We start from the raw sequence: 42,413 nt of genomic DNA, 5'->3' as shown, positions 1-42,413 counted from the left end.
GGCCTGCTCGCGCACCAGCGGGCTGCGCCGCGCCTCGGCGGCCTCCGCCGGCAGGCCGAGGGCGCGCCAGGCGGCTGCAGGAGCGGAGAGGGCGGCACTGGCCGAGCCGAAGGTGCTGATCAGCAGGCGGAAGCGCCGCGGACCGATCGCCGGCAGGCCGTGCAGGCGCAGGCGGGCTTCCAGTTCGGCCGGGGGCAGGGCGGCGGGGTAGGGCATGGCGATCATCCTTGATCGACGGCAGGACATCGGCCGGCGCGCATCCTGCGTCAGGCCAGAAACGCGAAGCCCCCGCAGGCGGGGGCTTCGTTCACGACGCTCAGGGGTTGCGCACCTTGTCGAGCACCGCCAGCGAACGGGTGGCGTTGAGCACCAGGCCATAGCTGAGCTTGTCGTAGGTACGGAACACCATCAGCAGGCCGGAGCGCTCGTCGGGGATCTTCACGCTCTCGCCGGTGATGCGGTCGCGCACCGTCTCGCCGGTCTTGTAGATCGCCAGCACGTTGCCTTCGGCGAGGCCGTCGCGGCGGCCCTTGTTGAGGGTGACCACGTCGAGCTGACCGACCTGGGTCACGCCGCGCGGCACGTCGAGGATCACCCCGTCGATCGGCTCGCTCGGCTCGCTGGGCACGAAGGTGGAGCTGATCGAGCGCTCCTCGGTGGGCAGCAGGCGGTCGCCCAGGCGCACTTCCTGGGTGGTACGGGTGAGGGCCAGGGTAGCGATGTCGCCTTCCTCGGCCACCACGTCGCCGCCGCCGATGTAGTCGGCGTTGATGCCGAGCACTTCCTTGGTCTGCGGGTCGCTGTAGGCCTTGCCCTGACGGTACAGGCCGTAGGCCTGCTCGCCGGTGAAGGCGCCGCGGGCATAGATGCGGTCGCCGGCGCCGCTGACCACGCGCTCGGCGTTGCCGGCCACCACGTAGGGCGCCTGGGACAGCTCGAGGTCGCTGTCGACGATGCGGTTGCTGAGCAGGAAGCTGTTGATCTTTTCCAGCGGGATGGTCGGGATCGCCTCGGCCATCGGCGTGCTGCGCACGTGCGGCGACAGCTTGACGGTGCCGCGCGAGGCGCCGCGGTCGAGGACGATGCGCGGCTGGCCGTCGACCCAGGTCAGGCTCAGCACGTCGCCCGGGTAGATCAGATGCGGATTCTGCACCTGCGGGTTGGCCTGCCAGATCTCCGGCCACTTCCACGGCTGGCGCAGGAACTTGCCGGAGATATCCCACAGGGTATCGCCGCGCGCCACCGTGTAGGTCTGCGGATGGCCGTCCCTGAGCTGGACCTCGGCCTGCGCCAGACCGCCAGCCGCCAGCAGCAGCAGGGCGACTAATGATTTCCTCATGAGGTGAATCCCTTTATCATGTGCCGACACGGGAAACGTGCGCCGGCCGGCGAAATACGCGGCCTCAAGCCGTTTTTCGAGCTGCCGGGCATCTTATCAGCCGGTTTTCGATTTATTCCACAAGTGCATCACAAACGCATATGGCGATCCTGAACATTCTCGAGTTCCCCGATCCGCGCCTGCGCACCCTCGCCAAGCCGGTGGAGGTGGTCGACGACGCCCTGCGCCAGCTGATCGACGACATGTTCGAGACCATGTACGCCGCCCCCGGCATCGGCCTGGCGGCGACCCAGGTCAACGTGCACAAGCGCCTGGTGGTGATGGACCTGTCCGAGGACAAGAGCGCGCCGCGGGTGTTCATCAACCCCGAACTGGAAATGCTCACCGACGACCTCGGCCCCTACCAGGAAGGCTGCCTCTCCGTCCCCGGCTTCTACGAGAACGTCGACCGTCCGCTCAAGGTGCGCATCAGGGCGCTGGACCGCGACGGCCAGCCGTTCGAGGAGATCGCCGAGGGCCTGCTCGCCGTGTGCATCCAGCACGAGTGCGACCACCTCAACGGCAAGCTGTTCGTCGACTACCTGTCCGGCCTCAAGCGCGACCGCATCAAGAAGAAGCTGGAAAAACAGCATCGCCTGCAGCACAACTGATTCACCGGAAGGCTTGCCCGCGGCAAGCCTTTTTTCTTGAGCGAGAGCCCATGAGCCAGCCCCTGCGCATCGTCTTCGCCGGTACCCCGGAATTCGCCGCCGTCCACCTCCAGGCCCTGCTCGACGCGGGCCTGACGCCGGTGGCGGTGTACACCCAGCCCGACCGCCCGGCCGGCCGCGGCCAGAAGCTGATGGCCAGCCCGGTCAAGCAGCTGGCAGCCACGCACGGCATCCCCGTCCTGCAGCCGCAGACCCTGCGCGATGCGGCGGCGCAGGCCGAGCTGGCAGCGCTGCAGCCCGACCTACTGGTGGTGGTGGCCTACGGCCTGATCCTGCCGCAGGCGGTGCTCGACATCCCGCCTCTCGGCTGCATCAACAGCCACGCCTCCCTGCTGCCGCGCTGGCGCGGCGCCGCGCCGATCCAGCGCGCAGTGCAGGCCGGCGATGCCGAGAGCGGCGTCACCGTGATGCGCATGGAGGCCGGCCTCGACACCGGGCCGATGCTGCTCAAGGCCACCACGCCGATCGCCGACGACGACACCGGCGGCAGCCTGCACGACCGCCTGGCCACGCTGGGCGCCGCGGCGGTGGTCGCGGCCATCCCGCAGCTGGCCGCCGGCACCCTGCACGGCGAGGTGCAGGACGACGCCCTGGCCACCTACGCCCACAAGCTCAACAAGGACGAGGCGCGCCTCGACTGGAGCCATCCGGCCGTGGAGCTGGAACGTCTGGTGCGCGCCTTCAATCCCTGGCCGGTCTGCCACACCACCCTCGGCGAGGCCGCGCTCAAGGTCTATGCCGCCGAAGTCGCCGAAGGGCAGGGCGCGCCCGGCACCATCCTCGCCGCCGGCCGCGACGGCCTCGTCGTCGCCTGCGGCCAGGGCGCGCTGCGCCTGACCCGCCTGCAGCTGCCGGGCGGCAAGCCGCTGGGCTTTGCCGACCTGTACAACAGCCGCCGCGAGCAGTTCGCCGCCGGCCAGGTGCTGGCCTGATGGCCGTCAACCCGCGGCTGGCCGCCGCCCGCGCCCTCGGCGCCGTGCTCGCCGGCAAGGCCTCGCTGGGCAGCGCCCTGCCGGCGCAGCTGGACAAGGTCGAGCCGCGCGACCGCGGCCTGACCCAGGAGCTGGCCTTCGGCACCGCGCGCTGGCAGCCGCGTCTGTCCCTGCTCGCCGACAAGCTGCTGCAGAAGCCGTTCAAGGCCGCCGACACGGATCTCGAGGCGCTGCTGCTGGTCGGCCTGTACCAGCTGCTGTACACGCGCATCCCCGCCCACGCGGCGATCGGCGAGACGGTCGGCTGTGTCGACAAGCTGAAGAAGTCCTCGGCCAAGGGTCTGATCAACGCCGTGCTGCGCCGCGCCCAGCGCGAGGGCGAGGCGCTGCTCGCCGAACTGGAGCGCGACCCGGCGGCGCGCACCGCCCATCCGCGCTGGCTGCAGAAGGCGCTCAAGGCGCACTGGCCGGCGGACTGGGAAGCCATCTGCGCCGCCAACAACAGCCATCCGCCGCTGACCCTGCGGGTCAACCGCCGCCACGGCAGCCGTGACGCCTACCTGGCCGAGCTGGCCGCCACCGGCATCGCCGCACGCGCCTGTCCGTTCAGCACGGATGGCGTGCAGCTGGCCACGCCCTGCGACGTCACCACCCTGCCGGGCTTCGCCGAGGGCCGGGTCAGCGTGCAGGACGAGGCCGCCCAGCTGGCCGCCGACCTGCTCGAGCTGGCGCCCAACCTGCGCGTGCTGGATGCCTGTTGCGCGCCCGGCGGCAAGACCTGCCACCTGCTGGAGGCCGAGCCCTCGCTCAGCGTCACTGCCGTCGACCTGGAGGAGAGCCGCCTGGTGCGCGTGCGCGAGAACCTCGCCCGCCTCGGGCTCGACGCCAGGCTGGTCGCCGCCGACGCCCGCGCCGTCGGCCAGTGGTGGGACGGCAAGCCGTTCCAGCGCATCCTGCTCGACGCGCCCTGCTCGGCGACCGGGGTGATCCGCCGCCACCCGGACATCAAGCTGACCCGCCAGCAAGGCGACATCGCCGCGCTGGCCGCCCTGCAGGGCGAGCTGCTCGACGCCCTGTGGCCGACCCTCGAGGTCGGCGGCGTGCTGCTCTACGCCACCTGCTCGAGCCTGCCGACCGAGAACACCGAGGTGATCGGCGCCTTCCTCGCCCGCACCCCCGGCGCGCGCGAGCTGGACATCCCCGGCCCGTTCGGCGTCAGGCAGCCGCACGGCCGCCAGTTGCTGGCCCAGGTCGACGGCCACGACGGTTTCTACTACGCCAAGCTGATCAAGATCGCCGCCGCCCCCGCGCGCGCGCAAGGAGCAGTCACCGGATGAAGATCATCATTCTCGGCGCGGGACAGGTCGGCGGCAGCCTGGCCGAACACCTGGCCAGCGAGGCCAACGACATCACCGTGGTCGACACCGACGGCGACCGCCTGCGCGACCTGGGCGACCGCCTGGACATCCGCACCATCCAGGGCAAGGGCTCCTACCCGACGGTGCTGCGCCAGGCCGGCGCCGACGACGCCGACATGCTGGTGGCGGTGACCAACAGCGACGAGTCGAACATGATCGCCTGCCAGGTCGCCTACACCCTGTTCAACACGCCGACCAAGATCGCCCGGGTGCGCGAGGCGGCCTACCTGACCCGCGCCGGCCTGTTCGCCAACGAGGCGATCCCGGTCGACGTGCTGATCAGCCCCGAGCAGGTGGTGACCAACTACATCCGCCGGCTGATCGAGTACCCCGGCGCCCTGCAGGTGCTCGACTTCGCCGAGGGCAAGGCGCAGCTGGTCGGCGTGCGCGCCTACTACGGCGGCCCGCTGGTCGGCCAGCAGCTCAAGCAGATCCGCGAGCACATGCCGACCATCGACGCCCGGGTGGCGGCCATCTACCGCCGCGACCGCGCCATCCTGCCGCAGGGCGACACGGTGATCGAGGCCGACGACGAGGTGTTCTTCATCGCCGCGCGCAGCCACATCCGCGCGGTGATGAGCGAGCTGCGGCGCATCGACGACGGCTACCGCAAGGTGGTGATCGCCGGCGGCGGGCACATCGGCGAGCGCCTGGCCGAGGCCATCGAGACCCGCTACCAGGTCAAGATCATCGAGATGAACGCAGCGCGCTGCCGCTACCTGTCCGACACCCTGGAAAGCACCATCGTCCTGCAGGGTAGCGCCAGCGACCGCGACCTGCTGGTCGAGGAGAACATCGCCGAGGCCGACCTGTTCCTCGCCCTGACCAACGACGACGAGGCCAACATCATGTCCTCGCTGCTGGCCAAGCGCCTCGGCGCGCGCAAGGTGATGAGCCTGATCAGCAACCCGGCCTACGTCGACCTGATCCAGGGCGGCGAGATCGACATCGCCATCAGCCCGCAGCAGGCCACCATCGGCACCCTGCTGACCCACGTGCGCCGCGGCGACATAGTCGCGGTGCACTCGCTGCGCCGTGGCGCCGCCGAGGCGATCGAGGCCATCGCCCACGGCGACGCGCGCTCGAGCAAGGTGGTCGGCCGCCGGGTCGCCGACGTGCCGCTGCCGCCGGGCACCACCATCGGCGCCATCGTCCGCGACGAGGAAGTGCTGATCGCCCACGGCGAGACGCGCATCGAGTCGGGCGACCACGTGCTGCTGTTCCTCGTCGACAAGAAGCACATCCGCGACGTCGAGCGCCTGTTCCAGGCCGGCCTGACCTTCTTCTGAGCCCGGGTCGGCTGCGCCTGCGGGCGCGGCCGGCTCCGCTGCCGCACGGACCGCCCCATGCACTACGCCGTCATCTCCCGCATCCTCGGCCTGCTGCTGATGATCTTCAGCGTCACCCACCTGCCGCCCATGCTGCTCGGCGTGCACGACGGCGACGACACCTGGCGCAGCTTCGTCTGGTCGTTCGCCATTACCCTGGTCACCGGCACGCTGATCTGGTTCCCCAACCGCGAGGCCCACGGCGAACTGCGCGTGCGCGACGGCTACCTGATCACCGCGCTGTTCTGGTTCGTCCTCGGCGCCTTCGGCGCCATCCCCTTCCTGCTCGGCGAGCGACCGGCGATGGACGCCGCCGACGCGCTGTTCGAGGCCTTCTCCGGCCTCAGCACCACCGGCGCCACCGTGCTCACCGGCCTCGACGCGCTGCCGCGCTCGATCCTCTACTACCGCCAGCAGCTGCAGTGGCTGGGCGGCATGGGCATCGTGGTGCTCGCCGTGGCGGTGATGCCGATGCTCGGCATCGGCGGCATGCAGCTGTACCGCGCCGAGATGCCCGGGCCGCTGAAGGACAACAAGCTGTCACCGCGCATCGCCGACACCGCCAAGACCCTGTGGCTGATCTACTGCGGGCTGACCGCCCTCTGCGCGCTGGCCTACTGGATTGCCGGCATGAGCCCGTTCGACGCCATCGGCCACAGCTTCGCCACCATCGCCATCGGCGGCTTCTCCACCCACGACGCCAGCATCGCCTTCTTCGACAGCGCGCTGATCGAGGCCATCTGCATCTTCTTCATGGCCGCCTCGGGGATGAACTTCGCCCTGCACTTCCTCGCCCTGCGCAGCCGCTCGCTGAAGGCCTACCTGCGCGACCCCGAGTGCATGACCTACCTCAGGCTGCTGGCCGCGGTATTCGTCATCACCACCGCGCTGCTGCTGGTCTACAGCCACCACGACGACCCGCTCGACTCGATCCGCTTCGCCGCCTTCCAGGTGGTCTCGGTGTTCACCACCACCGGCTTCGGCGTCGACGACTTCAGCGTGTGGCCGAGCTTCCTGCCGTTCCTGCTGATCTATACCACCTTCATCGGCGCCTGCGCCGGCTCCACCGGCGGCGGCATGAAGGTGATGCGCGCCATGCTGGTGGTGCGCCAGGGCCAGCGCGAGATCCAGCGCCTGCTGCACCCCAGCGGCGTGTTCGGGGTGAAGATGGGCCGGCGCAAGGTGCCCGACCGGGTGATCGAGTCGGTATGGGGCTTCTGCGCCATGTACATGGTGACCTTCTTCGGCCTGATGCTGCTGCTGCTCGGCACCGGCCTCGACCCGATCACCGCCTTCTCCAGCCTGGCCTCGTGCATGAACAACCTCGGCCCGGCGCTGGGCGACGCCGCCGCCCACTACGCCAATCTGCCGGACAGCGCCAAGCTGCTGCTCAGCGTGGCGATGATCCTCGGCCGTCTCGAGGTGTTCTCGCTGATCGTGTTGCTGTCGCCGGCGTTCTGGCGCTACTGAGGCGCGCTCGGCTAGGCTGGACGACCACAACGCGTCGCCCACCAGCGGCGGCGCAATCTCCACCCACTGCAGGGGAACGCCCATGACCACCGTCGCCGCCCTGGAAAGACTGCTGGCCGCCGGCCACGACAACGCCCTGCTGCGCTTCGGCCTGGGCAACGCCCACCTGGATGCCGGCGACGCCGTCCAGGCGCTGCCCCACCTGCAGCGCTGCGTGGAATTCGATCCCGGCTACTCGGCGGCCTGGAAACTGCTGGGCAAGGCCCATGCGGCGCTCGGCGCCACGGACGCGGCGCGCGCCGCCTGGCAGCAGGGCCTGGAAGCCGCCCGCACCCGCGGCGACAAGCAGGCGGAGAAGGAGATGACGGTGTTCCTGAAGAAGCTGGACAAGCCGCGTGCCGGCTAGAGCCCCGGCGACGGCACGAGGAGGCCGCCGATGAGCTGCACCGGCCGCACGATAGACCGCCTGCGTCGGCAGATCCCCGGCTTCGCCTGCGAGCCCGGCTGCCACGACTGCTGCGGGCCGGTCACCGCCTCCTCCGAGGAGATGTCGCGCCTGCCGGTGAAAAGCGTCGCCGCGCATGACGCGGCGCTGGCCGACTGGAACTGCGTGCACCTCGGCCCGCAGGGCTGCGAGGTGTACGACGAACGCCCGCTGATCTGCCGCCTGTTCGGCACCACGGCGAGCCTGCCCTGCCCGCGCGGCCGCGGACCGGCGACACCCACCCCGGCGCAGGTCGAGCAGCAGGTCCACGAGCTGATCGCCAGCACCCGCCAGGTGCTGGTCTAGCACCGGCGCGTCCTCAAGCGCTTGATGGCGCCCTCGACCACAGCGTCGGCATCCAGCCGTCACGGCCCGCCGGACCGTGGCGGCCGCTCTTCTGCGCACACTCCGCCCTTGCGTGCACAAACCTATGCATGGATATTGTACAGTACGCACAACTTGTACAACTTAGCCTGTCCCAGCGGAGTTCCACAATGCCGGCCTCTACCAGAAGAAGACTCAGCATCGGCCAGCGTCTGGCCCTCGGCTTCGCCGTCATCCTGGCGATGATGGTGCTGCTCACCCTGATCGGCGTGAATCGCGTGGGAGGGATCAGGAACAGCCTGGTCGCCATCAACGAGGAGCACAGCGTCAAGCAGCGCCAGGCGATCAACTTCCGCGGCAGCGTGCACGACCGCGCCATCGCCCTGCGTGACGTGGTGCTGGCCCGCTCGACCGCCGAGCAGCAGGCCGCCCTCGCCGAGATCCAGCGCCTGGCCGACAACTATGCCGAGGCGCAACGCGTGCTCGACGGCCTGCTGCAGAAGAGCAGCGGCGTGCTGCAGCAGGAACGCGAGCTGGCCGCGGCGATCCGCGAGGTCGAGCAGCGCACCCTGCCGCTGGCCAGTGCGGTGATCGCCGCCCAGCAGGGCGGCCGGCCGGACGAGGCCCGCACCCTGCTGCTCGAACGGGCAGCACCGGCCTTCAGCGACTGGCTGGCCAGCATCAACGCCTTCATCGACCTGCAGGAAGGCGAGATCCGCCGCGACTCGCAGCAGGCCACCGCGATCGCCTTGAGCTTCTCCTGGCTGATGATCATCCTCTGCAGCGCGGCCCTGCTCTGCGGCGTGCTGCTGGCCGTCCTGATCACCCGGCGCCTGCTGGCCCAGCTGGGCGCCGAACCGGACGAGGTGCGCGAACTGGCTGCCGCCATCGGTCGCGGCGAACTGGCCGTCGGCGGCCAGCCCCGCGGGCATACCGACAGCATCCTGGCCGCCCTGCTGGCGATGGCCGCCCAGTTGCAGGACACCGTGGCGCGGGTGCGCCGGTCGGCCGATGCGGTGTCGGTCGGCAGCACGCAGATCTCCCGGCATGGCGACGAGCTGAGCGAGCGCTCCGAGCAGCAGGTCAGCGCGCTGACCGCTACCGCCGCCGCCATGGAAGAGCTCGGCGCCACCGTGCGCCTGAACGCCGACAACGCCCGCCAGGCCGACCGGCTGGCCGCCTCGGCCGCCAGCGTGGCCAACCGCGGCGGCGAGCTGATGCAGGCGGTGGTGGCGACCATGGGCGACATCAACAGCCGCTCGCGGCAGGTCGCCGACATCGTGGCGATCATCGACGGCATCGCCTTCCAGACCAACATCCTCGCCCTCAACGCCTCGGTCGAGGCGGCGCGGGCCGGCGAGGAGGGCCGCGGCTTCGCCGTGGTGGCCAACGAGGTACGCCATCTGGCCCAGCGCAGCGCGGAGGCCGCCCGGGACATCAAGGCGCTGATCGGCGAAACCCTGCAGAGCGTCGAGCGCGGCGCCGGGCTGGTCGACGACGCCGGGCACACCACCGCCGAGATCGTCACCGCCATCGCCCGCGTCTCGCAGATCATGAGCGAGATCAGCACCGCCAGCCACGAGCAGAGCACGGCAGTCGAGCAGGTCAGCCGCGCGGTGGTCGACATGGACCAGACGACTCAGGTCAACCGCCTGCTGGTCACCGACAGCGCCCAGGCCGCGCACAGCCTGCAGCAGCAGGCCGAGGCGCTGGCCGCGGCGATGGCGGTGTTCCGCCTCGACAGCCAGGCCGACGCCCCGCACGTGCCGGCCCCTGCGGCGCTGCCGGCAGCGCACGCCGCCCGCGCGCCGAGCCCGGCATTCTGAAGCGCCCCGGCTGCCGCACCATGCGCTGCAACAGCGACGCCGCTGCCCCTGGACGGGGCAGTGGCGTCGTTCATTACCGCGTGGCGCCCGGCAGTCCGAGCGCGGCTTCAGTCGCCGACGAAAACCAGCGCCACGCCGCCGCTCTCGCAGCGCAGCACACGCATGTGCACCAGCGGGGCCTCTCCCGGCAGGCCCTGGACCTGACCGCAGACCAGCTCGCCGGGCTGCATGAGGCCCCGGGGCTCGTCGAGCAGCACGAACACCCCGCCATCGGAGATGTCGCGGGTGATGACCTGCAACCTGCCATGCTGCGGATGCTCGATGCACAGCGGAACCTTCATCGGTGTGCGCACATGCACGCGACGGTTTTCCATGTTCGGGATCGTCCTGTCTGCGGGGGAGAGCTCAGACGCTACTGGCTATGCGCCAGCGCGGCAAGCCCGGGCGGTTTCAGTACCAGCGCGGCAAGCCCGGGCGGTTTCAGTACCAGCGCTGCTCGCCCTCCGGGCGCTTCTTGAAGCGCTTCATGCTCCACATGTACTGGCTCGGCCAGCGCCGCACGTAGCCCTCGATCATCCGGCTCATCGCCGCCACGCCGACCTCGGGGTCCTTGCTGTACATGTCCTCCGGCGCCGCCTCGAGGATCACCTTGAAGCCGCTGCCGTCCTCCAGGCGGATCGCATGCAGGAACACGCCGACCGCCTTGTGTCCAGCCAGCATGCCCGGCACGAACTTGCTGGTCAGCGCCTGCACGGCGAAGAACGGCACGAAGATGCCGCTGCCTTCGCTCGGCTCCGGGTCGGCGGGAATGCCCACCGCGCCGCCGCGGCGCACTTCCTTGATCACGCTGAGGATGCCCTCCTTGGTCGACGGCGCCACGCGGTTGCCCATCTGCACGCGCTGGCGCTGCAGCAGCTCGTCCACCGCCTTCTGCTTGGGCGGGCGGTAGAAGATGATCGGCTTGCACTGGTTGCAGTAGAAGTGGTTGAGCACCTCCCAGTTGCCCAGGTGGCTGGTGATGCCGACCACGCCCTTGCCGCTGGCCAGCGCCGCCTCCAGCACCTCGAGGCCCTCGACCTCCTTGACCAGCGCCAGCGACTTCTGCGCCGGCCAGATCCACGCGCAGGCGCTCTCGGTGAAGGTCTTGCCGATGTCCTTCAGGGTGCGTCCGAGCAGCGCCTCGCGCTCGGCGGCGCCCAGTTCGGGAAAGCACCTGGCCTGGTTGATGCGCACCACCTCGCGCGAGCGGTTGGGCAGCTTCCACAGCAGCCAGCCGATCGCCGCGCCGAGGCGCTGCACGGCGGACCAGGGCAGGGCGGCGACCAGCCGCAGCGCGCCCACCACCAGGGCGCCTTTGATCTTCTCCACGGGATTCTCCGGCGGTTGGATTGAGCGGGCATTGTACCCCGCGGCCCGCGGCCTGGTTCCGCCTGCCGGCGAATTGGCGGGCGATGTTCCACGTGGAACATATCAACCGGCGAGCTGCGCACGCCGCACAACACGCGCCCCCTCCACGGCTTTCGCCATCGGTTATACTCGCCGGCTTTACGCAAGCCTCAGAACAGGTGATTTCGTGAGCCAGACTACGCCTGCCGTGCGCACCTTCCAGGACCTGATCCTCGCCCTGCAAAGCTACTGGGCGGAGCAGGGCTGCGTGGTATTGCAGCCCTACGACATGGAAATGGGCGCCGGCACCTTCCACACCGCCACCTTCCTGCGCGCCATCGGTCCCGAGACCTGGAACGCCGCCTACGTACAGCCCTCGCGCCGCCCGGCCGACGGCCGCTACGGCGAGAACCCCAACCGCCTGCAGCACTACTACCAGTTCCAGGTGGTGCTCAAGCCGAACCCGGACAACATCCAGGACCTCTACCTCGGCTCGCTGCGCGCCATCGGCATCGACCCGCTGGTCCACGACATCCGCTTCGTCGAGGACAACTGGGAATCGCCGACCCTCGGCGCCTGGGGCCTGGGCTGGGAAGTCTGGCTCAACGGCATGGAAGTCACCCAGTTCACCTACTTCCAGCAGGTCGGCGGCGTCGAGTGCTACCCGGTGACCGGCGAGATCACCTACGGCCTGGAGCGCCTGGCCATGTACCTGCAGGGCGTCGACTCGGTGTACGACCTGGTGTGGACCGACGGCCCGTTCGGCAAGGTCACCTACGGCGACGTGTTCCACCAGAACGAGGTGGAGCAGTCCACCTACAACTTCGAGCACGCCAACGTCGACAAGCTGTTCGAGCTGTTCGACTTCTACGAAGCCGAGGCCAACCGCCTGATGGCCCTCGAGCTGCCGCTGCCGACCTACGAGATGGTGGTCAAGGCCTCGCACACCTTCAACCTGCTCGACGCCCGCCGCGCCATCTCGGTGACCGCGCGCCAGCAGTACATCCTGCGCGTGCGCACCCTGGCCCGCGCCGTGGCGCAGAGCTACCTGATCGCGCGCGCCAAGCTCGGCTTCCCGATGGCCACCCCTGCTCTTCGTGATGAAGTGCTTATGCGTGACGAAATACAGGCCAAGCTGAAGGAGGCCGCGGAATGAGTGCACAAGATTTTCTGGTCGAACTGGGCACCGAAGAGCTGCCCCCCAAGGCGCTGAAATCCCTGGCCGAGGCGTTCCTCGCCGGCGTCGAGAAGGGCCTCAAGGCCGCCGGCCTCGGCTACGCCAAGGCGCGCTACTACGCCGCGCCGCGCCGCCTGGCGATCCTCGTCGAGCAGCTGGCCACCCAGCAGCCGGACCGCGAAGTGCGTCTGGACGGCCCGCCGGTGCAGGCCGCCTTCGACAAGGACGGCCAGCCGACCCAGGCCGCCCTGGGCTTCGCCAAGAAGTGCGGCGTCGATCTGGAGCAGGTCGACACCAGCGGCCCGAAGCTGAAGTTCGTGCAGAGCATCGCCGGCCAGCCGGCCACCAGCCTGCTGCCGGGCATCGTCGAGGCTTCGCTGAACGAGCTGCCGATTCCCAAGCGCATGCGCTGGGCGGCGCGCCGCGAGGAGTTCGTGCGTCCCACGCAGTGGCTGGTGATGCTGCTGGGTGAGCAGGTGGTCGACTGCACCATCCTCACCCAGCAGGCCGGTCGCGTGTCGCGCGGCCACCGCTTCCACGCCAACCACGAGGTGCGCATCAGCAACCCGGCCAGCTACGCCGAGGACCTGCGCAGCGCCTACGTGATCGCCGACTTCGCCGAGCGCCGCGCGCTGATCGACGCCCGCGTCGCCGAGCTGGCCAGCGAGCAGAACGGCAAGGCCATCGTGCCGCCGGCGCTGCTGGACGAGGTGACCGCGCTGGTCGAGTGGCCGGTGCCGCTGGTCTGCTCGTTCGAGGAACGCTTCCTCGAGGTGCCGCAGGAGGCACTGATCGCCACCATGCAGGACAACCAGAAGTACTTCTGCCTGGTCGACGAAGGCGGCAAGCTGCTGCCGCGCTTCATCACCGTGGCCAACATCGAGTCGAAGGACCCGGCGCAGATCGTCGCCGGCAACGAGAAGGTGGTGCGCCCGCGCCTGACCGACGCCGAGTTCTTCTTCAAGCAGGACAAGAAGCACGCCCTCGAAGACAACAACCAGCGCCTGGCCAACGTGGTGTTCCAGGCCCAGCTGGGCAGCGTGTTCGACAAGGCTAAACGAGTTTCCGAACTCGCCGCCTTTATCGCCGCGCGCATCGGCGGCGACGCCGAGCGCGCCGCGCGCGCCGGCCTGCTGTCCAAGTGCGACCTGGCCAGCGAGATGGTCGGCGAGTTCCCGGAGATGCAGGGCATCGCAGGCTACTACTACGCCCTGCACGACGGCGAGCCGGCCGACGTGGCCCTGGCGCTCAACGAGCAGTACATGCCGCGCGGCGCCGGCGCCGAGCTGCCGTCCACCCTGACCGGTGCCGCCGTGGCGGTGGCCGACAAGCTGGACACCCTGGTCGGCATCTTCGGCATCGGTATGCTGCCCACCGGCTCCAAGGACCCCTACGCCCTGCGCCGCGCGGCGCTGGGCGTGCTGCGCATCCTGATCGAGAAGCAGCTGGATCTGGACCTGGTGCAGGCGGTGGCCTTCGCCGTCGAGCAGTACGGCGACAAGGTCAAGGCCGACGGCCTGGCCGCCCAGGTGCTCGACTTCGTGTTCGACCGCCTGCGCGCCCGCTACGAGGACGAGGGCGTCGAGGTGGCCGTGTACCAGGCGGTGCGCGCCCTGGCGCCGAGTGCGCCGCTGGACTTCGACCAGCGCGTGCAGGCCGTGCAGGCGTTCCGCCAGCTGGCCGAGGCCGCCACCCTGGCCGCTGCCAACAAGCGCGTGTCCAACATCCTCGCCAAGGCCGAAGGCGAAGTGCCGCGCGAGGTCAGCAGCAGCCTGCTGATCGAGCCGGCCGAGCAGACCCTGGCCCTGGCGGTCAGCCAGGCCGCCGAGGCGGTCGCCCCGCTGGCCGCGGCGCGCAACTACAACGCCGTGCTGCAGCGCCTGGCCGCCCTGCGCGCGCCGGTGGATGCGTTCTTCGAGGAAGTGCTGGTCAACGCCGACGACGCCGCGGTGCGCGCCAACCGCTACGCGCTGCTGGCCCAGCTGCGCGGCCTGTTCCTCGGCGTGGCGGACATCTCGCTGCTGGGCTGACCGCCCCTGTGGATAACGGCTCCGGCCGTTATCCACAGATACCGGATTGCCGGCCCTGTGGATCTTGCCTCTGCTTCTGTTCCACAGGGCCCAAGCGTAGGGTGGACAACGGCGCAGCCTTGTCCACCATCCATCCCGGTGGAAAATCGCGGCGCGAGTTTTCCACCCTACGCCCTTGAAACCGCCCTTATGAAACTGCTGATTCTCGACCGCGACGGGGTCATCAACGAGGACTCCGACGCCTACATCAAGTCCGTTGCCGAATGGATCCCGATCCCCGGCTCGATCGCCGCGATCGCCCGGCTGAGCCTGGCCGGCTGGACCGTGGCGGTGGCCACCAACCAGTCGGGCCTGGCGCGCGGCTACTACGACGAGGCCACCCTCGAGGCCATGCACGCGCGCCTGCGCCAGCTGGTGGCCGAGCAGGGTGGCGAACTCGGCCTGATCGTCCACTGCCCGCACGGCCCGGACGAGGGCTGCGAATGCCGCAAGCCGCTGCCCGGCCTGCTGGTGCAGATCGCCGAACACTACGACGTCGCCCTCGACGGCGTCTGGTTCGTCGGCGACAGCCCCGGCGACATCGCCGCCGCCCAGGCGGTGGCCTGCCAGCCGGTGCTGGTGCGCAGCGGCAAGGGCGAGCGCACCCTGGCCAGGGGCGTGCCGGAAGGCGTCAAGGTGTTCGACAACCTGGCGGCCGTGGCCGCCCATCTGCTGGCCGGGGAGGCCGCCCGATGACCCTGCGTACCGCCCTGTTCTATTTCCTGCTCGGCCTGAGCACCGTGATCTGGTGCATCCTCAGCCTGCTGATCGCCACCTGGCTGCCGCAGAAGGCCCGCTACGAGTTCATCGCCCGCACCTGGTGCCGCTTCGCCGTGTGGCTGACCCGGGTGATGCTCGGCATCGACTACCGCCTCGAAGGACTGGAGAACATCCCCCGGCAGCCGTGCGTGATCCTCGCCAAGCACCAGAGCGCCTGGGAAACCTTCTTCCTCACCGCCCACTTCGCACCGCTGACCCAGGTGCTCAAGCAGGAGCTGCTGCGCATCCCGTTCTACGGCTGGGCGTTCAAGCTGCTCAAGCCGATCGGCATCGACCGCAGCAACCCCAAGCAGGCGCTCAAGCAGGTGGCCAGCGTCGGTCTCGAACGCCTGCAGCAGGGCAACTGGCTGCTGATCTTCCCGGAAGGCACGCGCATTCCGGCCGGCGAGATGGGCAAGTTCTCGCGCAGCGGCGCCTCGGTGGCGGTGGCCGCCGGCGTGCCGGTGCTGCCGGTGGCGCACAACGCCGGCGAGTGCTGGCCGCGCGACGGCTGGCAGCGCCATCCGGGCACGGTCAGCGTGGTGTTCGGCCCGGCCCTGTACGCCGAGGGCGAAGGCCCGCGCGCGGTGGCCGACCTCAACCAGCGCGCCGAGACCTGGATCGGCGAGACCATGCAGAAGATCAACGGCACGGCGCGCGCCCGATAGGGCAGACTGGAGGCCTGGCGCCGGCCCGGGCCGGCCCCACATTCCTTCCCGATTCAGGAGGCAAGCGGCATGGATGTGTTTCGTTACCTGCACCTGATGGTCGAGCAGGGCGGTTCCGACCTGTTCTTCAGCGTCGGCGCACCGCCGCAGCTCAAGCGCGAGGGCCAGAGCCTGCCGATCGGCAAGGCGCCGCTGCCGCCCGGCTCCGTGCAGCAACTGGCCTACCAGATCATGAGCCAGAAGCAGATCGCCGAGTTCGAACGCGATCTGGAGATGAACCTGGCCATCGGCCTGGAAGGCGCCGGACGCTTCCGCGCCAACGTCTACTACCAGCGTGGCGAAGTCTCGATGGTGGTGCGCCACATCAAGAGCCAGATTCCCGGCATCGAGGAGCTCGGCCTGCCGAAGAAGCTCGAGGAGCTGATCATGCTCGACCGCGGCCTGATCCTGGTGGTCGGCGCCGCCGGTTCCGGCAAGTCGACCACCCTGGCGTCGATGATCGACCTGCGCAACCGCTCGCGCGGCGGCCACATCGTCTGCATCGAGGATCCCATCGAGTTCCTCCACCAGCACCAGCGCTCGATCGTCGACCAGCGCGAGGTGGGCCTCGACACCCGCAGCTTCGAGCAGGCGCTGCTCAACGTGCTGCGCGAGTCGCCGGACGTGATCATGATCGGCGAGATCCGCGACCGCGACGCCATGCAGCACGCCCTGCACTACAGCGAGACCGGCCACCTGTGCATCGCCACCCTGCACGCCACCAACACCACCCAGGCCATCGAGCGCATCTGCAACTTCTTCCCCAAGGAGGCGCGCCAGCAGGTGCTCGGCGACCTGGCGCTCAACCTGCAGGCGATCGTCGGCCAGCGCCTGGTGCCGGGGCGCGAGGCCAAGCGCGTCGCCGCCGTCGAGCTGCTGCTGAAGACCCCCTACATCGCCGACCTGATCCAGCGTGACCAGCTCGACGACATCAAGGCCGCCATCGGTCGCGGCCAGGAACTCGGCCTGCAGACCTTCGATCAGCATCTCTATGCCCTGGTGCAGGCCGGACGCATCAGCCTCGACGAGGCCCTGCGCCACGCCGACTCGCGCACCGACCTGACCCTGCGCGCCAAGCTCGCCCGCGGCTTCCACGCCGAGGACGCCGAGCTCAAGGTGATGCGCGACTCCGAGCTGCACATCACGCCCTGATCCGCCGACCGCCGGACGCCGTCGCACGGCGCCCGGCGGCATGCGCGGAACTTGAACGAAAGCACGTCCGTCCTCGCCCGCCCTCCGCGCCATTTGGTTAACATGCCCGCTGCTCTCGCGCGCAAACAGGGTATCGCGGATGAAAGAACCAGCAGACCTCGAGTGGAAAGGCCTCCCGACCGAGGCGGCCAGCGACCGTTTCCTTCCCCCCGAAACCGGTGGCAGCTGGGACGACCAGGCGGTGCCGCAGCTGCGCCTGGCCGATCTCGACGCCGACGCACTGGCCGATTTCCAGCGGCGCAGCGGCGCAGCGGAGGAGAGCGGCGCCGTGCTGCTCGAGCAGCTGCAGCTGTTCCACCTCAAGCGCGCCGCCGTGCTGCTGTTCCATGCCGAGCCGGAAAAACTGGTCGGCGGCGCCTACGTCCGCGTCGGCCGCTTCGACCGCGAGCAGGGCCTGGTCGAGCAGCACGCCATCGGCGGCCCGCTGTTCGCCCAGTTCGAGCACGCCCTGGCGCTGCTGGAGGCGCACCTGCGGCATGACCCCGACGGGCAGCCTCGCGCGCCGGCGGCCTGGCCGCTGCCGCTGGCGGCGCTGCGCGAGGCGCTGCTCAACGCCCTGGTGCACAAGGACTACGCCAGCGGCATCCCCATCCAGATCCGCCTGCACGACGACCGCATCAGCCTGTGGAACCCCGCGCGCCTGCCGCATGGCTGGAGCGTCGCCAGTCTGCGCACCCGTCACCTGTCGCGCCCCGGCAACCCGGACATCGCCAGCGCCTTCCAGCGCGCCGGGCTGATCGAGGCCTGGGGTCTGGGCATCGACCGTCTGCTCGGCGCCTGCCGCGTCCACGGCGTGGTCGAACCACTGCTGCGCCATGAGCAGGACGGCCTGTGGCTGGAGTTCGCCTATACCCGTGCGCTGCCGCGCCAGTACCCGCGTTCCGCGGCCTCGCGGACTTTTTCCATGCCGACAGGCGAAGTGAAAAGTGCTGTAGCAGGTGAAGTAGCAGGTCATGTTACAGGTGAAGATGCAGGTGAAGTCGACATACATGCTGCAGACGAAGAAAGAAGTTATGTTGCAGGTCATGTCACCAGTGAAGTCCGCCGCCTGATCGGCGTCTGCGACGGGGTGATGAGCCGCAAGGCCCTGCAGGACGCCCTCGGCCTGAAGAGCGACGCCAACTTCCGCACCCTGTATCTGGTGCCGGCGCTGGAGGCCGGGCTGATCGAGATGACCATTCCCGACAAGCCCAAGAGCAGCCGCCAGCAATACCGGCTGTCCGCCGCCGGCCAGGCCTTGCGCCAGCAGAAATGATCTCCCCCCGGCTGTGGACAACAACTGTCCACAGCCAGAAGTTTGACGCTTCAGCGCAAGCCGTCGAACCACTTTTCCACAGCCCATCTACCAAGAGTTCAGGATGAACACCGATCTCGATTTCCGCCCGGTCCGCGACGCCGACCTGCCCGCCATCTGCAGCTTTGCCCGGAGTGCCGAGGAGCTGTACTACCTCGCCCCGCGCGCCCGCTTCCCGCTCGACGTCGAACAGCTGGCCGCCAGCATCGCCCAGCGCAGCGATTCCAGCGTGGTGTGCCGCGGCGAAAAGGTGCTGGCTTTCGCCAACATCTACAGGCGCGAGGAGGGCGCCTGCTGGGTCGGCAACGTCGCGGTGGCAGCGCAGGCACGGCGCCAGGGCGTGGCGGGCTTCCTGATGCAACGGATGGCCCGGCTGGCCGCCGAGCGCCACGGCGCCCGCGAGCTGCGCGTGTCCTGCTTCAACCCCAACACCGCCGCCCTGCGCCTGTACGCCCGCCTCGGCTACACGCCCTTCGCCCTCGAGGAGCGCCAGGGTCCGCAGCAGCAACCGATCATGCTGATCCACCTGCGTCTGCCGCTGACCTGAGCACACGCCCTGCCAACCGGCGCGCAGAACGCGCCGGCCGGCTCAGCCAGAATGCCGCTCCCGCCTACGACAAACGGACTTGTCCATGCGCAACCTGCTCCTGCTGCTCGCCCTGTGCGGTGGCGGTTACCAGGCCTGGGAGCACTACTCCCAGCCCGCCCGCGAGACCAATGTCCCGCTGCACGCCGAGCCCTACCTGGCGGTCTACGGCCGCACCGCCTGCGGCTACACCCAGGCCACCCTGCGCCAGCTCAACCAGGCCGGCATCCGCTACCGGTTCCACTCGGTCGACGAGCCGGCAGTGGCCGACCTGCTGCACCGGCGCATGCAGAACGCCGGTCTGGAGGTACGCCGCTACCTGCTGCCGGTGGTCGATCTGAACAACGCCCTCACGGTGCATCCGGACAACGGCGAGCTGGTGGCGCAGGCGCGTCAGCAGCTGCGCTAAGCAGGAAACAGCCATGCTGCCGAAGCATCCGCTGGCCCGCCTGTTGTGCAAGCTGAGCCTGCTACCGTTCGCCTGGTTCGCCTTCTTGTTCTGGTTCGAGAACTTCGCCATCTGGGGGACTCGGGCCAGCATCGACTCGCCCGCCGGCGGAACGACCGCCCACCTACTGAGCCTGATCCACGAAAGCAGCAAGCCCGGCCATGCGCCCTACGGCCTGCACCTGTACCTCGCCCCGACGTGGCTGCCGCTGCCGCAGCACTTCGGCGAGCTGGCCTTTGCCGGCTACTGCAAGGGCGAGGCGGCCATCGCCTGGCAGGCGGCAGACCGGCTGGTCCTCCGCTGCGATGCTCGCAAGATCAGGACGCCGCCGACCAGCCGGCGCGGCATCCGCGTCGAGCTCGACAGTCGGCCCCAGCCAGCGCCTGCGCCACCTCCAGCCGTTCGCCAGGTGCAAGAGATGCTGCACCTGTCGAATCCCGACTCGCCCACTTCCAGCCGATAAACCAGCATGCTCAACCTTTTCCGCAACACCCTCTATATCCGCCTGCAGGCCGACCTGCTGCGCGTCCTTCACGTGGAGTCCGGCAAGAGCTTCAGCGAGGCGCCAGTGCTGGCCCTGCGTACCGAAGAGCGCGGCAAGCGCGTGCCGCTGGCCATCGGCAACGAAGCACTGGCCCTGCGCGGCCGCAACGGCGTCGAGCTGGCCAACGGTTTCCGTCATCCGCGCACCCTGCTGGCCGACTTCGCGGTGGCGGAGAAGACCCTGCAGTTGCTGCTGAAAAGGGTCCAGCCGCCCGCCCTGCTGCGCCCAAGGCCAACGGTGGTCCTGCAGCTGCTGGAGCATCTAGAGGGCGGCCTGACTGTGATCGAAACCCGCGGTTTCTACGAGCTGCTGTCGGTCGCAGGAGCGCGCAAGGTGTACATCTGGACCGGCCGGGAACTGCAACGCCACGAACTCGAGCACCTGCAGTTTCCCGAAGCTGGCGGCAACCTGCTCTGGCCATGAGCCCGTGGAGACCACCATGCAGATCGAACTCCACCGCCAGCGCGGTTACTTCGCAAGCTCGATGGCACTGGACGTCCTCGCCGATGGCCGCAAGCTTGCCACGCTGTGCGGCGGCCAGCGCTGTCACCTGGCGCTGCCCGAGCAGGGCGCCGTTCTACAGGTGACAATGGGCATGTTTTCCAGCCCGCCGCTGCAGATAACCCCGGATGATCGCGAACGGCTCTTCGCCTGTGGCGGTGCATGGTGGCTGTGGCTGGACGTCGCCTCTCTCTGCTACTTGCCGCCGCTGGCGCAGCGCACACTGTTCCTGCGCCCGGCCTGAATGGTTCCACGTGGAACATCCACTAGCGGCAGGCTCACCGCAGCACCTGTTCCACGTGGAACACACCGCGCAGAAACGACAAAGCCCGGCGAGCCGGGCTTTGCTGAAAGCAGGGCAGGGGCGCGCTCAGCGGCGCACCTTGCTGGCCGGCTCGCCGCCGATGCCCCAGTGATCCTTGGGCACCTCGGTGATCAGCACCCGCACGCGATCCAGCGGCGAGTCGAGGGTGCGCGCCAGCGCCTCGCTGACCTCGCGGATCATCGCTTCCTTCTGTTCCGCGCTGCGGCCTTCCATGATGTGCACATGGGCAATCGGCATGAGACGGTTCCTCGCGAAAAAGTCCCCGGCCAGCGGCCGGGGCAACAGGGGTGAACTCAGACGAAGCGCGCGGACACGCTGCCCAGGCCCTGATAGCGCACGGTGACGTTGTCGCCCGGCTCCACCGCCACCGCGGCGGTAATGCCGCCGGTCATGATGAAGGTGCCGGCCGGGATGTGCTCGCCGCGCTCGGCCAGCAGGTTGGCCAGCATGGCCACGCTGGACAGCGGATGACCGAGCACCGCGGCGCCGGCGCCGACTTCCACCACCTCGCCGTTCTTCTCCATCACCACGCCGAGGGTGCGCAGGTCGACGTCCTCGAGGTTGGCCATCTGGCCGCCGGTGATGTAGCGGGTCGAGGAGGCGTTATCGGCCACCACGCTGATCAGGTCGAACTTGAAGTTCTCGTAGCGCGAGTCGATCACCTCGACGGTGGGGATCACGTAGTCGATCGCCGCGATCACGTCGCCGATGTGGCAGCCCGGGCCCTGCAGCGGGGCCTTGGTGACCACGGAGATTTCCGCCTCGATCTTCGGGTGGATCAGCTTGGAGCAGTCCACCACGCCGCCGTCCGGCACGCTGAAGTAGTCGGAGAGGAAGCCGTAGATCGGCGTCTCCACGCCCATCTGCGCCATCTTCGCCCAGGAGGTCAGGCCCATCTTCAGGCCGACGGTCTTGTTGCCGCGGGCCTCCTTGCGGCGACGGATCTCCCACTGGATGTCGTAGGCGTCGGCGAAGGTCATCTGCGGGTAGTCGTTGGTGATCTTCGGAATGTCGTGGACATTCAGCTCGGCGCCTTCGACGTGCTCGGCCAGGGCCAGCACCTGTTCGCGGGTCAGGGTACGGTTCATGCGGTCACCTTCTGGGTCTGGCGGGCCTTGGCCATGTCGAGGGCCAGGTCTTCGATCATGTCTTCCTGGCCGCCGACGGTACCGCGGCGGCCGAGTTCTACGAGGATGTCGCGGGCCGGCACGCCGTACTTCTTCTCGGCGCGCTGGGCGAACAGCAGGAACGAGCTGTACACGCCGGCGTAGCCCAGGGTCAGGGCATCGCGGTCGACGCGGATCGGCTGGTCCATCAGCGGCACCACCAGGTCCTCGGCGACGTCCATGATCTTGTACAGGTCGATGCCGGTCTCGGCGCCCATGCGCTTGAGCACCGCGCACAGCACCTCCAGCGGGGTGTTGCCGGCGCCGGCGCCGAGGCCCGCGACCGAGCCGTCGATGCGCACCGCACCGGCCTCGATGGCGGCCAGCGAGTTGGCGATGGCCATGCCCATGTTGTGGTGGCCGTGGAAGCCGATCTGGGTGGCCGGGTTGAGCTCGGCGCGCAGCAGGCCGATCTTCTGGCTGACCTCGTCGGGCAGCATGTAGCCGGCCGAGTCGGTGCAGTAGATGCAGTTGGCGCCGTAGCTTTCCATCAGGCGGGCCTGCTCCAGCACCTTCTCCGGGCTGGCCATGTGCGCCATCATCAGGAAGCCGACGGTGTCGACGCCCATCTTCGCCGCCATGCCGATGTGCTGCTCGGAGACATCGGCCTCGGTGCAGTGGGTGGCGACGCGGATGGTCGACACGCCGCAGTCCACCGCCATCTTCAGGTGGTCGACGGTGCCGATGCCCGGCAGCAGCAGGGCGGAGACCTTGGCCTGCTTGAGCTGGGGGATCACCGCGCTGAGGTACTCCTCGTCGCTGTGCGCCGGGAAGCCGTAGTTGATCGAGCGCCCGCCGAGGCCGTCGCCGTGGGTGATCTCGATCAGCGGCATGCCGGCGGCGTCGAGGCCGGTGGCCACGGCGACCATCTGCTCGAGGCTGATCTGGTGGCGCTTGGCGTGCATGCCGTCGCGCAGGCTCATGTCGTGCAGGGTGACTTGCTTGCCTTGCAGATTCATCGTGCTATTCCCCTCAGGCCAGTGCAGCTTCGCGGCTCGGCAGTTGGATGGTGCCGGCGGCGATTTCCTCGGCGAACATCTCGGCGGTGCGCAGACCGGCGGCGGTCATGATGTCCAGGTTGCCGGCGTACTTGGGCAGGTAGTCGCCCAGGCCCTCGACCTCCATGAAGATCGACACGCGGTTGCCGTCGAACACCGGGCCGTTCTTCAGGCGGTAGCCCGGCACGTACTTCTGCACCTCGGCGAGCATGGCGTGCACGGAGGCGGTGATGGCATCGCGGTCCGGCTCGCTCTCGGTCAGGCAGTGGATGGTGTCGCGCATCATCAGCGGCGGCTCGGCCGGGTTGATGATGATGATCGCCTTGCCTTCCTTCGCGCCGCCGACCTTCTCGATGGCGCCGGCGGTGGTGCGGGTGAACTCGTCGATGTTCTTGCGGGTGCCCGGGCCGACCGAACGCGAGGACACGGTGGCGACGATCTCGCCGTAGGCCACCGGCTGCACGCGGGATACCGCGGCGACCATCGGGATGGTCGCCTGGCCACCGCAGGTGACCATGTTGACGTTCATCTCCAGCTTGCCGACGTGCTCCTTGAGGTTCACCGGCGGCACGCAGAACGGACCGATGGCGGCCGGGGTCAGGTCGATCATCAGCACGCCCAGCTCGTTGAGCTTGCGGCTGTTCTCGGCGTGGGCGTAGGCGCTGGTGGCGTCGAAGGCGACGCGGATGTCGTCTTCGATGACGTGCGGCAGCAGGCCGTCGACGCCCTCGCAGGTGGTCTTCAAGCCGAACTCGCGGGCGCGCTTGAGGCCGTCGGACTCGGGGTCGATGCCGACCATCCATACCGGCTCGATCCACTCCGAGCGCAGCATCTTCATCACCAGGTCGGTGCCGATATTGCCCGGGCCGATGATCGCGGCTTTCAGTTTCTTGCTCATGTTCAGGCTCCTGATCAGACGAAGCGCACGCTGGCGCTGCCGATGCCGCCGATGTCGACGCGCATGAAGTCGCCGGCCTTGACCGGCTCCAGCGGCACCAGCGAGCCGGAGAGGATCACCTCGCCGGCCTTCAGGCCGATGCCGAAGTGGCCGAGGGTGTTGGCCAGCCAGGCAACGCAGTTGACCGGCGAGCCCAGCGCGGCGGCGCCGGCGCCGGTGCTGATCTGCTGGCCGTTCTTCTCCACCACCATGCCGCAGGTGACCAGGTCGACCTGGCGCGGGGAGACGGCGTTGTCGCCGAGGATGAACAGGCCGCAGGAGGCGTTGTCGGCGACGGTGTCCTGGATCTTGATCTTCCAGTCCTGGATGCGCGAATCGACCACCTCGAAGCAGGGGATCACGCACTCGGTGGCGGCCAGCACGTCGGCGTTGGTGATGCCGGGGCCCATCAGGTCCTTCTTGAGGATGAAGGCGATCTCGCCCTCCGCCTTGGGCTGGATCAGGCGGTCGCTGATCGGCATGGTCGCGCCGCTGCTGAACACCATGGCGTCGGTCAGGTAGCCGAAGTCCGGCTGGTTGACGCCGAGCATGGTCTGCACCGCCTTGCTGGTCAGGCCGATCTTCTTGCCGATGATCCGCTCGCCGGCGGCCAGGCGGCGCTCGAGCATGCGCAGGGAGATCTGGTAGGCGTCGTCGATGGTCAGGTCATAGCGGCTGGTCAGCGGGGCGACGGCCTCGCGGCTCTGCATGGCCTGGTAGAGCTCGTCGCCGAGCTGTTGGATCAGTTCTTGGTTCATGCGCATTTTTCCTGAAGGTTGGCGGCGGCATCGGCCTCGGCGAGGAAGTCCTCGACCAGGCGGGCGAAGCGGCCGGCGTGTTCGATCTGGGTCCAGTGGCCGCAGTGGCCGAAGACGTGCAGCTGGCTGTTGGGGATCAGCTCGGCCAGGCGCAGCGAGGCCTCGAGCGGGATGATCCGGTCCTCGCGGCCATGGATGACCAGCGCCTGGTGGGGCAGGGCGCGGATGTCCGCCTCGTCGCTGGCCAGGTCGTCGACGCCGTTCTGCCGCGGCGGCGGGAACATGGCGGCGAACGACTCCTGGAAGCCCGGGCGGATGCTGGCCTGGTAGCGCAGCTCGGCCAGCTCGTCGTTAACCAGATTGCGGTCGTAGGCGAACAGGTCGAGCAGCTGGCGCATGTTGGCCTGCGACGGCGTGTAGCCCCAGGCGGTCTCCAGTCCCTGGGTGATCGGGAAGGACACCCCGACGCTGCCCATCAGCACCAGCCGGCGCACCCGCTCGGGGTGGCGGATGGCCAGGGCCAGCGCCAGGCCGCCGCCGAACGAGTTGCCGACGATGTCGGCCTGCTCGATGCCGAGGGCGTCGAGCACGCCGATGGCATGCTCGACCCAGCGCTGCTGGCTGTACTGCGCATCGGCCGGGCGCTCGCTGTAGCCGAAGCCGAGCATGTCCGGAGCGATCACCCGGCGCTTCTGCGCCAGCTGCGGGATGATCCCGCGCCAGTTGGCCCAGGCGGTGACGCCCGGGCCGGAGCCGTGGATCAGCAGGACCGGGAAGCCTTCGCCCTGCTCATGCAGGTTGGTGCGGTAGCCGGCGGCGACGATCTCGCGGCCGATTTCCGGGCTCTGTACGGGCTGGTTCATGACTGCCTCACAGCTTCACGCAGATGTTCTTCAGCTCGGTGTAGAACTCCAGCGAGTGCACCCCGCCTTCGCGACCGATGCCCGACTGCTTGCTGCCGCCGAAGGCGGTGCGCAGGTCGCGCAGGAACCAGCTGTTGACCCAGACGATGCCGGCCTCGATCTGCCCGGCGACGCGGTGGGCGCGCGAGCTGTTCTCGGTCCAGATCGCCGAGGCCAGGCCGTAGGGCAGGCTGTTGGCCAGCTCGATGGCTTCTTCCTCGGTGTCGAACGGACGGATGTGGCAGCACGGGCCGAAGATTTCCTCGGTGACCACCGCGGAGTCGTCGGGCAGGCCGGTCCAGATGGTCGGCTGCACCCAGGCGCCGCCGGCCAGGTGCGCCGACATCTCCGGCACGCCGCCGCCGGTGACGATGGTGGCGCCCTCGTCCTTGGCCTTCTGGTAGTAGGAGAGGACCTTCTCGCGGTGCTTGTGGCTGACCAGCGAGCCGAAGTTGGCGCTCGGGTCGTTCGGCTCGCCGATCTTCAGCGCCTCGGCGCCGGCCTTCAGGCGGGCGACGAACTCGTCGAAGATCGGCCGCTCGACGTAGACGCGCTCGGTGCCCAGGCACACCTGGCCGCAGTTGGCGAAGGCCGAGCGCAGGGTGCCCTCGATGGCCTTGTCCATGTCGCAGTCGGCGAACACGATGCCGGCGTTCTTGCCGCCCAGCTCCAGCGACACCTGGCGCACGCCCTTGGCGGCGGCGCGCATGATGGTCTCGCCGGTGCCGGTCTCGCCGGTGAAGGTGATGGCGTCGACGTCCGGGTGGGCGGTGAGGAAGGCGCCGGCCGAGTTGCCGCCGAAGCCGTGCACCACGTTGTACACGCCGGCCGGCACGCCGGCGGCGTTCATCACCTCGCCGAGCAGGGCGGTGGTGGTCGGGGTCTCTTCCGAGGGCTTGACCACCACGGTGTTGCCGCAGGCCAGCGCCGGGCCGACCTTCCAGGTCATCAGCAGCAGCGGCAGGTTCCACGGGCTGATCACGCCGATCACGCCCTTCGGGCGGCGCACGCCGTAGTTCAGCGCGCCGGCGCCATCCGGGGTGGCCATCTCGAAGGCCTCGGTGGCGACGTTCTTGATCAGGTCGGCGAACACCTTGAAGTTGGCCGCGCCGCGCGGGATGTCGATGTGCGAGGCGAGGGATTTCGGCTTGCCGGTGTCCAGGCATTCGGCCTCGAGGAACTCGTCGAAGCGCGCGGTGATGCCGTCGGCGACGCGATGGAGGATCTCGGTACGCTCGGCGACGGTCATCTTGCCCCACGGGCCCTTCAGCGCGGCGCGCGCGGCCTTGACCGCGGCGTCGACCTCGGTCTCGCCGGCCTCGTGGATCCTGGCGATCACCTGGCCGTTGGCCGGGTTGACGTTGTCGAACAGCTTGCCGCTGGCCGAGCCGACGTATTCGCCGTTGATGAAGTGCTTGATCTCTTTCATGGATGAGTCTCGTTGGGCAGTGGCAATCAGGTCAGGACGGTGAGGAAGCGCTCGTTGAGCTCGCGGTCGTGGTAGAAGATCGCCTTGCCCAGTTCGGCGGCGGTCCAGGTCACCGGCGGGTGGTCCGGGTAGTGGTAGTCGCCGCCGCAGAACACCTCGTTGCGGTTGCCGGAGGGGTCGAAGAAGTAGATGGTCTTGCCGTGGGTCAGGCCGTGGCGGGTCGGGCCGATGTCGATCGAGGTGTTGGTCATGCTGATCAGGTCGGCGGCGCGCAGCACGTCGTCCCAGGTCTCGAGGAAGAACGAGGCGTGGTGCAGCTTGCCCTGCTCGGTGTGCTGGATGAACGCCACGTCATGGGCCTTCATGCCGACGGTGAGGAACTGGGCGATGCGGTTGCCGTGCGGGTCGACCACCTGCTCGGCCAGATCGAAGCCGAGCACCTCGGTGAACAGGCGCAGGGTTTCCGGCAGGTTGCCGCCGTACAGCAGGGCGTGGTCGAAGCGGGTCGCCTTCATGCCCTTGAGGCCGCGCGGCCAGGCTTCCGGGTTGATCTCGGACAGGCCCCACTTGCCGGTCTGCTCCTTGTCGGCGAACAGCTCGAAGCGGTGGCCGGTCGGCGCGCTGAAGCGCACGCGGCGGCCGCAGCCCTTCAGCTCGCCGGCCGGGATGCTCTCCACCAGGCAGCCGAAGGCCACCAGGTCCTCGGTCAGGCGGCCGAGGGTGGCATCGTCGAGCACCTTGAAGCCCATGAAGTCCATACCGGCCTCGTCGGCCTCGCGCAGCACCACGGAGAACTTGTCGACCTCGGTCCAGCCCTTGAGGTACACGCGGCCGCGCTCGTCGCGGTCGACCTCGATCAGGCCGAGCAGCTCGACGTAGTGTTCCAGGGCCTTGGCCATGTCCAGAACGCGCAGCTGGATGTGTCCCGGACGCATCACACCTTTTTTCATCTCGACACCTCTTGTCTTTGTTGTGGGGTCCAACGGTTTCGCCGGCCGCTAGCGCGCCGGCGTCGTCACGACAGGCTCGGCGGATGCCGGGCGCTGGATGGCCAGGTCGCTGCGCGGGAACAGCCGGCAGGCGAGCACCAGGCCCTGTTCACGGTCGATGGCGTTGACGTGGCGGCGGCTCATCCGTCCGCAGTCGAATTCGCCGCTGACCACCTGCACCTTGCACAGGCCGCAGCCGCCGCCGCGGCAGCCGACCGGGATGCAGCGCCGGGCATGACGCTCCATGGCCGCCAGCACGTTCTGCTCGCCATCGCAGGCGAAGCGCTGGCCGCTGGCAGTTTCGGTGATCTGGAAGGTCTGGCTCATGGCGCACCTCAGCCGCGCAGGCCGAGGGCTGCCCTGGCAGCCAGACGGAAACGGCGCAGCAGGCCGCCACGGGCAGGCGCGGGGGCAGGGCGCTCGGAAGGGAAGAAGATGCGGCGCTCGCGCTGTTCGGCGCGCGCACGGATGGCAGTGTTCATGACGACCGTACCTGTTGTTTTTGTCTGTGCGGCTGGCCTCGGCAACTTGGCTTGCCGGGCGAGAGGACAAGAGCAACGGCTGTGCCAAACCACCCGCAAGGGGCCGCCAACCAATCACAAGCCATTGATTCAAAAGGATTTTTATTTGATGTTCGGCACGCGGCGCAGCTGGAAAGGCTCGTCGCACGGCGGAAGGCAGGCATGGCGTGGCGATGAAATTGATGATTTGGTGAATTCCCGGACCAGCCAGCCGGCGCCAGGCGCCGCCGCACGCCGCCCCGGGCGCCCGGCACGGAGAAGTTCAGCAAATGCTCAATTTCCGCATTCTTTGATCATCTGGTTGATTTTTTCCCGGCAAGCCGTTTCCATGCAGCAATAGGCCGCCCACGCGCGCCACGCCTCCCCGCCACAACAACAAGCAAGGGGCCCGCCCGAATGGCGATCAAGTACAAGCCGCAACTGCAGTACCCGGACATCCAGGACCTCAGCAGCCAGATCCGCTTCGTCAGCCAGGAAGGCAAGATCTGGCTGGGCGAGCAGCGCATGCTGCTGATGCCGCTGTCGGCGCTGGCCAACTTCCGCCGCGAGATGGTCGACCTGCTCGGCATCGAACGCGCCAAGGGCTTCTTCCTGCGCCTGGGCTACCAGTCCGGGCTCAAGGACGCCGAGCTGGCGCGCAAGCTGCGCCCCGACTCCAGCGAGCTGGACATCTTCCTCGCCGGCCCGCAGCTGCACATGCTCAAGGGCATGCTGCGCTCGCGACCGATCGAGGTGGACATCGACGTGGAGAAGGGCCGCTTCTACGCCGAGATCGACTGGCTGGACTCCTTCGAGGTGGAGATCTGCCAGACCGAGCTGGGCCTGATGGACCAGCCGGCCTGCTGGACCCTGCTCGGCTACGCCTGCAGCTACACCTCGGCATTCATGGGCCGCGAGATCATCTTCAAGGAAGTCAGCTGCCGCGGCCGCGGCGACGACAAGTGCCGGGTGATCGGCAAGACCGCCGAGGAGTGGGCCGACTCCGCCGAGTTCAAGGCCTACTTCAAGAACGACCCGGTGATCGAGGAGCTCTACGAGCTGCAGTCGCAGGTCGCCACCCTGCGCAGCCGCCTGCACAGCCACGACGGCCAGTACTACGGCGTCGGCCAGTCGCCGGCCTACCAGCGCATCTGCCAGACCATCGACAAGGCCGCGCGCGGCAAGGTATCGGTGCTGCTGCTCGGCGAGACCGGGGTGGGCAAGGAGGTGATCGCGCGCAGCGTGCACCTGCGCAGCGCGCGCGCCGAGCAGCCGTTCGTCGCGGTGAACTGCGCGGCCATCCCGCCGGACCTGATCGAGGCCGAGCTGTTCGGCGTGGAGAAGGGCGCCTACACCGGCGCCAGCCAGTCGCGCGCCGGGCGCTTCGAGCGCGCCCACGGCGGCACCATCTTCCTCGACGAGGTGATCGAGCTGACCCCGCGCGCCCAGGCCACCCTGCTGCGCGTGCTGCAGGAAGGCGAACTGGAGCGGGTCGGCGGCCAGCAGACGCGCAAGATCGACGTGCGGGTGATCGCCGCCACCAACGAGGATCTGGCCGAGGCGGTGCAGGCCGGACGCTTCCGCGCCGACCTGTACTACCGCCTCAACGTGTTCCCGGTGCAGATCCCGCCGCTGCGCGAGCGCCGCGAGGACCTGCCGCTGCTCGCCGAGCACTTCCTCAAGAAGTTCCACGAGCAGTACGCCAAGAAGACCCTCGGCTTCTCCGACCGGGCCCTGGAGGCCTGCCAGCAGTACGCCTGGCCGGGCAACATCCGCGAGCTGGAGAACGTCATCGAGCGCGGGGTGATCCTCACCGACAGCAACGAGAGCATCAGCGTCGAGGCGCTGTTCCCCGGCCTGGCGCTGGCGGGACAGCGCGGCGGCGTGCGCCTGTCGCGCGCCGGCGAACTGACCGCCGGCGGCGCCGAGACGGCGCGGCACTGGGTCGAGCAGATCCTCGACGCCGGCATCGGCCTCGACGAGGTCGAGGCCATCCTGATGCGCGAGGCGATGCGCCGCGGCCAGCACAAGGTGTCGCGCGCCGCACGCCTGCTCGGCATGACCCGCCCGGCGCTGGCCTACCGGCTGAAGAAGGTCGAGGGCGGCCTGCCCGGCGAGTGACGCCCGTCGCCCTGTTCCACGTGGAACATCAGAGCAGGCGCAGCAGCACCTCCTCGGTCGGCACCAGGGGCAGCTGGTGGCTGGCCGCCACGCCGGGGTTGGTCAGCACGCCGGCGGCGACGTTGAGGCCGCGGCGCAGGTGCTCGTCCTCCTCCAGCGCGCGGCGCGTGCCCTTGTCGGCCAGGGCGACGACGAAGGGCAGGGTGGCGTTGTTCAGCGCCAGGGTCGCGGTGCGCGCCACGCCGCCGGGCATGTTGGTCACGCAGTAGTGCACCACGCCGTCGACCACGTAGGTCGGATGGGCATGGGAGGTCGGCCGCGAGGTCTCGGCGCAGCCGCCCTGGTCGATGGCCACGTCGACCAGCACCGCGCCAGCCTTCATCTGCCGCACCATGCCGGCGCTGATCAGCTTGGGCGCCGCCGCGCCGGGGATCAGCACGCTGCCGATCACCAGGTCGGCCGCCTGCACCAGTTCGGACACCGCCGCGCGGGTCGAGTAGCGGGTGGCGATGCGATTGCCGTACAGGGCGTCGAGGCGGCGCAGGGTGTCCATGTTCTTGTCGAGGATGGTGACGTCGGCGCCCAGGCCGATGGCCATGGCGGCGGCCTGGCTGCCGACTACGCCGCCGCCGAGGATCACCACCTTGCCCGCCGGCACGCCGGGCACTCCGCCGAGCAGCACGCCGCGCCCCCCCTTGGCCTTCTCCAGGCAGCTGGCACCGACCTGGATGGCCATGCGCCCGGCCACCTCGGACATCGGCGCCAGCAGCGGCAGGCGGCCCTGGGCATCGGTGACCGTCTCGTAGGCGATGCAGGTGGCTCCGCTGGCCAGCAGTTCGTCGGTCTGCGGCCGGTCGGCGGCCAGGTGCAGGTAGGTGAACAGGGTGTGCTGGCGGCCCAGGCGGGCGCGTTCGGAAGCCAGCGGCTCCTTGACCTTGACGATCAGCTCGGCCTCGGCGAACACCTGCTCGGCGTCGGCGGCGATGTGCGCGCCGGCCTTCTCGTAGTCGGCGTCGCTGAAGCCGATCGCCGCACCGGCCTGGGTCTCCACCCACAGCTGGTGGCCGAGGGCGCGCAGCTCGGCCACCGATTGCGGGGTCAGGCCGACCCGATACTCGTGGTTCTTGATCTCCCTGGGTACCCCGATGCGCATGGCAGTTCTCCCTGCTGCTCTTGTGGTAGCTCTCAGCGTAGCAGCCGGGACTGTCCGTCGGCGGGCGACGCCGGGGGTTTTGACGAGGCGCTGCGGCTGCGGCCTAATGGCAAGCCAGCCGCCCACCGGGAACCGTCATGTCCGAGCCGTCCACTGCCCAGCGCCCCAGCACCCTGCACCTGCCGCCGGGCGACTGGACCACGGTGCTCGACTGCCTGTGCGCGCGCTTCCCGGCCATCGACCGCGCCAGCTGGCAGTCGCGCATGCAGCGCGGCAAGGTGCTGGACGGCGAGGGGCGCATGCTGGAGCCCGAGCACCCGTACCGCGAAGGCCTGCGCGTGCACTACTTCCGCGAGGTGGAGCGGGAGACGCCGATCCCCTTCGTCGAGGACATCCTCCACCACGACGAGCACCTGCTGGTGGTCGACAAGCCGCACTTCCTGCCGGTGATCCCTTCCGGCGGCTACGTCGAGCAGACCCTGCTGGCGCGCCTGACCCGCCGCCTGGGCAATCCGCAGCTGGTGCCGCTGCACCGCATCGACCGCCACACCGCCGGGCTGCTGCTGTTCTCCACCAATCCGGCCAGCCGCGACCGCTACCACGCGCTGTTCCGCGAGCGGCAGATCGACAAGCGCTACGAGGCCATCGCCCCGGCGCTGCCCGACCTCGAGTTCCCGTACCGCCACGAGAGCCGGCTGGTGCGCGGCGAGCCGTTCTTCCGCATGCGCGAGGCGCCCGGCGTGCCGAACAGCGAGACGCGGATGGAAGTGCTGGAGCGCCATGGCGAGCTGTGGCGCTACGCGCTGTTCCCGGTCACCGGCCGCCAGCACCAGCTGCGCGTGCACCTGGCCGCGCTCGGCGCGCCGATCTGCAACGACCCGTTCTACCCGGTGGCGCAGCCGGCCGACGCGCCCGACGACTACGACCGGCCGCTCAAGCTGCTGGCCCGCAGCCTGCGCTTCCGCGACCCGCTGAGCGGCGCCGAGCGCGAATTCGCCAGCCGCCTGCGCCTCGCCTGGTGAGGAGCGACGCCATGCCCGCCAACCTGTTCCAGCCGCTGCCCGATGCCCGCGCAAACGAGTGCTTCGACGACCTGCTCAGGCGTCCCGGCTGCCGCGTCGAGCGCATCGTCTCCCACGGCCAGGCCAGCCCGCCGGGCTTCTGGTACGACCAGGCCTGGGACGAGTGGGTACTGCTGCTCGCCGGCCACGCCGTGCTGCGCCTGGCCTCGCAGGCCGAGCCGGTCGAACTGCGGCCCGGCGACCACCTGCTGATCCCCGCCGGCGAGCGCCACCGCGTCGAGGCCACCGCCGCCGACCGGCCGACCGTGTGGCTGGCGGTACACTGCGGCGAGGCGCCCGGCGACGGAGCAAGCGCGCCGCCGTGAGGTTAAGATGGCGTCTTTCCGCCTACAGGAGTTGCCCATGACGCCTTGCCAGCCCGGCATCCTCGCCAGCCCCATCCCGGCGCAGGCCTGCCACCTGTTCTTCGCCCTCGAATCCACCGAGGCCCTGCCGGCCGCCCTCGACCGCCTGAGCCAGCTGGCCGACGGCGAGGCCGTCGTGGTCGGCTGCGGCGCCGCGCTGGTGCGCGCTCTCGGTAGTCGCATCGACGGCCTGCACAGCTTCCCGGTGCTCGACGGCGCTGCCGTGGACATCCCCTCGACCCAGCACGCGCTGTGGTGCTGGCTGCGCGGCGACGACCGCGGCGAACTGCTGCACCGCCGGCGCGAACTGGTCGCCACCCTGGAGCCGGCGCTGCGCCTGGTGCAGAGCAGCGATGCCTTCCGCTACCGCGACGGTCACGACCTGACCGGCTACGAGGACGGCACCGAGAACCCGCTGGGCGAGGAGGCCGTCGCCGCCGCCATCGCCGCCGACGGCAGCAGCTTCGCCGCCATCCAGCACTGGGTCCACGACCTCGACCACTTCCAGCGCCTGCCGCAGGCCGAACAGGACGACATCATCGGCCGCCGGCAGAGCGACAACGAGGAACTGGAGGACGCCCCGGCGTCCGCCCACGTCAAGCGCACCGCCCAGGAGAGTTTCGCACCGGAAGCCTTCGTGGTGCGCCGCTCGATGCCGTTCAGCGACGGCGAGCAGGCCGGCCTGGTGTTCCTCGCCTTCGGCCACTCCTTCGCCGCCTTCGAGGCCCAGCTCAGACGCATGGCCGGCCTCGAGGACGGCATCGTCGACGCGCTGTTCCGCTTCAGCCGGCCGACCACCGGCGGCTACTACTGGTGCCCGCCGCTGTGCGACGGGCGCCTGGATCTGCGCGCCGTGCGGGGCTGAGCACGCGCCTCATCCCGCTGCGGCCGGGATGGGGTTGCCGACCGACGACGCTTGCCGGGCAAAACCTGCCGCCGCGGTCGAGACTGATGACTGTCTCCCTTCCGCCAGGTACCGCCCATGCGCCGACCAGCTCGCCGCCCCATCTCATCGCCCTGGCAGAAGCTCGTCAGCACGGGGCTGATCCTCGCCCTGCTCGGGCAGTCCGCCTGCAGCCTGACGCCGACCGTGCCCGATACCCGCTACCAGACCAGCCTCGGGCGGATCGCGGTGGTGGCCGCCCCCCGGCCCCCGGAGGTCCGGCTGGAAGGACTGGTGCGCGGCAAGGCCACGGGCGCGGCCAGCGGCGCCGGCAGCAGCTTCCTCAACTGCCTGGGCGAACTCGGCCACTCCGGCTGCAGTGGCGACATCTGCGGAGCGGTGCTGATCATCGGCCTCGGCCTGTGCGGCGTCGCAGGCGTGGTCGGCGGCGTGGTCGGCGCAGTGCAGGCCCCGCGCGCCAGCAGTGTCCGGCACGCCGAGAGCAGCCTGCTCGCCGCCGTGCAGGCCGGCGAAATCCAGGAGACCCTGCGGCGCAAGGTGGAGGAGCTGGCGGTGAGCGAGGGGCGGGCACTGGCCGGTCCGGCCCCGGAGCAGACCCGCCTGGCGACGCAGCGGGGCGACTACCGCGCCCTGGCCGCCGCCGGAATCGACCAGGTGCTGGAGGTCGGCCTGAGCGAGGTCAGCGCTGCCAGCGGCGGCGGCAAGGGTGCCCTGCAACTGCTGATGCAGGCCCGGGTACGCCTGATCCGCAGCAGCGACAATCGCGAACTGAGCCATGCCGACTATCTGTTCCAGGGCGAGCGACGCCTGCCCGCGGAGTGGACGAGGAACAACGCTGCGCCGCTGATGCAGGCCCTGCAGAGCGGCTATGCCGCCCTCGGCGCGCACATCCACGACAGCGTCTTCCTGCTCTACCCGTTTCCCGATCGCGGCATGCACGGCAGCGGCTGGCTGTCCTCGGTGTTCGGCCTCGCCCCGCTCGAGCCGCGCAACCGTGGCCAGCTGACCGGTGACAGCTTCCTCGACCGCCAGCTGGTCTGGACACCCGTCGCCTCGACGCGCCCGACCCTGCGCTGGCAGGCCTTCCCGCGTCCCAGCGACATCGCGGCCGCTCCGGCGGAGATGGCACGGGTCGACAACGTGCGCTACGACCTGGTGATCGCCGAGGCACGCCAGCTCGCTCCGGGAAGCATCGTCTATCGCGGCGAGAGCCTGCCCCGGGCGAGCCACACCCTGATCAGCCCGCTGGCGAGCAAGCGCCACTATTTCTGGAGCGTGCGCGCCCGCTTCACCCTCGACGGCCGCGAGCGGGTCACCGAATGGGGCTCGACCCACTTCATGGCCACCGGTCGCCTGACCACGCCCTCGGCGTGGTCGTACCGGTTCAGAACCCCATAGGCCTGTGGATGGCTGTCGATGCCGCGCCGGGTGCGGCCCAGATCCCCGGGAGGCTGGCTGCGCCGGCGACGGCAGGACCAGGCACCAGCTGGCTTTTTCCAGGCAACAAAAAACCCGCCGAAGCGGGTTCTTTCCTGACCATCCGACATCCTGTCGGTCGCCTCCTGGCGCTGGTCCATCATCCGTGATTCCGGGCGCATCCTTTCGCTCGGTGGATGTCTGTAGCTTAGAGATCGCTCCTGAGGCGCGACAGCAACAAAAACCGCCAGTGCGTGTAAGCCATTTGCTATATCGATATGCAGACCGCCTGTGGATTGTCTCGCTGCATACACGGCCAGCTTCGATCAGGCCGCCCAGCGATGTCTGACAGAACTTATCCACAGCCACTTTGGTTTCCTCCAGCGACCATCACAGATCCGGAACCGCCAGCGCGGCTCTCGATGAACTCACGCCGTGCTCCCACGCCATTGTCCATCGGTTTGCTGACCGCTGTGGATAACCTCTGCCTCGGCTTCAGCGACGCAACAGCCGATCGGCCGACGCAATGATCCTGCGTACTTGGCCCACCGTCTGCGCCGCCAGCGCCATTGCGATATGCGGGCGCAACTGTCCCTCGAGAATCTGTGAGTTGTAGACCCTGAGCGCAAGCACCACGCTGGCCCGCAGCGAAATATCCACAGCCCGGCTGTCCGGCAGGCTCAGCCCGGCTGCATCGACCAGTACGCTGGCGACACTGCCGCCCGACCGCCAGGCGTCGTTCATGTTGTCCATAGGTAGCTTTTTCTCCAAGGGTTACCCTCTTTTTCGGCACCGTTCGGTCGATACTTGAGGCAATTCGCCGCTCGGCAAAACAAAACCCCGGCAGACGCAAGTCTGCCGGGGTTTTGTCTGTCTCATCTGTGGATAACCGGATTATCCACAGATTTGCCGATCACACATCCAGATTCGACACCGCCAGCGCGTTGCTCTCGATGAAGTCGCGGCGCGGTTCCACGGCGTCGCCCATCAGGGTGTTGAAGATCTGGTCAGCGGCGATGGCGTCCTCGATGGTCACCTTGAGCATGCGGCGCACCGTCGGGTCCATGGTGGTTTCCCACAGCTGCTCGGGGTTCATCTCGCCGAGACCCTTGTAGCGCTGGATGCTGTGGCGCTTGGTGCTTTCGGTCATCAGCCAGTCGAGCGCTTCCTTGAAGGTCGCCACCGGCTTCTTGCGCTCGCCGCGCTGCACATAGGCGCCTTCCTCGAGCAGGCTGTTGAGCTGCGCGCCGAGGTCGGTGACGGTGCGGTAGTCGTTGCTGGCGAAGAAGTCGCGGTTGAAGGTGACGTAGCTGGACAGGCCGTGGGCGACGGTCTGCACCTCGGGCAGCCACAGGTGGCGCTCGCGGTCCTCGCGCAGGCTGACCTGGTAGCTCTGCCCGGACTTTTCCACAGCCTTGAGGCGCTCGCCGAGCTGTTCGATCCAAGCCTGCATGGCGACCTGGTCGGCGAGCTGCTCGACGCCGACCCGTGGCAGGTAGACGAAGTGCTCGGTGATCTCCTGTGGATAAAGTCGCGACAGGCGGGCGAGGGTCTTCATCACCGTGCGGTATTCGCCGACCAGCTTCTCCAGCGCCGCGCCGGACAGGCCCGGGGCGCTGTCGTTGACGTGCAGGCTGGCGTCCTCGAGGGCCGACTGGGTCATGTATTCCTCCATGGCCTCGTCGTCCTTGATGTACTGCTCCTGCTTGCCCTTCTTGACCTTGTACAGCGGCGGCTGGGCGATGTAGACGTAGCCGCGCTCGATCAGCTCGGGCAGCTGGCGGAAGAAGAAGGTCAGCAGCAGGGTGCGGATGTGCGAACCGTCGACATCGGCATCGGTCATGATGATGATGTTGTGGTAGCGCAGCTTGTCGATGTTGTACTCCTCGCGGCCGATCCCGCAGCCCAGTGCGGTGATCAGGGTGCCGACCTCCTGGGAGGAGAGCATCTTGTCGAAGCGCGCCTTCTCGACGTTGAGGATCTTGCCCTTGAGCGGCAGGATCGCCTGGGTCTTGCGGTTGCGACCCTGCTTGGCCGAGCCGCCGGCCGAATCACCCTCGACGATGTACAGTTCGGACAGCGCCGGGTCCTTCTCCTGGCAGTCGGCCAGCTTGCCGGGCAGGCCGGCGATGTCCAGCGCGCCCTTGCGGCGGGTCATCTCGCGGGCCTTGCGCGCCGCCTCGCGGGCGCGCGCGGCGTCGAGCATCTTGCCGACCACCGCCTTGGCCTCGTTGGGATTCTCCAGCAGGTAGTCGCCGAAGTACTTGCCCATCTCCTGCTCGACCGCGGTCTTCACCTCGCTGGAGACCAGCTTGTCCTTGGTCTGCGAGCTGAACTTGGGATCGGGCACCTTGACCGAGATGATCGCGGTGAGGCCCTCGCGGGCGTCGTCGCCGGTGGTGGCCACCTTGAACTTCTTGGCCAGGCCCTCGGCCTCGATGTAGTTGTTCAGATGGCGGGTCAGCGCCGAGCGGAAGCCGGCCAGGTGGGTGCCGCCGTCACGCTGCGGGATGTTGTTGGTGAAGCAGAGGATGTTCTCGTTGAAGCTGTCGTTCCACTGCAGCGCCACCTCGACGCCGACGCCGTCTTCCTCGCGCTGCACGTTGAAGTGGAACACCTGGTTGACCGCGGTCTTGTGGTTGTTCAGATAGTCGACGAAGGCCTTGAGGCCGCCCTCGTACTTGAACAGCTCCTCCTTGCCGCTGCGCTCGTCCTTGAGGACGATGCCCACCCCGGAGTTGAGGAACGACAGTTCGCGCAGGCGCTTGGCGAGGATGTCCCAGCTGAAGTGGATGTTGCGGAAGGTCTCGGCCGACGGCTTGAAGTGGATCTGCGTACCGGAGCCCTCGGTGTCGCCGACCGGCGCCAGCGGCGCCTGCGGCACGCCGTGCACATAGGTCTGCTCCCAGACCTTGCCGCTGCGACGGATGGTCAGCACCAGCTGCTCGGACAGCGCGTTGACCACCGACACGCCGACGCCATGCAGGCCGCCGGAGACCTTGTAGCTGTTGTCGTCGAACTTACCGCCGGCGTGCAGCACGGTCATGATGACCTCGGCGGCGGAGACGCCTTCTTCCTTGTGGATATCCACCGGAATGCCGCGGCCGTTGTCGCGCACGGTGATCGATTCGTCGGTGTGGATGGTGATGCTGATCTCGTCGCAATGACCGGCCAGCGCCTCGTCGATGGAGTTGTCCACCACCTCGAAGACCATGTGGTGCAGCCCGGTGCCATCGTCGGTGTCGCCGATGTACATGCCGGGGCGCTTGCGTACGGCGTCCAGACCTTTCAGCACCTTGATGCTGGAGGAGTCGTACGTGTTGTTCTCGCTCATGCCTTCACTCCCGAGGATTCAATACGGCCATGCTCCACGTGGAACATGGCGACCGGCGTGTCCGTGCGCCAGCCGTCTTTGAGGGTTTCGCCGTCGACGCCGGTGACGAACACCTGGCAGTCGAGGTCTTCCAGCAAGCGGCACAGCGCGTGACGATGCTGTTCGTCGAGTTCCGAGGGCAGGTCGTCCACCAGGTAGACGCACTGCCCGTGTTTGGCCTGGTTGACCAGGTGTCCCTGGGCGATGCGCAGGGCGCAGACCACCAGCTTCTGCTGGCCGCGCGAGAGGATGTCGGCGGCGTTGTGACTGCCGATGCGCAGGCGCAGGTCGGCGCGCTGCGGTCCGGCCTGGGTGTGGCCGAGCTGCTGGTCGCGCAGCAGAGCGGCGGCGAGCACCTCGGCGAGGTCGCGTTCGCGGTCCCAGCCGCGGTAGTAGCTGAGGGTCAGCTCCGGCAGTTCCACCAGCTGCGCCAGGGTGCGCTCGAACACCGGCTTGAGCGCCTGGATGTAGGCGCGCCGGTAGGCGTCGATGGCCTCGCTGGCCAGTGTCAGTTCGCGGTCCCAGGCGGCCTGCGCAGCGGCGTCGATTCTACCATGGCGCAACCACGAGTTCCGCTGCCGCAGGGCCGCCTGCAGGCGCTGCCAGGCGTCGAGGAACCGCGGTTCCACGTGGAACACCCCCCAGTCGAGGAACTGCCGGCGCACCTTGGGCGCGCCCTCGAGCAGGCGGAAGCTGTCCGGGTTGATCAGCTGCAGCGGCAGCAGTTCGGCCAGTTGCGCGGCGCTGCGCGCGTTCTGCCCGTCGATGCGGATCTGGCTGTCGCCGCTGCGCTGGCGGGCGATGCCCAGGCTGGCCGGGCGGCCGTCGGCCAGGCGCACCTCGCCGAACACCAGGGCCTGCTCGGCGCCGTGCTGGATCACCGGGGTCAGCCGGCTGCTGCGGAACGAGCGGGCCAGGCCGAGCAGGTGGATGGCCTCCAGCACGCTGGTCTTGCCGCTGCCGTTGTCGCCGTGCAGCAGGTTGATGCGCGGCGAGGGCGCGAGCTGCACCGCCTGCAGGTTGCGCAGGCCGCTGACGTTCAGGCGGACCAGGGACATGGCTGGTGCCCGCCGATGTGGATAAGGGTACTCAACGGCTTGTACACAATGTTATCCACAGGGTGTTCCACGTACAGTACGCATGAATCGTGGCGGGGCAGACCCTGTGGCAGGTACATGCACATCTTGTCCACAGGATCCGCCCAAGCAGATCACAGGCGCATCGGCATCACGACGTAGGCCGAATCGTCGTTGCCGGCTTCCTGCAGCAGGGCGCTGCTGTTGGCGTCGGCCAGGGTGATGCGCACCTGGTCGGTGGTCATCACGCCGAGCACGTCGAGCAGGTAGCTGACGTTGAAGCCGACTTCCAGGGCGTCGCCGAAGTAGTCGACCTGCACCTCTTCCTCGGCCTCCTCCTGCTCGGGGTTGTTGGCCTGGATCTTCAGCAGGCCGCTGGCCAGCAGCAGGCGGATGCCGCGGTACTTCTCGTTGGAGAGGATCGCGGTGCGGCTGAACGCCTCGCGCAGCGCCTGGCGGTCGCCGACGACCAGCTTGTCGCCATTGCGCGGCAAAACGCGCTGATAATCGGGGAACTTGCCGTCGACCAGCTTGGAGGTGAAGGTGAAATCGCCGGTGGTGGCGCGGATGTGGTGCTGGCCGAGGACGATGCTGACCGGCTCGTCCGGCTCGGTGAGCAGGCGCGCCAGCTCGAGGATGCCCTTGCGCGGCACGATGACCTGGTGCTTGTCCGGCGCCTCGAGGCCGGCGTCCAGCGCGCACAGCGCCAGGCGGTGGCCGTCGGTGGCCACGGCGCTGAGGCGGCCGGCGTTGACCTCCAGCAGCATGCCGTTGAGGTAGTAGCGTACGTCCTGCTGGGCCATGGCGAAGCTGGTGCGCTCGATCAGCCGGCGCAGCTTGCTCTGCGCCACGGCGAAGGTCAGCGAACCCTGGCTTTCCTCCACCGAGGGGAAGTCGTTGGCCGGCAGGGTGGACAGGCTGAAGCGGCTGCGCCCGGCCTTGATCAGCAGCTTCTGCTCGTCGACGCGGATGTCGATCAGCGCATCGGACGGCAGGCTCTTGCAGATGTCCATCAGCTTGCGCGCCGGCACGGTGATCTCGCCGGCCTCGGCCGGTTCTTCCAGGGCCACGCGGCCGACCAGCTCGACCTCGAGGTCGGTGCCGGTCAAAGACAGCTGCTGGCCCTGCACCACCAGCAGCACGTTGGACAGCACCGGCAGGGTCTGCCGGCGTTCGACGACCCCGGCGACCAGTTGCAGCGGCTTGAGCAGGGCTTCGCGTTGAATGGTGAAATGCATCTTCAGTCTCGGCTTGCGGGGGCGCGCCCGTCAGGTGGTCAGGGTGCGCAGCAGGTTCTTGTAGTCTTCGCGGATATCGGCGTCTTCCTCGCGAAGTTCGGCGATCTTGCGGCAGGCGTGCAGCACGGTGGTGTGGTCGCGGCCGCCGAAGGCGTCGCCGATCTCCGGCAGGCTGTGGTTGGTCAGCTCCTTGGACAGCGCCATGGCCACCTGGCGCGGGCGCGCCACCGAGCGCGAGCGGCGCTTGGACAGCAGGTCGGCGATCTTGATCTTGTAGTACTCGGCCACCGTGCGCTGGATGTTGTCGATGCTGACCAGCTTGTCCTGCAGGGCGAGCAGATCCTTCAGCGACTCGCGCACCAGCTCGATGCTGATGTCGCTGCCGGTGAAGTGGGCATGGGCGATCACCCGCTTCAGCGAGCCTTCCAGCTCGCGCACGTTGGAGCGGATGCGCTGGGCGATGAAGAACGCCGCGTCGTGGGGCAGCTCGACCTTGGCCTGTTCGGCCTTCTTCATCAGGATCGCCACCCGGGTCTCCAGCTCCGGCGGCTCGACCGCCACGGTCAGGCCCCAGCCGAAGCGCGACTTCAGCCGCTCCTCCAGGCCCTCGATCTCCTTCGGGTAGCGGTCGCTGGTGAGGATCACCTGCTGGCCGCCCTCGAGCAGGGCGTTGAAGGTGTGGAAGAACTCCTCCTGGGAGCGCTCCTTGCGGGCGAAGAACTGGATGTCGTCGATCAGCAGGGCGTCCACCGAGCGGTAGAAGCGCTTGAAATCGTTGATCGCGTTGAGCTGCAGGGCCTTGACCATGTCGGCGACGAAGCGCTCGGAATGCAGGTAGACCACCTTGGCGTTGGGGTTCTTCTTCAGCAGGTGGTTGCCCACCGCGTGCATCAGGTGGGTCTTGCCCAGGCCGACGCCGCCATAGAGGAACAGCGGGTTGTAGCCGTGCTTGGGGTTGTCGGCCACCTGCCAGGCGGCGGCGCGCGCCAGCTGGTTGGACTTGCCCTCGACGAAGTTCTCGAAGGTGAAGTTGCGGTTCAGGTAGCTGGTGTGCTTGAGGCCGCCCTCGACCTGCACGCTGCGCTCGGTGCGCACCGCCGGCGCGCTGGGCGCCTCGGCCACGGCCTCGACCAGCGCCGGTGCGGCGATCTCCGCCGCGGCCGGCACGAAGGCCGGCGCGGGGGCGGG

The 42,413-nt window shown here is 68.8% G+C and carries 44 protein-coding genes and 2 pseudogenes; 26 read left to right on the top strand and 20 right to left on the bottom strand.

The window, feature by feature from the left end:
* Positions 1-216 (bottom strand): annotated as a pseudogene (locus E5198_RS11000) (DNA-protecting protein DprA); the annotation flags it as partial.
* Positions 217-316: 100 nt separating this feature from the next.
* Positions 317-1,339, bottom strand: coding sequence for a LysM peptidoglycan-binding domain-containing protein (locus E5198_RS10995; RefSeq protein ID WP_136490043.1), 1,023 nt, complete (start codon positions 1,337-1,339; stop codon positions 317-319).
* A gap of 140 nt (positions 1,340-1,479) precedes the next feature.
* Between E5198_RS10995 and def the strand changes: the two genes are divergently transcribed.
* The 9 genes and pseudogenes from def to E5198_RS22350 all read left to right on the top strand — a co-directional run bounded on the left by def (position 1,480) and on the right by E5198_RS22350 (position 9,831).
* Positions 1,480-1,989: a peptide deformylase gene (gene def / locus E5198_RS10990; protein ID WP_136490042.1), complete on the top strand. Its 510-nt coding sequence runs from the start codon at positions 1,480-1,482 to the stop codon at positions 1,987-1,989.
* A 50-nt stretch (positions 1,990-2,039) separates the two neighbouring features.
* Positions 2,040-2,981, top strand: a complete 942-nt coding sequence (fmt, locus tag E5198_RS10985) for a methionyl-tRNA formyltransferase (RefSeq protein WP_136490041.1) — start codon at positions 2,040-2,042, stop codon at positions 2,979-2,981.
* Positions 2,981-4,318 (top strand): 16S rRNA (cytosine(967)-C(5))-methyltransferase RsmB, encoded by a 1,338-nt coding sequence (gene rsmB / locus E5198_RS10980; RefSeq protein ID WP_136490040.1) that lies wholly within the window; start codon positions 2,981-2,983, stop codon positions 4,316-4,318. Before fmt ends, rsmB begins: the two co-directional genes overlap by 1 nt.
* Entirely contained in the window at positions 4,315-5,688 is a 1,374-nt protein-coding gene (trkA, locus tag E5198_RS10975) for a Trk system potassium transporter TrkA (protein ID WP_136490039.1), read from the top strand. The genes rsmB and trkA overlap by 4 nt, the downstream gene beginning before the upstream one ends.
* Positions 5,689-5,745: 57 nt before the next feature.
* Positions 5,746-7,197 carry a TrkH family potassium uptake protein gene (locus E5198_RS10970; RefSeq protein ID WP_136490038.1) on the top strand — a complete coding sequence of 484 codons (1,452 nt, stop codon included), beginning with the start codon at positions 5,746-5,748 and terminating at the stop codon, positions 7,195-7,197.
* Positions 7,198-7,279: 82 nt separating this feature from the next.
* Positions 7,280-7,603 (top strand): tetratricopeptide repeat protein, encoded by a 324-nt coding sequence (locus tag E5198_RS10965; RefSeq protein ID WP_136490037.1) that lies wholly within the window; start codon positions 7,280-7,282, stop codon positions 7,601-7,603.
* Between the two features lie 30 nt (positions 7,604-7,633).
* Positions 7,634-7,987, top strand: coding sequence for a YkgJ family cysteine cluster protein (locus E5198_RS10960; protein ID WP_136490036.1), 354 nt, complete (start codon positions 7,634-7,636; stop codon positions 7,985-7,987).
* 128 nt (positions 7,988-8,115) lie between these two features.
* Positions 8,116-8,706, top strand: a pseudogene (locus E5198_RS22355) (MCP four helix bundle domain-containing protein); the annotation flags it as partial.
* A 66-nt stretch (positions 8,707-8,772) separates the two neighbouring features.
* Positions 8,773-9,831 carry a methyl-accepting chemotaxis protein gene (locus E5198_RS22350; RefSeq protein ID WP_372239877.1) on the top strand — a complete coding sequence of 353 codons (1,059 nt, stop codon included), beginning with the start codon at positions 8,773-8,775 and terminating at the stop codon, positions 9,829-9,831.
* Positions 9,832-9,938: 107 nt separating this feature from the next.
* Here the strand turns inward: E5198_RS22350 and E5198_RS10950 are convergent, their stop codons facing one another.
* Positions 9,939-10,205: a PilZ domain-containing protein gene (locus tag E5198_RS10950; RefSeq protein ID WP_136490034.1), complete on the bottom strand. Its 267-nt coding sequence runs from the start codon at positions 10,203-10,205 to the stop codon at positions 9,939-9,941.
* Between the two features lie 106 nt (positions 10,206-10,311).
* On the bottom strand, positions 10,312-11,199 hold the full coding sequence (locus E5198_RS10945; RefSeq protein WP_136490033.1) for a lysophospholipid acyltransferase: 888 nt from the start codon (positions 11,197-11,199) through the stop codon (positions 10,312-10,314).
* A 205-nt stretch (positions 11,200-11,404) separates the two neighbouring features.
* Between E5198_RS10945 and glyQ the strand changes: the two genes are divergently transcribed.
* From glyQ to E5198_RS10890, 11 genes are all read left to right on the top strand, one after another.
* Complete coding sequence (glyQ, locus tag E5198_RS10940) at positions 11,405-12,373, top strand: glycine--tRNA ligase subunit alpha (RefSeq protein ID WP_136490032.1); 969 nt, start codon at positions 11,405-11,407, stop codon at positions 12,371-12,373.
* Complete coding sequence (gene glyS, locus E5198_RS10935; RefSeq protein WP_136490031.1) at positions 12,370-14,424, top strand: glycine--tRNA ligase subunit beta; 2,055 nt, start codon at positions 12,370-12,372, stop codon at positions 14,422-14,424. The genes glyQ and glyS overlap by 4 nt, the downstream gene beginning before the upstream one ends.
* Before the next feature lie 189 nt (positions 14,425-14,613).
* Positions 14,614-15,159, top strand: a complete 546-nt coding sequence (gene gmhB, locus E5198_RS10930; RefSeq protein ID WP_136490030.1) for a D-glycero-beta-D-manno-heptose 1,7-bisphosphate 7-phosphatase — start codon at positions 14,614-14,616, stop codon at positions 15,157-15,159.
* Complete coding sequence (locus E5198_RS10925; protein WP_136490029.1) at positions 15,156-15,890, top strand: 1-acyl-sn-glycerol-3-phosphate acyltransferase; 735 nt, start codon at positions 15,156-15,158, stop codon at positions 15,888-15,890. The genes gmhB and E5198_RS10925 overlap by 4 nt, the downstream gene beginning before the upstream one ends.
* Positions 15,891-15,959: 69 nt before the next feature.
* The gene (locus tag E5198_RS10920; protein WP_136490028.1) at positions 15,960-17,081 is read left to right on the top strand and encodes a PilT/PilU family type 4a pilus ATPase; all 1,122 of its coding nucleotides are present in this window, start codon (positions 15,960-15,962) and stop codon (positions 17,079-17,081) included.
* Between the two features lie 139 nt (positions 17,082-17,220).
* Entirely contained in the window at positions 17,221-18,396 is a 1,176-nt protein-coding gene (locus E5198_RS10915) for a Fic family protein (RefSeq protein ID WP_136490027.1), read from the top strand.
* 103 nt (positions 18,397-18,499) lie between these two features.
* Complete coding sequence (locus tag E5198_RS10910) at positions 18,500-18,982, top strand: GNAT family N-acetyltransferase (protein ID WP_136490026.1); 483 nt, start codon at positions 18,500-18,502, stop codon at positions 18,980-18,982.
* Positions 18,983-19,067: 85 nt separating this feature from the next.
* Positions 19,068-19,430, top strand: coding sequence for a hypothetical protein (locus E5198_RS10905; RefSeq protein WP_136490025.1), 363 nt, complete (start codon positions 19,068-19,070; stop codon positions 19,428-19,430).
* Positions 19,431-19,443: 13 nt separating this feature from the next.
* The gene (locus E5198_RS10900) at positions 19,444-19,932 is read left to right on the top strand and encodes a hypothetical protein (protein WP_136490024.1); all 489 of its coding nucleotides are present in this window, start codon (positions 19,444-19,446) and stop codon (positions 19,930-19,932) included.
* Between the two features lie 6 nt (positions 19,933-19,938).
* The gene (locus E5198_RS10895) at positions 19,939-20,436 is read left to right on the top strand and encodes a rod shape-determining protein (protein ID WP_136490023.1); all 498 of its coding nucleotides are present in this window, start codon (positions 19,939-19,941) and stop codon (positions 20,434-20,436) included.
* 16 nt (positions 20,437-20,452) lie between these two features.
* Positions 20,453-20,758, top strand: coding sequence for a hypothetical protein (locus tag E5198_RS10890; RefSeq protein ID WP_136490022.1), 306 nt, complete (start codon positions 20,453-20,455; stop codon positions 20,756-20,758).
* Positions 20,759-20,884: 126 nt separating this feature from the next.
* On the opposite strand, the gene E5198_RS10885 is transcribed toward E5198_RS10890, so the two are convergent.
* The 10 genes from E5198_RS10885 to E5198_RS21520 are packed head-to-tail and all read right to left on the bottom strand — an operon-like array spanning position 20,885 to position 28,500.
* The gene (locus E5198_RS10885; protein ID WP_256659053.1) at positions 20,885-21,109 is read right to left on the bottom strand and encodes a 4-oxalocrotonate tautomerase; all 225 of its coding nucleotides are present in this window, start codon (positions 21,107-21,109) and stop codon (positions 20,885-20,887) included.
* 23 nt (positions 21,110-21,132) lie between these two features.
* Entirely contained in the window at positions 21,133-21,927 is a 795-nt protein-coding gene (gene dmpH / locus E5198_RS10880; RefSeq protein ID WP_136490020.1) for a 2-oxo-3-hexenedioate decarboxylase, read from the bottom strand.
* A complete protein-coding gene (gene dmpG / locus E5198_RS10875) occupies positions 21,924-22,964 on the bottom strand; it encodes a 4-hydroxy-2-oxovalerate aldolase (RefSeq protein WP_136490019.1) in 1,041 nt (346 codons plus the stop codon). The genes dmpH and dmpG overlap by 4 nt, the downstream gene beginning before the upstream one ends.
* 13 nt (positions 22,965-22,977) lie before the next feature.
* A complete protein-coding gene (locus E5198_RS10870; RefSeq protein ID WP_136490018.1) occupies positions 22,978-23,901 on the bottom strand; it encodes an acetaldehyde dehydrogenase (acetylating) in 924 nt (307 codons plus the stop codon).
* 14 nt (positions 23,902-23,915) lie between these two features.
* The gene (gene dmpE / locus E5198_RS10865; protein ID WP_136490017.1) at positions 23,916-24,698 is read right to left on the bottom strand and encodes a 2-oxopent-4-enoate hydratase; all 783 of its coding nucleotides are present in this window, start codon (positions 24,696-24,698) and stop codon (positions 23,916-23,918) included.
* Complete coding sequence (locus tag E5198_RS10860; protein WP_136490016.1) at positions 24,695-25,561, bottom strand: alpha/beta fold hydrolase; 867 nt, start codon at positions 25,559-25,561, stop codon at positions 24,695-24,697. The genes dmpE and E5198_RS10860 overlap by 4 nt, the downstream gene beginning before the upstream one ends.
* 7 nt (positions 25,562-25,568) lie before the next feature.
* The gene (locus E5198_RS10855) at positions 25,569-27,029 is read right to left on the bottom strand and encodes a 2-hydroxymuconic semialdehyde dehydrogenase (RefSeq protein WP_136490015.1); all 1,461 of its coding nucleotides are present in this window, start codon (positions 27,027-27,029) and stop codon (positions 25,569-25,571) included.
* Between the two features lie 26 nt (positions 27,030-27,055).
* The gene (locus E5198_RS10850; protein ID WP_136490014.1) at positions 27,056-27,979 is read right to left on the bottom strand and encodes a catechol 2,3-dioxygenase; all 924 of its coding nucleotides are present in this window, start codon (positions 27,977-27,979) and stop codon (positions 27,056-27,058) included.
* A gap of 48 nt (positions 27,980-28,027) precedes the next feature.
* Positions 28,028-28,345: a 2Fe-2S iron-sulfur cluster-binding protein gene (locus E5198_RS10845; RefSeq protein WP_136490013.1), complete on the bottom strand. Its 318-nt coding sequence runs from the start codon at positions 28,343-28,345 to the stop codon at positions 28,028-28,030.
* An 8-nt stretch (positions 28,346-28,353) separates the two neighbouring features.
* Positions 28,354-28,500 (bottom strand): hypothetical protein, encoded by a 147-nt coding sequence (locus E5198_RS21520; protein ID WP_168772516.1) that lies wholly within the window; start codon positions 28,498-28,500, stop codon positions 28,354-28,356.
* Between E5198_RS21520 and E5198_RS10840 the strand changes: the two genes are divergently transcribed.
* Positions 28,499-28,879, top strand: coding sequence for a hypothetical protein (locus tag E5198_RS10840; protein WP_136490012.1), 381 nt, complete (start codon positions 28,499-28,501; stop codon positions 28,877-28,879). The two genes, E5198_RS21520 and E5198_RS10840, sit on opposite strands and share 2 nt — an antisense overlap.
* 56 nt (positions 28,880-28,935) lie before the next feature.
* The gene (locus E5198_RS10835; protein WP_136490011.1) at positions 28,936-30,639 is read left to right on the top strand and encodes a sigma-54-dependent Fis family transcriptional regulator; all 1,704 of its coding nucleotides are present in this window, start codon (positions 28,936-28,938) and stop codon (positions 30,637-30,639) included.
* A 28-nt stretch (positions 30,640-30,667) separates the two neighbouring features.
* Here E5198_RS10835 and ald read toward each other — a convergent pair whose 3' ends face one another.
* A complete protein-coding gene (gene ald / locus E5198_RS10830) occupies positions 30,668-31,792 on the bottom strand; it encodes an alanine dehydrogenase (RefSeq protein ID WP_136490010.1) in 1,125 nt (374 codons plus the stop codon).
* Between the two features lie 137 nt (positions 31,793-31,929).
* On the opposite strand from ald, the gene E5198_RS10825 reads away from it, so the two are divergent.
* The 4 genes from E5198_RS10825 to E5198_RS10810 all read left to right on the top strand — a co-directional run bounded on the left by E5198_RS10825 (position 31,930) and on the right by E5198_RS10810 (position 35,520).
* Entirely contained in the window at positions 31,930-32,814 is an 885-nt protein-coding gene (locus tag E5198_RS10825; RefSeq protein ID WP_136490009.1) for a pseudouridine synthase, read from the top strand.
* Between the two features lie 11 nt (positions 32,815-32,825).
* A complete protein-coding gene (locus E5198_RS10820; protein ID WP_136490008.1) occupies positions 32,826-33,179 on the top strand; it encodes a cupin domain-containing protein in 354 nt (117 codons plus the stop codon).
* Between the two features lie 37 nt (positions 33,180-33,216).
* Positions 33,217-34,083 carry a Dyp-type peroxidase gene (locus E5198_RS10815; protein WP_136490007.1) on the top strand — a complete coding sequence of 289 codons (867 nt, stop codon included), beginning with the start codon at positions 33,217-33,219 and terminating at the stop codon, positions 34,081-34,083.
* A 117-nt stretch (positions 34,084-34,200) separates the two neighbouring features.
* Positions 34,201-35,520, top strand: coding sequence for a hypothetical protein (locus tag E5198_RS10810; RefSeq protein WP_136490006.1), 1,320 nt, complete (start codon positions 34,201-34,203; stop codon positions 35,518-35,520).
* Between the two features lie 513 nt (positions 35,521-36,033).
* Here E5198_RS10810 and E5198_RS10805 read toward each other — a convergent pair.
* The 5 genes from E5198_RS10805 to dnaA all read right to left on the bottom strand — a co-directional run.
* Positions 36,034-36,291: a hypothetical protein gene (locus E5198_RS10805; protein ID WP_136490005.1), complete on the bottom strand. Its 258-nt coding sequence runs from the start codon at positions 36,289-36,291 to the stop codon at positions 36,034-36,036.
* Between the two features lie 160 nt (positions 36,292-36,451).
* The gene (gene gyrB / locus E5198_RS10800; RefSeq protein ID WP_136490004.1) at positions 36,452-38,872 is read right to left on the bottom strand and encodes a DNA topoisomerase (ATP-hydrolyzing) subunit B; all 2,421 of its coding nucleotides are present in this window, start codon (positions 38,870-38,872) and stop codon (positions 36,452-36,454) included.
* Positions 38,869-39,969, bottom strand: coding sequence for a DNA replication/repair protein RecF (recF, locus tag E5198_RS10795; protein ID WP_136490003.1), 1,101 nt, complete (start codon positions 39,967-39,969; stop codon positions 38,869-38,871). Before recF ends, gyrB begins: the two co-directional genes overlap by 4 nt.
* Positions 39,970-40,121: 152 nt before the next feature.
* The gene (gene dnaN / locus E5198_RS10790; protein WP_136490002.1) at positions 40,122-41,225 is read right to left on the bottom strand and encodes a DNA polymerase III subunit beta; all 1,104 of its coding nucleotides are present in this window, start codon (positions 41,223-41,225) and stop codon (positions 40,122-40,124) included.
* A 30-nt stretch (positions 41,226-41,255) separates the two neighbouring features.
* Positions 41,256-42,413, bottom strand: a 1,158-nt coding sequence (dnaA, locus tag E5198_RS10785) for a chromosomal replication initiator protein DnaA (RefSeq protein ID WP_256659050.1), incomplete at its 5' end; no start/stop codon positions are given.

This window comes from Pseudomonas sp. A-1, from assembly GCF_004801855.1.
Classification (GTDB): domain Bacteria; phylum Pseudomonadota; class Gammaproteobacteria; order Pseudomonadales; family Pseudomonadaceae; genus Geopseudomonas.
The sequence above is the reverse complement of the archived record's forward strand: the minus strand, read 5'-3'. Positions and strand labels throughout refer to the sequence as shown.

Bases quoted from the DNA above. Each gene is read 5' to 3' on its own strand.
- E5198_RS10995 (WP_136490043.1), bottom strand. From the start codon at position 1,339: ATGAGGAAATCATTAGTCGCCCTGCTGCTGCTGGCGGCTGGCGGTCTG.
- def (WP_136490042.1), top strand. From the start codon at position 1,480: ATGGCGATCCTGAACATTCTCGAGTTCCCCGATCCGCGCCTGCGCACC.
- fmt (WP_136490041.1), top strand. From the start codon at position 2,040: ATGAGCCAGCCCCTGCGCATCGTCTTCGCCGGTACCCCGGAATTCGCC.
- rsmB (WP_136490040.1), top strand. From the start codon at position 2,981: ATGGCCGTCAACCCGCGGCTGGCCGCCGCCCGCGCCCTCGGCGCCGTG.
- trkA (WP_136490039.1), top strand. From the start codon at position 4,315: ATGAAGATCATCATTCTCGGCGCGGGACAGGTCGGCGGCAGCCTGGCC.
- E5198_RS10970 (WP_136490038.1), top strand. From the start codon at position 5,746: ATGCACTACGCCGTCATCTCCCGCATCCTCGGCCTGCTGCTGATGATC.
- E5198_RS10965 (WP_136490037.1), top strand. From the start codon at position 7,280: ATGACCACCGTCGCCGCCCTGGAAAGACTGCTGGCCGCCGGCCACGAC.
- E5198_RS10960 (WP_136490036.1), top strand. From the start codon at position 7,634: ATGAGCTGCACCGGCCGCACGATAGACCGCCTGCGTCGGCAGATCCCC.
- E5198_RS22350 (WP_372239877.1), top strand. From the start codon at position 8,773: ATGATCATCCTCTGCAGCGCGGCCCTGCTCTGCGGCGTGCTGCTGGCC.
- E5198_RS10950 (WP_136490034.1), bottom strand. From the start codon at position 10,205: ATGGAAAACCGTCGCGTGCATGTGCGCACACCGATGAAGGTTCCGCTG.
- glyS (WP_136490031.1), top strand. From the start codon at position 12,370: ATGAGTGCACAAGATTTTCTGGTCGAACTGGGCACCGAAGAGCTGCCC.
- gmhB (WP_136490030.1), top strand. From the start codon at position 14,614: ATGAAACTGCTGATTCTCGACCGCGACGGGGTCATCAACGAGGACTCC.
- E5198_RS10925 (WP_136490029.1), top strand. From the start codon at position 15,156: ATGACCCTGCGTACCGCCCTGTTCTATTTCCTGCTCGGCCTGAGCACC.
- E5198_RS10920 (WP_136490028.1), top strand. From the start codon at position 15,960: ATGGATGTGTTTCGTTACCTGCACCTGATGGTCGAGCAGGGCGGTTCC.
- E5198_RS10915 (WP_136490027.1), top strand. From the start codon at position 17,221: ATGAAAGAACCAGCAGACCTCGAGTGGAAAGGCCTCCCGACCGAGGCG.
- E5198_RS10910 (WP_136490026.1), top strand. From the start codon at position 18,500: ATGAACACCGATCTCGATTTCCGCCCGGTCCGCGACGCCGACCTGCCC.
- E5198_RS10905 (WP_136490025.1), top strand. From the start codon at position 19,068: ATGCGCAACCTGCTCCTGCTGCTCGCCCTGTGCGGTGGCGGTTACCAG.
- E5198_RS10900 (WP_136490024.1), top strand. From the start codon at position 19,444: ATGCTGCCGAAGCATCCGCTGGCCCGCCTGTTGTGCAAGCTGAGCCTG.
- E5198_RS10895 (WP_136490023.1), top strand. From the start codon at position 19,939: ATGCTCAACCTTTTCCGCAACACCCTCTATATCCGCCTGCAGGCCGAC.
- E5198_RS10890 (WP_136490022.1), top strand. From the start codon at position 20,453: ATGCAGATCGAACTCCACCGCCAGCGCGGTTACTTCGCAAGCTCGATG.
- dmpH (WP_136490020.1), bottom strand. From the start codon at position 21,927: ATGAACCGTACCCTGACCCGCGAACAGGTGCTGGCCCTGGCCGAGCAC.
- dmpG (WP_136490019.1), bottom strand. From the start codon at position 22,964: ATGAATCTGCAAGGCAAGCAAGTCACCCTGCACGACATGAGCCTGCGC.
- E5198_RS10870 (WP_136490018.1), bottom strand. From the start codon at position 23,901: ATGAGCAAGAAACTGAAAGCCGCGATCATCGGCCCGGGCAATATCGGC.
- dmpE (WP_136490017.1), bottom strand. From the start codon at position 24,698: ATGAACCAAGAACTGATCCAACAGCTCGGCGACGAGCTCTACCAGGCC.
- E5198_RS10860 (WP_136490016.1), bottom strand. From the start codon at position 25,561: ATGAACCAGCCCGTACAGAGCCCGGAAATCGGCCGCGAGATCGTCGCC.
- E5198_RS10855 (WP_136490015.1), bottom strand. From the start codon at position 27,029: ATGAAAGAGATCAAGCACTTCATCAACGGCGAATACGTCGGCTCGGCC.
- E5198_RS10850 (WP_136490014.1), bottom strand. From the start codon at position 27,979: ATGAAAAAAGGTGTGATGCGTCCGGGACACATCCAGCTGCGCGTTCTG.
- E5198_RS10845 (WP_136490013.1), bottom strand. From the start codon at position 28,345: ATGAGCCAGACCTTCCAGATCACCGAAACTGCCAGCGGCCAGCGCTTC.
- E5198_RS10840 (WP_136490012.1), top strand. From the start codon at position 28,499: ATGACGACCGTACCTGTTGTTTTTGTCTGTGCGGCTGGCCTCGGCAAC.
- E5198_RS21520 (WP_168772516.1), bottom strand. From the start codon at position 28,500: ATGAACACTGCCATCCGTGCGCGCGCCGAACAGCGCGAGCGCCGCATC.
- E5198_RS10835 (WP_136490011.1), top strand. From the start codon at position 28,936: ATGGCGATCAAGTACAAGCCGCAACTGCAGTACCCGGACATCCAGGAC.
- ald (WP_136490010.1), bottom strand. From the start codon at position 31,792: ATGCGCATCGGGGTACCCAGGGAGATCAAGAACCACGAGTATCGGGTC.
- E5198_RS10825 (WP_136490009.1), top strand. From the start codon at position 31,930: ATGTCCGAGCCGTCCACTGCCCAGCGCCCCAGCACCCTGCACCTGCCG.
- E5198_RS10820 (WP_136490008.1), top strand. From the start codon at position 32,826: ATGCCCGCCAACCTGTTCCAGCCGCTGCCCGATGCCCGCGCAAACGAG.
- E5198_RS10815 (WP_136490007.1), top strand. From the start codon at position 33,217: ATGACGCCTTGCCAGCCCGGCATCCTCGCCAGCCCCATCCCGGCGCAG.
- E5198_RS10810 (WP_136490006.1), top strand. From the start codon at position 34,201: ATGCGCCGACCAGCTCGCCGCCCCATCTCATCGCCCTGGCAGAAGCTC.
- E5198_RS10805 (WP_136490005.1), bottom strand. From the start codon at position 36,291: ATGGACAACATGAACGACGCCTGGCGGTCGGGCGGCAGTGTCGCCAGC.
- gyrB (WP_136490004.1), bottom strand. From the start codon at position 38,872: ATGAGCGAGAACAACACGTACGACTCCTCCAGCATCAAGGTGCTGAAA.
- recF (WP_136490003.1), bottom strand. From the start codon at position 39,969: ATGTCCCTGGTCCGCCTGAACGTCAGCGGCCTGCGCAACCTGCAGGCG.
- dnaN (WP_136490002.1), bottom strand. From the start codon at position 41,225: ATGCATTTCACCATTCAACGCGAAGCCCTGCTCAAGCCGCTGCAACTG.